This window comes from Pararhizobium sp. P1_E7, assembly GCF_056405855.1.
The window spans coordinates 55,628-112,029 of sequence record NZ_JBFUBH010000005.1; the positions used below are offsets into that span (position 1 = coordinate 55,628).

Here is a 56,402-nt window from a genome sequence, read left to right on the forward strand (position 1 = left end):
CGCCCTGCAGCATCGTATCGACGTGAAGCCCGAGCATCTCCTTGTCGAAGCCGGACGCATTCGACGGGCCGGCCTGCAGGCGCTCGCGGGTCGTGCGCACGGCTTTCGACACAGCCGCGTTGCGGTGGCTGCGCGATTTATCGACGATGATCTTGTCGGTCGAAGTGCTTACGCCCTTACTCATGATCTCATACGTGTTAACGGAATCCATTGAAGTTTAAGGGGAAATCCTTAAGAAGTTGCTGCGATTTCCTGGTTTTTCGTCCGGTATCCCGTAGCGTGAGCCGGTGAGTAGAGGTCGCAAGGACGGCAATGAAACGCATGCTAAGGATCATTCGTGACCTTCTCCTGACGGCGCTGATCCTGCTGTTTTTCGGGCTCGTGGCGGTGCGGCTTAACGGTCCGCAGGAAGCCGCGTCCGGACGGGCACGGATTGTCGATGGCGATACGCTGGTGCTGGACGGCAGGCGCATTCGTCTTGTCGGCATCGATGCGCCGGAACTGCGGCAGGTTTGTCAGAGAGATGGCCGGGACTGGCCGTGCGGCATGGAGGCAAAGGCCTATCTATCGGGGTTGACCGGTGAAGCGAAAACCACCTGCGAGGCTGATGGCAGCGACCGGTATGGACGGCTTCTTGCCGTCTGCAGGGCGCAAAATCTTGATCTCAATGCAGCGCTGGTCAGCGCCGGCTATGCCATTGCGTTCGGGGACTATGAGGTTCAAGAGAGCGTTGCCCGGCAAAAACGGCTGGGCCTGTGGGCCGGGACCTTCGCAGCGCCACGCACCTGGCGCCAGACCCACGGCGGAATGGACGAAACGCCCCATATGCCGGACGGCTGGCTGGAGAAGGCGGTTTCGCGGATCGGCAACGGGATTGAGACCGTGGTGTCAAGGGTATGGAATGACTGACGGGCAGGCGGATGGGCTGGAGGACTTGCGTGCGGCGATCGCTGCCTGCCGCATCTGTCGTGACGCGCCGGCGCGTGGTCCAGACGACCGGTTGCCGCACGAGCCGCGCCCCGTCGCGGTGATTTCGGCCACGGCGCGGATTTTGATTTCCGGTCAGGCGCCCGGGCTTCGCGTCCACGAAAGCGGTCTGCCGTTCAATGACGCGTCCGGCGACCGGCTTCGTCAGTGGCTCGGCGTGACACGCGAGCAGTTCTACGATCCAGATCTCTTTGCCATCGTACCGATGGGGTTCTGTTTTCCAGGCTATGATGCGCATGGCAGCGACCTGCCGCCGCGCCGGGAATGCGCGCCGCGATGGCGGCAAAAGGTGATGGATGCCATGCCGCAGATCGAACTTGTGCTGGCCATTGGCCAATATGCGCAAGCCTGGCATCTGGGCAACCGGCGGGCAGCGACAATGACGGAAACGGTGCAGGGCTGGCGCGCGCATCTGGGCGCCAACGCAGGACCGCCGGTGCTCGCTCTGCCGCATCCAAGCTGGCGCAATACCGGCTGGCTGAAGAAAAACCCATGGTTTTCGGCCGATGTCCTGCCTGTACTGCAAGAACGTGTAACAAAATTGATTTCCTGAAACAATTTTCTTTCATTTGGCTGATTTCACGGTATGTAGAGAATATTATTCGAAGGGGGCACTCCATGGACCGTCTTGACCGCAAAATCCTGCGCCTGCTGCAGGAGGATTCCACACTCGCCGTTGCCGACCTGGCTAAAAAGGTTGGTCTTTCCACGACACCGTGCTGGCGCCGCATCCAGAAGATGGAAGAGGACGGCGTGATCCGCGGCCGCGTGGCGCTGCTCGATCCGGCAAAGGTCAACACCAAGGTGACGGTGTTCGTGTCGATCCGCACCAACACCCATTCGATCGAATGGCTAAAGCGCTTTTCCGAGGTGGTTGCCGAGTTTCCTGAGGTGGTCGAATTCTATCGCATGAGCGGCGATGTCGACTATCTGCTGCGTGTCGTGGTGCCCGATATCGCCGCCTATGACGCCTTCTACAAGCGGTTGATCACCAAGATCGAAATCCGCGACGTCTCGTCGGTCTTTGCTATGGAACAGATCAAATACACGACGCAGCTGCCGCTCGACTACATGGTGATCGACCAGGCGAAGTCCAGCGAAGACTGATCATGCGCTCGGAGGCTGTAATCCCAGCTTCCTTAAAACGGCGCTGCTCGTGAGTTCGCGGACAGCGTCCTTGCCGATCCACCGGGCGGCACGGTCCTGCCGTGCAGCCAGTGCCTGCGCCATCGACAGCGCAGGACCATGGCAGCGGGCGCTGCGCTTGCCTGTCTGGCGCAGTGCCCAGTTCACCGCCTTCTTCACGAAATTGCGGTCATCGCCGGCATGGGCCTCGACCAGCGGCAACCAGGCGAGGATGGTCTCGTCCGGTTCCTTTTTCAGGTGAACGGCGCTCACGGCGATCATGCTGAAAGCCATCCGCCGGACAAATTCCCGTTGATCGGCGGCAAATTCCGGGATCAGGGGCGTATCCAGCCTGGCGTTGACAAACAGGTCGGCGACGCCGTCGACGAGTTCCCAGGAGTTGAGGTCACCTGCCCATTGCCTGGCTGTTTCAAGCGTCAGCTTTTGCGGTTCGGCCGTCAATGCCGCAAGCAACCGGGCTTCGCGAATGCCGCTTGCCCAAAGGGCGAGGGCGCGGTCGTGGTCGCGTTTTATCAGCCGGGCAATCCGCTTGAGATCCGGATTGGAAATCCCGAGTGCAGCCGCCGTCTCGATGCCGAACCGCGCCATGCCGGCGATGTTCTTCTCCATCCGCAGGGTTTTCAGGTGCGCGATCACGGCATCTGCGGGCGACGATGGCGCGAGCATTATTTTTCCAGCCGCGACAAAAGCGACGAGGTGTCCCAGCGAGCGCCACCCTGCGCCTGCACATCGGCGTAGAACTGATCGACAAGGGCCGTGACCGGCAGCTTGGCGCCGTTGCTGCGGGCTTCGGTGAGCAGGATGTCGAGGTCCTTGCGCATCCAGTCGACGGCGAAGCCGAAATCGTATTTGCCTGCATTCATCGTCTTGTGGCGGTTTTCCATCTGCCAGGAACCGGCGGCGCCCTTGGAAATCACCTCGATGACCTTCTCGATATCGAGACCCGCCTTCTTGCCGAAATGGATGCCTTCGGCGAGCCCCTGAACGAGGCCGGCGATGCAGATCTGGTTGACCATCTTGGTCAGCTGGCCGGAACCGGCAGGCCCCATCAGGCCGACCATGCGGGCATAGGCGTCGATCACCGGCCTGGCGCGCTCGAACACCTGCGGATCGCCACCGCACATCACGGTCAGCACGCCGTTTTCAGCGCCCGCCTGGCCGCCGGAAACCGGGGCGTCGATGAAATGGGCGCCGCGGGCGGTCGCTGCGGCATCAAGTTCACGGGCGACTTCGGCCGAGGYCGTGGTGTTGTCGATGAAAACGGCGCCGGTCTTCAGCGTTTCGAAAGCGCCGTCCTTGCCTGTCGTCACCGCGCGCAGGTCATCGTCATTGCCGACGCAGCAGAACACGAAGTCGGCGCCATCGGCTGCCTCAGCCGGCGTCGCTGCTGCGCGTCCGCCGAACTCGGCCGCCCATTTTTCGGCCTTTGCAACCGTGCGGTTATAGACCGTCAAGTCGTGGCCGCCACGATTCTTGAGGTGACCGGCCATGGGATAGCCCATGACGCCGAGACCGATGAAAGCGACTTTTGCCATTGCGAATGCTCCTGTACCGCGTATTGCCCGAGACTTACTGCATAATTCCCGAAATCGGAATGGATTTAAGGAATTATGCCGTAAGTTTGACGTGCTGCGGCGGACCTTTGCACCTCACGAATAACGCGCGGCGCTGTCGTGGTAATGCGCAACGGCGGACGCCGCCTGTGCGGCCGCATTTCAGGACTATATGCGCGATGGCAATCAGGATGCCGGGACGAAGGAGCCAAGGGTGACGTAGGCGGCTGCGCCAGCAGCAATGGCCGCAAACGTCGCCAAGGTGAGTGTCGTCGCGTAGGGGCCCTTGCCGCCAGCCGTGAAGGCCAGCACGACTTTGGTCATGAGATTGACCACGACCGCGATCAGGATCGCCGCGACGGCGGTGGCAATATCGACCGATGTCCCCGTCAGGCGTGCCGTCGACAGCGTGATGGCGTCGAGATCCATCAGGCCCGATACGGCGGCGACCGCAAAGAGCATGGTCTGGCCGATCCTGTCGACCAGAACCTTTGACACCACGATGACCGCGCCAAGCAGGGCGCCGAAACGCAGCACTTCTCCAAGTTTGAACGGGTTTTTGAGCCGAAGATCCGGCGCACTTTGCTTGCCGTTATCCCAGCGGACGATCAAAAAGCTTGCGGCCAGCATCACCAGCACAGCCGGTACCAGCGCAATCGCCAGCGGTATCAGGAGGACGGGCGCGAGGGCTGCGCCGATGACGAGGACGCGGAGAAGCGACAGCGCCCCGGCGATCGTGGCGCCGGAGGCCAGTTGCCGGGCGCTATCAGGCGCATCGGCCGCGAAGCGGGCAAAGGAGAGCGTCAGCGCCGTCGAGGAAGCCAGTCCGCCGGCGGCACCGGCAAACAGGATGCCGCGGCTGGGCCCGGCAACCCGGATGGCGACATACCCGGCAAAGGAGATGGCGGCGATCGTGACGGTCAACAGCCACAGAGTAAATGGATTGAGGGCGTCCCAGGGATCGATGGTCTCGTTCGGGAGCAGCGGCAAAGCGACGAGCGTCATGGCCAGAAAAACGAGGGCGGCCCTGATTTCCAGCCAGGTCAATTGTTTCAGAAAACCGTGGAGACTGCGTTTGGCTAATAGCAATGCCGTGGTGACGACCCCGCCGGCTGCCGCGGCCCGCACGTCGCCAACGATCGCTACCGCGCCAAGCGCGAAGACGATGAAGGCCGCAATGACGGTGGTGACGCCGTAATCTTCGTCTGCCTTCGATTCTCGTAGCTTGAAGACGACGAAGGCGGCGCCGAAGAGGAGCAGCAGCACTGCGGGCAGGGTGGGGCCGGCTTCTGTTTGAAGGTAGCCGGCAAGGCCGCCGAGAAAGCCCGAAAGGCCGAATGTGCGGATGCCGGCGGTCCTGCCGCCCGACGGCACGTCGCGGTCCTGCCAACCTCTCTCGCAGCCAACGAGCAGGCCGATGGCGAGCGCCACGCCGAGGCGCTGGAAGACTTCGACAATTTCCATTCGCGAATGATAGGGCCTGGGCGCGCAAGCGCAAGCGCCGTCCCGGCGCCGGCTCGGCTTTGAATGCGGGAGAATAATTTTCCGCTGGCGGAAAGTTTGCCGGCCGGCTTTTCCGGTATCCCGCCAGTTTTTAATATTTATATAGTATATAGTTTTTGTAGATTGCATCACTCTTGATGGCAGTGGCGCCATGGTCGCGCGCCGGCCAAACATCGAGAGGGATCCATCATGTTCACACGCCGACAGACACTATCGCTTTTCGGGACTGCCGCGCTTGCGGCGACGCTGCCTGGACTTGCCCGTGCCGCATCCGAACCACCCAAGGAATTGCGCCTCGGCTGGCAGAAGGGCGGCGTCCTGGCGCTGGCCAAGGCAACAGGCGCGCTGGAAAAGCGCTTTGCCGATCGCGGCATCTCGATTACCTGGGCGGAATTTTCCTCCGGCCCGCCGCTGCTCGAGGCGCTTGGCGCCGGCGCCATCGATTTCGGCCCGACCGGCGATGTGCCGCCGCTGTTTGCCCAGGCGGCAGGCGGCAACCTCATCTATGCCGGCACTTACAAAGGCTCTTCGGCGGGCTCGGCCATTCTGGTGCACAAGGATTCTCCGATCCGGTCGGTGGCCGACCTCAAGGGCAAGCGGGTTGCCTTCAAGCGCGGATCGAGCGCCCATAATTTTACCGTCAAGGCGCTGCGCAAGGCCGGGCTCGGTATCACCGACATCGAGGCCGCAGACCTTTCGCCGTCGGATGCAGCCGCAGCTTTTGCCAGCAATCAGGTCGACGCATGGTCGATCTGGGATCCCTATTTTGCCGTCGCCGAGAAGGATCCGGGCACGCGTGTCCTGACCACGGCGGAAGGGATCGTCGACTCCTGGAGCTACTTCCTCAGCAATGGCGACTTTACCGCAGCGCATGGCGACGTGCTGGGTGAAATCCTTGACGAACTGGCAAAGGTGGGGGCCGCCGCGCAAGACGATCTCGACGGTACCGTGGCAGCGCTGTCGAAGATCACCGGCGTGCCGAAAGACATCCAGCGGATTGCCCTGACGCGCGAAGGCTTCAGCCTTGCCGATATCTCAACGCTCGGGCCGGACGCGCTCGCCTATCAGCAGGCGCTGGCCGACGAGTTCTTCCAGCTGCAGATCATCCCGAAACAATTGACGGTCAGCGACATCGTATGGAAGGGCCGGGCGAGCTGAGGGGCGTCATCAGCAATAGACCAGGAAGTGGTGCTTGAGCGCCGTCAGACTGCTGACAAACTACAGCCTGTACAGATTTGCGGCTCTCATTGGGGCGCTACTGATCGCTTTTCCTTGCGGCGGGCATCCAGTCGGCTCAATCATTTGAATTGAAATAGTCTTTTGACCCGGCGAACGTCGGGTCACTGGATCCCCGCCACAAGGGCGAGGATGACGGGGGTTGGGAGCGCCACTCTACCAGAAGGAGAATCCGCAGGGTTTATCAACGGTCCCGCGGCGCTCAAGAGCGTCGGTGCCACAAACTACTGACAAACCCTGAAAAGGGTGGTTTGACAAAGCGGACATCCCATTCTCCGTCATCCTCTCCCCTGTGGCGGGGATCCAGCGACCCGACGTCCGTCGGGTCTAGAGACCATTTCAGCTCAAGGACTTGAGCTGGCTGGATGCCCGCCACAAGAGCGAGCATGAGGGCGGAAATTAGGTGGCTGAAATGATCAACAAAGATCAAATGAGAACCGCAAATCTGTAAGATTACGGTTTGTCAGCGGCCCGACGGCGCCTCAGCGCCGTTATCAGCGCAGTTTTGCAATCACCAGATGACCGGAGATCGGCTCGCCCTCTTCCTTGCGCACGGTGATATCCGTCAGTTCGACAAGGTCGAAGCCGATCGCATCGAGCCGCTCGCGGACATAGGTTTCGGCGTGGGCGAAGCGCTGGTTCGGGCCGACCATGAACGGGCGTCCGGCAAAGGTCTCTGCGGGCAGCGTCTCGCTCGAGAAGATGAACAGGCCGCCGGCATTCATGTTTTCGGCAACGCCGAAAAACAGGGCTTCGAGCGCGCCGAGATAGGGCAGCACGTCGGTCGCGGTGATGAGATCGAAGGGCTCGTCGTCATTGTCTTCGAGGAAATCGACGACTTCGGCAACGTAGAGCGTCTCGTAGACGTCCTTTTCATGGGCGATCCCGACCATGTTTTCCGACAGGTCGATGCCGGTGATGTCGCCGGCCATGTCGCGCAGCGCGCCGCCGGTCAGGCCCGTGCCGCAGCCAAGATCAAGCACGCGGGCAAAGGGGCCGAGGTTTAGCGCCTGCAGGCGCTGACGCACCAGCATCGGCACGTGATAGTCGAGCTGTTCGACAAGCACGTCCTCGAACACGTCGGCGTGCTGATCGAAGAGAGTGGCGACATAGGCGTCCGGCGCCTTGTCGGGTGTCTCGCCGCGGCCCATCGAGGCGATGCGGACGGCAGCGCCGCCGTGATCGTCGGGATCGATCGCCAGAACTTCCTGATAGGCTTTGACAGCCGCCTCGACGTCGCCGGATTTCTCCAGGGCGAGCGCGCGGTTATAGGCTTCGGCGAGGGCTTCTTCATCGATCTTCTGCATGGCGGCGTCTTTACGGCGCGGGCAGCCGTTTGGCAATGCGAAAACCCGCGTTAGCAGGCGCTTGCGCCCGGAAAATCATTTATCACGGTGTCAATTGGGCGCATGATGGGCAAAACAACAAAAATCCGGGAGGAAATGATCATGGCCGCGGAATTCAGTCCGATTGGTCTGCTCAAGGAAGAGGCCGAAGCCAAAAGCCCGCCTTTGCCGGCAACGCCTGCGGAGACGATCACGGCGCTCGTCCATTATTATCGCGGCGAAATAGGCCGGATGGCGGGCTGGCGGGACCGTATCGATCGCACGTCGAACTGGGCGATCACCGTGGTGGCGGCTTTGCTTTCGGTTTCGCTATCGACCCCGGCTTCGCATCATGGCGTGCTGCTCTTTGCCATGCTGCTGATCACGCTACTATTGTTCATCGAGGCGCGGCGATACCGGTTCTTCGATGTGTACCGCGCCCGCGTTCGCCGGATGGAGCGCGGTTATTTTGCCCAGATTCTGGCTCCGCAAGCGCCCTTCAAGCCGAATTGGGCAGCCCCGATTGCCGACAGCCTGCGCCGTCCGGCGTTTCTGATGAGCTATCGCGAGGCGGTTTGCCGACGGTTGCGGCGCAACTACTGCTGGATGTACCTCATTCTGCTTCTGGCCTGGGCCTTGAAGATATCATCGCCGGTGCTGCAATCGGATGGCAGCGAGACCCGGCATGTGCACTCGCTCAGCGACGTGGCGGCGAATGCGGCACTCGGCCCCGTAACCGGCTGGCTGGTCATCGGTCTGGTGATCGTCTTCTACGGGCTCATGGCCTATGCAGCACTTCACAAGGAGCCGGGCGAGGGCGAACTGGCGCATGGCGAGGTTCACGTCTGATCGGTGAGACAGGTGCGCTGATGGCATGTGCAGGATTTCTTGATTGTGATCTGCGCCTGCTGCTGGTTTTATCGCGCCTTCATTGACATGAGGGAGACGACGATGACGGATCAGAAGGTTGCAATCATCACGGCGGGCGGGTCGGGCATGGGAGCCGTTTCGGCCCGCCGGCTGGCGGCGGAAGGATATCGCGTCGCGATTCTGTCCTCGTCCGGCAAGGGCGAGGCATTGGCCAAGGAGCTTGGCGGTATCGGCGTGACCGGGTCGAACCAGTCGAATGACGACCTGAAGCGGCTGGTGGACGCGGCCTACGGCAAATGGGGCCGGGTGGATGCGCTGGTCAATTCCGCCGGTCACGGACCGCGCGCCGCCGTCCTCGATCTCAGCGACGACGACTGGCACAAGGGCATGGACGTCTATTTCCTTAATGTCGTGCGCCCGACGCGGCTGGTGACGCCGATCATGCTGGAGCAGAAATCCGGCAGCATCGTCAATATCTCGACCTATGCGACCTTCGAGCCGGACCCGCTGTTTCCGACATCCGGCGTCTTCCGCTCTGGCCTTGCGGCCTTCACCAAGCTTTTTGCCGACAAATATGCTGGAGACAATATCCGCATGAACAATGTTCTGCCGGGCTTCATCGACAGCCTGCCGGAGACCGAGGAACGGCGCCTGCGCATCCCGATGGGCCGTTATGGCACGTCGGAAGAAGTGGCCGAACTGGTGGCGCTTCTGGCGACCGACCGCGGCGGCTACATCACCGGCCAGAACATCCGCATCGACGGCGGCATCACCCGGTCGGTGTAAAATCTTTTATCCGGGGCGACTTATCAGTTGATGATGAACTCGCCCTTGAGCGCCCGCCAGTCCGAAGCCGAAATCAGCTTGCGGTGGACATATCGCACCGAATGCAGGGGCCCTTCGAGCTTTTCCTGCCAGAATTTGAGAAAACTCTTCATTTCCGGAAACTCCGGCGCCAGATCGTAGTGCTGCCAGATATAGGTCTGCAGAAAGGCCGGATGATCGGGCATCCGGTAGAGGATCTGGGCCGTCGTCAGGCCATAACCCTTGAGCTGCAGTTCCAGTTCGTTTGTCATGTTGGACCTCATTTTGCTCAATGATGGTCCCTGCTATTGAAGCACCGGATTGGTTAACCGGCTATGAATATTTTACCGAAGCGGAAGAAATATTGTTCAAAAACAAGAGTTTGGCAGCGCTTTATCCCGAGTGCTGCCAAACTTGTCCCTGCCTCAGCGCTTCAGATGCCGCGTCAGGCGCAGTTCGATCCAGGCCCAGAGATTGCGCAGCATTTCGACCATGACAAGATAGAGAACCGCGGCCCAGAGATACATCTGGAAATCATAGGTGCGCGAGAAGGCGCGGCGGGTTTCGCCCATCAGGTCGAACACGGTGACGATGGCGACGATGGCCGAGCCCTTGATCATCAGGATGATTTCGTTGCCGTAGGGGCGCAGGGCCACGATCATCGCCTGCGGCAGGATGATCTTGAAGAAGGCGACGCGCTTGGGCAGGCCAAGGGCGTCCGCCCCTTCGTGCTGGCCGCGCGGCACGCTCTGGATTGCGCCACGCAGGATTTCGGCCTGGTAGGCGGCGGTGTTGAGCGTGAAGGTGAACAGCGCGCAGAACCATGCGTCCTTGAACAGCGACCACAGGCCTGCTGCCTCAAGATAAGGGCGGAAGCTGCCGAGGCCGTAATAGACAAGGAAGAGCTGGGTGATCAGCGGCGTGCCGCGGAAGAAATAGACGTAGGCATAGGCGATCCACGAAATCCACTTGATCTCGGTCATCCGGCCAAAGGCAAGCGGCAGGGAAAGAATGCCGCCGAGGACGATCGAAATGCCCACGAGGGTCAATGTCACGCCGAGGCCGGAAATGAAGCTCGGACCGTATTTGGTGAATTTTTCGGGGCTCCACGACTCAACGACGAACAGGAAGATGCCAACGGACGCAGCCAGCCAGACGCCGAGCAAGACACGGCCGACGAGACGGGACAGCGTGTAGCGCTTCAGCGCTTCCGGCGGTGGCGGCAGGGCCGGGAGCATGGTTTGGATATGGCTCATCGGACGGCCTCCGCACGTTTGGTCCAGCGTTCGAGCGCGGAAAACACCAGCGACGAGACCATCGCCAGAATGAGGAACAGCAGGCAGGCGATCGAGAAGAACTCGAACGCGTTTTTGGTGACGCGTGCGGCAACGCCGGTCTGGCGCAGGATGTCCGGCAGGCCGATGACCGAGACAAGCGCCGTATCCTTCAAAAGCGCCATCCAGAGATTGCCAAGGCCGGGCAGGGCGATGCGCACCAGCTGCGGCAGAATGATCAGCCGCATCGTCCGGCCGCGATGAAGGCCAAGCGCGTCTCCGGCTTCGTACTGTCCATGCGGAATGGCCTTGAAGGCCGACAGGAGTACTTCCGAACAATAGGCCGAGAAGACGACGCCGAGGGCGACCATGCCGGCGATGAAGGCATTGATCTCAACCGGGCCTTCGTAGCCGAGGGTTGCCATCACCCGCTGGACGACGATCTGCAGGCCGTAATAGACGATGAACAGCGTCAAAAGCTCCGGCAGCCCGCGGAAGATGGTCGTATAGATATTGGTGGCGAGGCGCAGCGATTTTTCTTGGGACTGTTTTGCCAGCGCGATGAAGAATCCGAGGAAAAGGCCGATGGGCAAGGTGCAGATTGCCAGGCTTGCCGTGATCATGAAGCCATAGGCGATCTCGTCGCCCCAGCCGGTGTCGCCGCACGAGAGCAGTGTATCCTGGGCAAAAATCCGGAAGATGCCGATCGGGCCGCACATTGGATCAACAATGCTGGCGAACCACGAGACAATGGAAGAGAGGGCAGCAAAAGCAGCCTGCATAAGTCTGATTTCCCCTGAACGGCCTTATGGCGCTTATTGTTATGGTTCGTTGTCTTGTAAGAATGGCGGAAGGGCAAGCCTTCCGCCATTGTATTTTAGAGACAGGTAACGATTATCCGCCGTAAACGTCGAAGTCGAAATACTTGTCGTTGATTTCCTTGTACTTGCCATTGGCGCGGATGGCCTTGATGGCGGCGTTGAGCTTGTCCTTCAGCGCGGTATCGCCCTTGCGGACCGCGATGCCGGCACCGATGCCGTTGATCTCCGGATCGGGCTTGAGGGCCTTCAGCAGCTTGCAGCAGGCGCCATCTGCGGTCTTCAGCCAGGACGACAGAACCACGACGTCATCGATGACGGCATCGACGCGGCCGTTGGCAACGTCAAGCTTGTACTCGTCCGGGGTCGGATAGAGCTTCAGTTCCGATTCCTTGAAGAAGGCTTCGGCATAGTTGGAGTGCGTCGTCGAGGACTGCGCACCCAGCGACTTGCCGGCAAGGCCTGCCTCGGTCGCTTCGGTGATCGGCGAATCCTTCGGAACAACAATTGCCGGTCCGGTATTGTAGTATTTGTCGGTGAAATCGACCTTTTCCATGCGCTCAGGCGTGATCGACATCGAAGCGATGATGGCGTCGAACTTCTTGGCAAGCAGGGCGGGAATGATACCGTCCCAATCCTGGGTGACGAAGGTGCATTCGGCCTTCATCTCGACGCAGAGCGCCTTGGCAATATCGACGTCGAAGCCGGTCAACGTGCCGTCGGCTTCAAGATTGTTGAAGGGCGGATAGGCGCCTTCCGTGCCGATGACGATTTTTTCGCCGTCGGCCATGGCGGTGCCGGCCATCAGCGCGAAGACGGCAGCCGAGGCGGCCATGGCGAGACGTCTGGAAATACGCATTGTGATCCTCTCTGTTGGCAGACGGCCGGTTTCTTGTTCTTCGCGGCCGCCGATACGCCGGCCGTCGTTGCGGCCGGGCTGGCAGGATACTCCTACGCTTTAAATGGAAAAATCAACAGGAAAGCGGTGATGGTTTGATGAAAAGTCTGCACATCTTCATGCCTTTGCACTGGTTGCATGCTGATGCGGGCCTATGTCCGGCGAAGATGAACGCAACATTCATCCTGAGTTAATGCCGGTTTCGCTAATCCTCGTTGTCTGATTTGAACCGGTTTGCCTTTTTTTCACCGCTTGGCCTGTCCAAAGAGCGGGAATGACTGAAGGACAGGGATGTCCCTGCGGCTCAAAACTACGAAAACGGGACCTCTGAAGGAGGAGACATATATGAGCATTCGATCCAAACTTTTCGCGACCGTGGCGCTTCCCATGCTGTCGATGTCGATCGCCATCCAGCCGGCGCTGGCCGACAGCTTGACGAAGCCGTTTGAGGTCGCGCAGCAGGGCGCCGCGCAGCCGGACGGTGACGAGCAGGTGCCGGAGGAATTGCTGCGCAAGAAGCGCAAGCACCGCGCCGAACAGGTCGAGGAGCAGCCGGCCGAGCAGCAGCAGGAAGAACAACCGGCACAGGACGAGCAGCCGAGCCGCGCCGAGCGCCGCAAGGCGCGTCAGGACGCCGAGCAGCAGCAGCAGCAGGAAGAACAGCCGGCGCAGGACGAACAGCCGAGCCGCGCCGAGCGCAAGAAACGCCAGCAGGCAGAACAGCAGCAGCAGGAAGAACAGCCTTCCGGCGACGATGAGGCTGCAAGAGCTGCCGAAGAGAAGGCAAGGGCCCGTGCCGAGCGCAGGAAGCAGCAGGCTGACCAGCAGCAGCAGGAAGAACAGCCGGCACAGGACGAACAGCCGAGCCGCGCCGAGCGCAAGAAACGCCAGCAGGYCGAACAGCAGCAGCAGGAAGAACAGCCTTCCGGTGACGATGAGGCTACAAGAGCTGCCGAGGAGAGGGCCAAGGCTCGCGCCGAGCGCAGGAAGCAGCAGGCTGACCAGCAGCAGCAGGAAGAACAGCCGGCACAGGACGAACAGCCAAGCCGCGCCGAGCGCAAGAAGCACCAGAAGGCCGAACAGCAGCAGGAACAGCCCTCCGGTGACGATGAGGCTGTAAAAGCTGCCGAAGAGAGGGCCAAGGCTCGCGCCGAGCGCAGGAAGCAGCAGGCTGACCAGCAGCAGCAGGAAGAACAGCCGGCACAGGACGAACAGCCGAGCCGCGCCGACCGCAAGAAGCGCCAGGATGCCGAGCAGCAGCAGCAAGAACAGCCCTCCGGCGACGATGAGGCTGTAAAGGCTGCCGAAGAGAGGGCCAAGGCTCGCGCCGAGCGCAGGAAGCAGCAGGCTGACCAGCAGCAGCAGGAGGAACAGACCGGCCAGCAGGACGACGGCCAGCAGCCGGTCGCTGAGGATGCCTTGCGGCCTGCAATCGACGGTGACGGCGAACCGGCCAAGGATCGCAAGCGGCCTGATCGCCGCAAGCCGATCCCCGAGATCGTCGACACCCGCAGCCAGGAGGAAAAGCAGGAGATCGCCCGCGATCCGTCCAAGAGCGACGACACCGTCGTGCTGCCGGTCGATAACGGCGCTGCCGTTCTCGACAGCGACAAGGAAGCTGACAATGCCGGCGACCAGGGCGCGCGCGAGAATCGCCGCAAGCGTCGTGAACAGGCACGCGCCGAGGAACAGAACGTCGAGGTTCCAAAGACCGACGAGGAGGCACAGTCGCGCCGCAAGGATCGCCTTCCGACGCGTGAGGAACTGGGGGCCAACATCAGGGAAGAGGGACGCCGGGTCGAACGCGTGCCGGAATTCGGCGTCAACGACCTGATCGACGCCTTTACCGGCAATGGCGGCCGGCGCCCGCGCATCGACGAGACCCGCGACAACCGCACGGTTCTCGATTTCGGCGACCAGATCATCGTTCGTGGCGACGACCGTCCCCGCCTGCGCCGCAATGCTCAGGAAACCTACTATGAGGAACTGTCGCGCGGCCGGTCGCGCGAAACGATCGAACGGCCGAACGGCGTGCGCATCGTGACGATCTACAATAGCTATGGCGACATCATACAGCGTTTGCGAATCGACCAGGATGGGCGCGAATATCTGATGATCTATGCGCCGGAAGCCGATGACGGTCCGCGTCCGCCGATGTATGACGTCGGCGAGGATCTGCCGCCGATGCGCCTGCGCGTGCCGGTCCGCGACTACATCATCGATACGTCCAGCGAGCCTGACCGCGACTACTATGACTTCCTGGCCGAGCCGCCGGTGGAGCAGGTAGAGCGGACCTACACCATCGACGAGGTCCGCAACTCGGCCCGTATCCGCGACAAGGTGCGCCGCATCGATCTCGATACGATCACCTTTGCGACCGGTAGCGCCGAAGTGCCGATGTCGCAGGCCAAAACCCTGCGCAAGGTCGCCGATGCCATGCTGGAAGTGATCGAGAAGGACCCGGGCGAGACCTTCTTCATCGAGGGCCACACCGACGCGGTCGGCAGCGACGAGTCGAACCTCGTGCTCTCCGACGAGCGCGCCGAATCGGTCGCCTCGCTGCTGACCGAGGTCTATGACATCCCGGCTGAAAACCTGGTGACACAAGGGTATGGCGAACGCTTCCTCAAGGTTCGCACGGAATATGCCGAGCAGCAGAACCGCCGCGTGACAATCCGTCGCGTGACGCCTCTTGTCCGCCCGGTAGCCCAGAAATAGCCATAGTCGGCCTTCTGATAGACATGCCGTTGCAGACGGCCCGGTGCAGCAGCGCCGGGCCGTTTTGCATGGCGTTTACTTTCTTCCGGTATTGGTGCCGGATCGTCCCTATGAGTTTCCGATGAAAACCTTTCTCGCAGCACTTCTGGCGGTTGTTTCGACCGGTCATGCCGGCTTTGCCGCAACCCGGCTGGTGGAACCGCAGCTGCGGCTTGAACGTCAGGAAAAGGGCGCACCGCCACGTGTCGCGCTGACCTTCGATGCCTGCAGCGGCAAGACGGATGAGCGGATTTTGTCGATGCTGATCGACAATCATATCCCCGCAACCATCTTCGTGACGGCCCGCTGGATGAAGCGCAACGCCGCCGCGATGGCCATCTTCAAGGCGCATCCGGATCTGTTCGAGATCGAGAATCACGGGGCGATGCATATTCCCGCCGTCGACCGGCCCGTGTCGATCTACGGCATTCCGGCGGCCGGAAGTCCGCAGGCTGTCGAGGCGGAAGTCGCAGGAGGCGCTGCTGCGATTGCGGGACAGGGAGTGCAGCCGCACTGGTTTCGTGGCGCAACCGCGAAATACAGCCTGTCGTCCATCGGGCAAATCCGGCAGTTGGGCTTTCGCATTGCCGGTTACTCGGTGAACGGCGATGGCGGTTCGCTGCTGGGCGCGGCGGCTGCGGAAAAACGGATTGCGGCGGCGAGCGACGGCGATGTGATCATCGCTCATATCAACCAGCCGACGCATGGCGCCGGTGCCGGTGTCGTCAAGGGCATCCTTGATCTGAGGGCCAAGGGCTATACGTTCGTCCGTCTCAATGAGGCGACGGAAGACGGCAGTGACGAAACGACCAACTGACCCCGTCAGGCCTGTTTAGCCAGTCCGGTGATGCGCTCGATGAAGTCTGCGATCGCCGTCGTGTCGTTAAGATCAAACAGGACGAGCCCGGTATCCTCCACCGGATGATCCGCGGCAATCGCCAGGATATGCGGATCTGTGGGCGCGAGCGGCTCGCGGTTCTGCGCTTCCAGCCGCCGCGCCTCGATCTTCGGGATCGGCTCGCGCTTGTAGCCTTCGATCAGCACGAGATCGCACGGGGCAAGCCGCGCGAGAATTTCCGCAAAGCTCGGCTCCGGTGTGCCACGCAATTCGTGCATGATGGCGTAGCGGGTGCCCGACACGATGGTGACCTCGTGGGCGCCGGCCTCGCGGTGGCGAAAGCTGTCGGCCCCGACCTTGTCGATATCGAAATCGTGATGGGCGTGCTTGACCGTCGAGACGCGGTAGCCGCGTTGCGTCAGTTCGGTGACCAGCCGGACGGCAAGGCCGGTCTTGCCCGAATTCTTCCAGCCGGCGATGCCAAAGACTTTCGGGCCGGCGGTTCTTGGCCCAGGAAATTCTGGAGGTGTCATCTTTCCATTCCCTCGATAAGCGGCAGCCAGCGTTCGGCCGTTTCAAGGTCGGCCGGCGTGTTGATATTGAAGAACGGATCGATCGCACCGTCCACGGTTTCGATCATCGGAAAATCGACCTTCGCCACCGGGTGACGTTCGATGAAGTCGCGCACCCGGCGTTTGCTGTCGGTCAAAAGCCAGTGTTCCAGCTCATCGGCAAGCGCGACCGGCCAGAGGGCGAAGACCGGGTGCATGATGCCGGCGGAATAGGCGACGGCGATCTGGTCGGGCAGGGTGATTGCGGCCTGAAGGCGCGCAACGAGGTCAAGCGGAAAGAACGGCGTGTCGGTCGGAACGGTGGCGACGTGACTTGCCACAGACAAATGCCTTTGCGCATTGCGCATCCCCGAGAGCACCCCTGCCATCGGTCCCATATGGCCTGGAACGGTATCGCCAAAGACGGCGATGGCGGGAGCAAGGTCCAGACCGGTGCTCATGTTGCTGTTGACGCTGAGACCGGCCGTCTGCGGAGCGAGGCGCTCGATGACGCGGTGAACCAGCGGTTTGCCGCCAAGCATCACCGCTGCCTTGTCGCTGCCCATGCGCGACGACAGGCCGCCGGCAAGGACGACGCCGCGCGGGAGATGTGACGACGGGGTTGCCGATGCACTCATCGAATAGTCCTGCCTTTCGTTCCGGTCATTTCGGCGATCCTGGCTCCGATTGCTGTGCCAAAACCGCCCGCCGCCTGTTTTCGCGCGCGAAAGTATAAAGGCCCGAAGCGACGATGACGGCCACGCCCGTGATCATCCAGGCGTCCGGTTCCTCGGAAAAAAATAGGATGCCGATGCCGATCGACCAGATCAGACTGGTATATCGGAAGGGAGCGACGATGGCGATTTCGCCGTTGCGCATGGCAAGCACGATGCATTGGTAACCGACCAGGAGCAGAAGACTTGCACCGGCCAGAATGCCGACAGAGGCCATCGACATCGGTTGCCAGCCGCCGAGCGGAACGATCATCACAGCGCCGGTCAGCGTGATCACGGTGGCGGTGATGACGGAGATGAACAGAGAAGGCACCGTCGGATCGATACGCCGGGTGCACAGGTCACGGACCGCCGCAAAGACGACGGAAGCAACGACACTCAGGGCCGCGCCGGTGAACCCGTCCGGACCGGGCCTGAGGACGATCAGCACGCCGGCAAAGCCGACGAGGATCGCCAGCCAGCGCCGCCAGCCGACGGGTTCGCCCAAGAACAGCGCCGCACCCAGCGTTACGGCCAGCGGCAGCGCCTGCAGGATCGCCGAAGCATTGGCGAGCGGGATCTGGCCGAGCGCATAGATGTAGGAGATCGAGGCGCCGACCTCGGCGGCAATGCGCAGGGCCACGGCTGGGGAGAAAACCAGCCGGAACGAGCGCATGGCGGAGAAATGACGGGCGAGCAACAGCACCAGAACCGACGTGAAGAAGCCGCGCACCAGCATGATCTGGCCGGCATTCATGACGCCCGTGACGGATTTGATCAACGCATCGTTGCAAGTGAAGCCGGCCATTGCCAGACACATGAAGATCGCGCCGCGGAAGTTGGGTTGCATGCTTTTTAACGTCCGTTGCTGTCCGGTTTTTCACGTCAGCAATGCGGCGGGCCCGAAGATCTGCGCTGCTGGTTATGCCTATCTCTAAAGCATCGGCATTCCTTTTATGCAACTGCTATCCCTTAGCGCTCTGTTTTAATGGCAGAAAGGAAAGAATAGCCGGTTCCTTCGCCGTTTTGGAACCGGAACTCCGCTCTTTCCGCTTATTCGTAGTGCGTGGGCACACCGTGGGTTGTTTGGCGAATTATTAAGCTTCGCTGCCTATCGTGCCGGAATTCCGCTGCCCTTCGCATGATGCGAATATGGTTGACGTAACGGCAAGCATTTCCGTTCAGGTCAACCGGATGACATCCGGCAAGCGCCATGGCTGCGCCCCGGTACGTTCGTTCTCAACCAGAGATCAATCTGGCGGAAATGTCCGATTTGCTCAACATCTGGAGTTCGGAATGTCCCTGATCGATCGCTCTTTGCAGCGTCTGCGCATTGTCACCAAGGTTTTGCTGTTTGTCGTGCCGCTGGTGGCACTGATCGCCGGCATCGGACTGGTCGGCTATTTCACCGCAAGCACGCTTAACGGCCACATGACGGTGACACGGGAAACGATCAACAATCTTTCCGATTTTCAGGCGCTGCGCAGCGGGCTGCAAAGTTTCGCCGACAATCCCACAGAAGAGGCGCGGACGGCGCTTGCGGGCCGCATCGACGAACAGGAAAGCGGTATCCGCACGCTGGACGGCCTGCTGACGGCCGGGGAAGACAAGGCCAAGATCGCCTCGGTCGTGGCTTTGGGCGAGGCCATGCGCGGGCAGCAGGAGAAACTCTGGTCGATCAAGACCGAGCGCGACGGCGTGACGGCGTCGCTTGACGCGGCCCTTGCCGGCATGACCGCGCAGGGCAATACCGCCTTCAAGCAGATCGATATCCTGCGCAAGGAATCGGGCGAAAAGGAATCCTTTGCCAAGGCGCTTTTGTTCGACGCCGCCGCCTATCAGGGGCTTGCCGAACGGATCAAGAAATTCCGCCTGCCGGTGACCATGGCGATCGCGCCGGATGCAAAGGTCAGCCAGGCGAGCACGCTGTTGCCGCATCTGTTGAAGCAGATTGCCGAGGCCGAGAAGATTGCATCCGACAAGGTGCTGAAGAAGATCGCCGAAGTGAAGGCCGACACGCAGAAGATTGAGGACATCCTGAAAAGCACGGATACGAACGACATCAAGAAAGGTCTGCTCAGCACCGCCTTGATCAAGTTTTCCAAATATGAAGCCGACTTTGCCAAGGAAGCCGTCACCAATTCGGACACGGCGGCCAAGCGTTTCGTCGGCATGGACAGCGAGATTTCCACCCTGAAGACGCTGATCGGCCTGATGAACGAGACCTTCAAGGGCCTCGACGGCACGCGCCTGCATATCAGCGAACTGCATCGCAAGCTGGATGCGGCGAGCCGTGACAGTGTCATCGCCGATATCGCTGCCGTGCGCGAAAGCGTGACGAAACTGTCCGGATTGGGGGCCAAGAATGCGGCACTGCGCGATCTTGCCGGCAAGCTTTCCCCGTCGCTTGAACAGATCGATACCGGCACCGCCCAGCTGATCGATGTCGGCGCCCGCTGGCAGGCGGCAAAGACCGAAGCCTCAGCGCTGGTGGCCGACGCCAGCCAGACGCTGGAAAATTTTGTCAGCAGCGCTCAGGAGGCCGGCAAGAAGGACAGCCAGCGTTCCGCCAATGTGTCGATCATCGCCATGGTTGCCGGCACGCTGCTTGCCATCGTCGGCGGCCTGATGCTGATCGAGACCCTGCGCGGCCCGTTGAAGCGCGTGACCGAGACGATGACCCGGCTTGCCAACGGCGATCTCGAGGTTGCCATCGAAGGCCGCAATCGCGGCGACGAGATCGGCGACATGGTACGCTCGGTCGCCGTCTTCCGCGACAATGCGGTCGAGAACGTCCGGCTGGGCCAAGAGGCGGAAGCTGCCCGCACGCTGTCGGCCGAGGAAGAAGCCCGCCGCCGCCAGGAGCGCGCCCGCATCGAAGCCGAGCAAATGGAAGCGCTGTCGGCGCTGTCGGATGTGCTCGCCAAGCTTGCCGACGGCAATCTGGAAGAAGGCATGGCGGAAGATCTGTCCGAAGATTACATCGTCATGGCGCGCACCTACAACAATGCCGTCGAGGCGCTGCGCGCGACGCTGATCGACGTGCGCTCGGTGACCGACGAAATCACCAGCGGCACCGGTAACCTCTCAAGCTCGGCAGACGATCTCGCCCGCCGTACCGAACAGCAGGCCGCAGCGCTGGAAGAAAGTTCGCGCGCCCTTGGCCAGTTGACGGATATCGTCCGCTCAACGGCGGAAAGTGCGCGCAAGACGACCGTCTCCGTCGACCAGACCCACAGCTACGCCAAGCATTCCGGCGAAGTCGTCGCCAAGGCGATCGACGCGATGGCGGCGATCAATAAATCGTCGGACAAGATTTCCACCATCATCGGCGTCATCGACGAGATCGCCTTCCAGACCAACCTTCTGGCCCTGAACGCCGGTGTCGAAGCGGCCCGTGCCGGTGATGCCGGCCGTGGTTTTGCCGTCGTCGCCCAGGAAGTGCGTGAGCTTGCCCAGCGCTGCGCGGGGGCAGCCCGCGAGATCAAGGGGCTGATTTCCGAGAGCTCCGTGCAGGTGCGCGGCGGCGTCGAGCTGGTGCAGGAAACCGGCAAAGCGCTGACCGTCATCAACGACCACATCTCGACGATCCACAAGCTGGTCAGCAACATCGAATCGGCGGCCGCCGACCAGTATCGCGGCCTCAACGAGGTCAACCAGGCGGTGCGCGAGGTCGAGCTGATCACCCAGCAGAACGCCGCCATGGTCGAGGAAAACACCGCCGAGATCCACGGCCTTCGCCATCAGGTCGATATCCTCAACGAGAAGATCGAGCGCTTCAAGACAGGGACAAGCCGTTCGGTTGCAGGTGGCCGGGTGCAGGGATACGGCAGAAGCTACGCGGCCTGAACAGGTAAAACGCTGACGAGGTTAAAGGCCGCCCGACGAAAAAGTCAGGCGGCCTTTTCGTTTCAACGGGTCAGTCATTCAATCCGCCGGCATGATCGGCAAGGACCTCTCTGATGGCGTAGCGTGATATCGCGACAAGGACCGGGTTGGTATCGAGATAGTAAGGCAGGGCGACAACGGCGACGGACAGCGCCCAACCCCTGGCCCGTCCCCATGTTGCTTCGTCAACGGTGAGCCCCAAGCGGAACGTGGCGCGGGCCCCGGCCGAAAGCAGGTTCCAGGCGACCATCAGGTCGCATGCGGGATCGCCGGCGCCCAGCCCGCCGAAGTCGATGACGGCGGTGAGACGCCCCTGTTCGGTAAGCAGGTTCCCGGCATGAATATCCCCATGAAGCCAGACGGGCGGCTTGTCCCACGGCTCGATCTTCAGGGCGGCATTCCAGGCTCGCGTCAACGGCGCTGTTTCAAGGATACCGTTCAGGCTTTCGATGGCGGCGCGCGTTTGCGCGTCCCGGCTTGCCAGAGAAGCGCCACGGAAAAAATTATGAGTGCCGGGTGGCGGGCCGCCGGTGACATCCATTTTCTGCAGGGAAGAGATGAATTGGGACAGACCGATGGCAGCGTCGTGCAGATCAGCGATCGGGCCGGAAACGGCGTCTTCGCCTGGCAGCCAGCGGCAGACTGACCAATGGAAGGGATAACCGGCAGTGGGGATGCCGAGTGCCAGCGGGACAGGAACTGCGAGCGGCAGGTGTGGAGCGAGGCGAGGGAGCCAAAGGCCTTCCTTCTTGACCTGCTGTGCGGCGCTCGCACGGCGCGGCAGGCGCACCGCCATGTCACGTCCCAACCGGTAGATGGCGTTGTCGGTCCCGGCCGATAGGACGGGTTCGAGAGGAAGGCCGATCCAGTCCGGAAACTGTTCAGCGATCAGGCGGTTCACGAGCGGTTTGTCGATATCAAGCTGGTCGTGATGCATCCTTGTGACCGACATCGATATCCCGCGCCTATCCCGAAAAGATTGTCGCTTTTAGCCGCCGGTGACGCTCATGTGTCTGGCGACGGCGGGCTTGTTGCGGGTGCGGTCGATGATGAAGTCGTGGCCCTTGGGTTTGCGGGTGATCGCTTCGTCGATGACGCTCGACAGGTAGGCGTCGTCATCGGAGGCGCGCAGCGGAGTGCGCAGGTCGGCGGCATCGTTCTGGCCGAGGCACATGTAAAGTGTGCCGGTGCAGGTGAGGCGGACGCGGTTGCAGCTCTCGCAGAAATTATGGGTCATCGGCGTAATGAGGCCGAGCCGGCCGCCGGTCTCCGCGACCTGAAGATAACGGGCCGGGCCGCCGGTCTTGTAGGGAATGTCTAAGAAGCTGAACTGCTCGGCCAGCGTGTCGCGCAATTCCGACAGCGGCATGTAATGGTCGGTGCGGTCCTCGTCGATCTCGCCCATCGGCATGGTTTCGATCAGCGTCAGGTCCATGCCGCGACCATGCGCCCAGCGCATCATGGCGGGGATTTCCGTGTCGTTGAAGCCCTTCAGCGCGACGGCGTTGATCTTGACGTGAATGCCTGCCGCCTGCGCCGCATCGATGCCTTCCATCACCTTCGAAAATTCGCCCCAGCGGGTAATCTGCTTGAATTTTTCAGGATCGAGCGTGTCGAGCGAGACGTTGATGCGCCGCACACCGCAATCGGCCAGTTCGGCTGCGAATTTCGACAGTTGCGAGCCGTTGGTGGTCAGCGTCAGTTCATCGAGCGTGCCTGAATGGACATGGCGGCCGAGTTCGCGCACCAGGAACATGACGTTCTTGCGCACCAAGGGCTCACCGCCGGTCAGCCGCAGCTTGCGCACGCCCTTGGCGATGAAGGCGGAACAGAGCCGGTTCAGCTCTTCCAGCGTCAAGAGGTCCTTCTTCGGCAGAAAGGTCATGTTTTCCGCCATGCAATAGGTGCAGCGGAAGTCGCAGCGGTCCGTCACCGACACCCTGAGATAGGTAACGGCGCGCCCGAACGGGTCGATCATCGGTGCCTTGGCATCCGTAAGCTTGTGGGCGCCGATCCTGTCGATGGTAACGGTATTCAACACAATTCTCCCTGTCGCTTCAATGTCGTGAGCAAAGCCGGCCGCGTCAAGGCGAAAGCGCTCGAAAGCATGAGAAAACGAGCGAAACAGTTTCTTATGATCGGGGGAAGCCGGATGCAGGGAATTCCATCCGGCCGGAAACTGCGCTACTGCATGATCTCTTAGATCGGAATCGATTTAAGAAAAAATTATGCAGCAATTTAAAGTGCTACAGCGGCCTTTGCGCGTCATGAACGGCGCGCGGCGCTATAGTGCTTCTGGGCACCAACGGAGACTGGCTAGCATGAGCGATATCTGGCCGACCGAACTGCGCGTGTCAAAGGACCGTCACAGGCTGACGGTTGCCTTCAACGACGGTACGTCCTTCGATCTTTCGGCGGAGATGCTGCGCGTGCTTTCGCCTTCGGCCGAAGTTCAGGGCCATGGACCGGGGCAGGGGCTGACGGTGCCCGGCAAGCGCAATGTCTCGATCATCTCGATGACGCCGACCGGCAATTACGCCGTGCGCATCGGTTTTGACGATTTTCACGATACCGGCATCTTTACCTGGACCTATCTGCGCGAACTGGGCGAAAGCGGCGAGACGCTGTTTGCGGCTTATGAACGCGATCTGGCCGAGAAGGGCATGACACGGGACAAGGCGGAAAAGCCCCGCTGACTGTTTGCCCAGCGTTTAGCCGGGATCGCTTTCCTCTTTCAAAAGCCGCTGGATCAGCCGCTCCATCGATTGGGCGACCTTCAGGCAATCCTCGATCGGTTCGTTGTCCAGCGACTTGTCGATCAGCGCGGTCTGGATCTCCATGGCCTGTTCCGTCAGTAAGCGGCCGCTTGCCGTCAGCGACAGCCGCAGCACGCGCTTGTCCTTCTCGTCGCCACGCCGCTCGATCAGTCCGCGCTTTTCAAGCTGCGGCAGAAGCATGCTCATGTTGGAGCGGCCGACCAGCAGTTTTCGCGCCAGTTCCTGCTGCGAGATGCCGTCGAAACGATAGAGGTTGATCAGGATATCCAGATGCGGCGGCTTGATGTCGAGTTCGGCGAGCCTGCGCGTCAGCGTCTGCTGCATCAGCTGGCAGGCGCGGGCAACGGCGATCCAGCTGCGGAAACGCGGATGATCCCAGGGAAAATGATGCTGTTCGATCGTCTTTTGCTTCTTGTTCATTGTTGTGCAAATATGTTCATTATTGAACATATGTCGGGAATCCCACTATGGCATCCTTTGCGATGGAGGTCACCCGTCTCGCGCTCAAATGCGCATCGGCCTTTTCGCCGGCGGCGGCGGCGCGCTCACCTCGCCGCGATCATTCCGGCAGTCCCGCCATACGGTAGCCCTCGATAAAATGCCGACGCAGGTCTTCGTCGCGGAAAGGTTGCGAGGCGGACCAATGGCGGATTGTGAAACGCGGATTGCTCATCATGAACATCTGAGCCTCCCGGTGCGCCTCCTCCAGGCGTCCGAGCTGCGCCAGGCTTGCCGCCAGAAAGCGGCGCGATGCGTTGCGATAGGTTTCGGGCCTGCGCAACGACTGGACCGCGGACTCGTAGTCGCGAAGCGCATATTGGGCTTGCCCCAGCATCCAGTAATACCAGCCGGGGGGATGTGGATTGAGTCTCAGCGCCTTGCGCACGTATTCGAGGGCATCGGCCGGTTTGCCCTGCAGCGTGACCAGATCGGAGCGCATCGCCCAGGCGTCGGCGTAGTTCGGGTCCAGTCTGACGGTGGCATCAAACTCGGCGTCCGATTCCGCCCAGCGGCGTTCATGCCCCAGGATGATTCCCAATACCCAGCGGTTCCCGGCATCGTTCGGGTCGAGCGCCACGGCCCGTTGGGCTTCCGCGAGAGCCCTTGCCCGGTTGGGATCAATCGGCGCATCGAAGAATTCCCATCCCAGCCAAAGGTTCAAGGCCAGCCAGCGATGCGCCTCGGCATAGCCCGGATCGAGCGCGAGCGCCCGTTCCAGCAGGAAGATCGCTTCTCTCGCGGTAATTGCCGTTTGAAAGCTCAGGGCCCGCGCCCGCACACAGAGCTCGTAGGCCTCCAGGTTCGCGGGCCTGTTGCGGGCCGGGTGCGTCGTCAAACGGCCGACGAGGGCCTCGACGATCTTGCCCGTCACCTCGTCCTGCACGGCGAAGATATCCTCCAGGCTGCGGTCGAACCGTTCGGCCCACAGGTGATCCCCTTCGATCGCATCGATCAACTGAGCGTTGATGCGAACCCGTCCGGAAGCTCGCCTGGCGCTGCCCTCCAGCAGATAGCGCACACCAAGCTCGCCCGCGATGCGGCGGACGTCCATGTGCCTGCCCTTGTACGCAAAAACCGAGTTGCTGGCGATGACGAACAGCCCGTTGCTGCGCGACAGGTCCGTGATCAGGTCTTCGGTCAGGCCGTCGACGAACTCCTCCTGCACCGGGTCGTTGCTCATGTTCGTGAACGGCAGCACGGCGATGGAGGGCTTGGCGGGCAGCGGCAACGGCGCTCGCTCCGCTGGCCCGTGATATGCCCATCCAGCCAGCGTTTCGATGCGATAGACGGCTACGGGCTCGGCGACGTTCTTGATCGCGTGCGGGCCGAGGTCGTCGAACTGAACATCAAGCTTGCGTTTGACCTGATCGTATACGCTGCCGGAGACGCAGATCTCTCCCGGCCCGGCCATGGCCTGAAGCCGCACCGCAACAATCACGCCGTCACCGAAGAGGTCGCCGCCTTCGACAACGACATCCCCCAGATTGACACCGATGTGCAGGACAATCCGCCGGTCGCCGGCGCGGCCTTCGTTCGCCGCCGTCATGCGCTTCTGGAGTTCGACGGCGCAAGCCACGGCGTTCACCGCGCTCGCGAAGTCGACGAGGACGCCGTCACCCATCATCTTGACGATACGACCGTGATGCTGGCGGACGAGCGGCACCAGGATTTCCTTGCGCCGCGCCTTCAGCGCGGCCAGGGTCTCCTCCTCGTCGAGATCGACAAGCCGACTATAGCCGACCACATCGGCAGCCATTATTGCTGCGAGACGGCGTTGGGTGTGCTCTTCGGCCATGTCGCATTCGCTTTCACAGAATGCAGGACATGGCATTGTATTGGCGCCCCTTGCAAAAGTCTATCTGGCTTGAAATTTGCCCGGTGCAATTTCGCCATGGAATTATGCGACGACGCCCTCGAGACTTCGAAAAGCGCAGGGCGCAGCCACTGCGCTCTTCATCCGGAACGTGGCGGAAACGATCGAGTCTGCTCGTCGATCGCCAGGTTCGAATGGGCGGCATAGCGCGGAAAGCCGCATCAGCTTTGGCTTGATGTTCGATCGTCTCTTGTTTTTTGTTCATTGTTGTACAATGATGTTCATCATTGAACATATGTAGGAAATCTCACCATGGCATCCCTTGCGATCGAGGTCACCCGTCTCGCGCTCAAATGCGTATCGCTCTTTTCGCCGGTAGCGGCGGGGCAGCTGGCATTTCGCCTGTTCAGCGTCACCCCGTCGCGGCAGCCAAAAAGCGGCAAGGAAAAAGCGGCGCTGGCAGCTGCAGCCCCCGTGATGGCGCGGGCGCGGCCGGTCACGCTGTCCTTTGCGGGCGGCTGGGTCATGGCAAGGCACTTTCAAGCCCGGTTGGATGGCGGCGCGGCCAAACGCGTGCTTTTGGTCCATGGCTGGGGATCGCGCAGCGACTATCTGGCGGCGATGATCGACGGTCTGACCGCCGGCGGCGCCGAGGTGGTGGCGCTCGACTGGCCGGGACATGGCGCCTCGCCGGGACGGACCTTGACGATGCCGGTGGCCGTGCGGGCGATCGACGCGGCCTGGCGGCATTTCGGCGGGTTCGACGCGGCCGTCGGCCATTCCTTTGGCGGCGCAAGCCTTGCCTGTGCTGCCGGTGGCCTCGTATGCGATGTGCCCTCGCATCGTGCCAAAAGAATGGTGCTGATTGGTGCCCCCAGCGAGATGACCTGGCTTTTCAAAGGGTTCGGAAGGCTTCTTCATCTTACTCCGGGAGCGCAGGCTGCACTTGAGGGCATGGTCGTTCGCCTGTCCGGCCGTAGGCTCGAAGAGTTCGATGCCGCCCGCATTCTCGGGGTTTTGGGCGTGCCGGCACTGGTGATCCATGCCGAGGACGACAAGGAGGTCGCAGCCGATCATGCGCGCCGGTATGCGGCGGCCGGACCCAATGTCGAGCTCCACTGGGCCAACGGGCTCGGTCACCGCCGCATCGTGTCGGCAGCACCCGTGATCGAACGGGTCAATGCCTTCATCCATGCGCCGGAAGCCGCGGATGAGCGAAAATTGCGCATGGTGTCATAAGGGCGTCATGCTACCCATCGAAAGGATCGCTCCAGCCCGATAGAGTGAGGCTCGATACAGAGGGGCTCGATGGAGAACGGCATGACACTCATTCGCACGGTCGAGGAACTGAACGCGCTGTACGGCGCCACCAGCGAGGCGTCGATGGTGAAAGTCACCAGCCGGCTGACGCCCGACTATGCCAGCATGATCAAGGCAGCACCGTTTGCAGCGCTCGCCACCGTCGGGCCGGAGGGGCTGGACTGCTCGCCGCGCGGCGATGACGCCTGCGTTGTGCGGATCGCCGACGACAAGACCGTGCTGATGCCGGACTGGCGCGGTAACAACCGGGTCGATTCGCTCGCCAATATCGTGCGCGATCCGCGTGTCGCGCTGATGTTTCTCGTTCCGGGCTCGAACACGGCGATGCGCATCAACGGCACGGCCGTGATCAGTGTCGATCCCGATCTGACGGGCTCCTTCGAGGCCGATGGCAAACATCCACGCAGCGTTATCGTCGTTACCGTCAGTGAGGTCTATTTCCAGTGCGCCCGGGCGCTGATCCGCTCGCAGCTGTGGAATCCGGAGCGGTTCATCGACCCGGATTCCCTGCCGACACCGGGCACGCTGCTCAAGGCAGCCAAGGCCGATTTCGACAAGGACACCTATGACCGTGAGTGGCCGGAGCGCGCCGCAAAAACAATGTGGTAGGCCACACGGGGGCAAATAAATCCTGGCCGTGGAACGTTTCTTCAGCAAGGGTGCGAACGCACCCGCTGGATGAGGTGCGGAACACGGTTCCGCAAGCTGAGGAACAGATATGAACAGCCGGACCGCTTTTTTTCTGACAGCCGTAGTGGCGATTGGCCTTTCGGCGGGTTCCGCCAAGGCTGACAGGCTTGTCGAGGAATACAACGCCTATATCGGCGAGGAAGACCTCTACAATTCCAATGGCGAGGCGCTGACCGAGCCGTGGCAGGTGATCCGGCAGGACCGGGCCAACTATCACCGCTACGGCGTCAGGCAGCCGGGTGACGAAGGCGACGGCTTCTTTGCCTCCGCCAAAAACCGCGAACAGGCCGAACGCATGATCGAATACGGCACGATTGAGAATCGTGCCGCGCGTGCGCTGCTGCGGGGCGGGTCGGTGATCAACGTACAGATTTTCCGAGGTCCCGACGGTGACTATATCAATGTCACGGTCGACTGACCGGACGCCCGGCGGCGTGATTCTCACCGTGGTTCGGGTTGCCGCATTGCCCGCGAAGAGGGCCGATCTCACGCTCACCTAAAAAGTGGACCTGTTGGTCGCGGCCTATGCGGCTACGCTTCGCAAGGGCGAGCTCCAGGGTTAGAGCTGCACCGTCCGCATCTCCGGCATGGCGTTTGCGCGGCGCGGCATTTTGTCTTACATTGTCTTACGAGATGAGGGAGCTAAAAATGTCGAAAACCAATATGTCAGAGTCAGTCACTCTTCGAGTACCTGCAGATGTCTTGACGGACATCGAGGCGATCGCTGAAGCAACGGAGCGCTCCAGAAGCTATATCATTGTCCGTGCGCTCAGAACGTACCTCATGAACGAGGGCTCCGACATCCTTGCGGCAATCAAGGGACGCGAGCAGATTGCTGCGGGTGAGTACGAAGACATGGATGATGTCATCACGGATATGGACCGGATCATTGCCGGGAAGGTTGCATGACGCCGGTCAAGCTTTCGAAAGACGCAGCGGACTATATCCGTCAAGAGTCAGATTATTTGCGACGGCAGAATCCAGCAGCGGCAAAGAAATTCTCATTGGCAATGAAAAACGCCAAACGAACGCTTCAGAGCTTCCCTGAGGCAGGAAACAGCATGCATGGCCTTCAGATCGCTGGAAGCCTAACGCTGGTCGTCGGAGATTATCTTCTCGACTATCTGTACGATGGTTCCCAGGTTGACGTTATCCTCATTCGGCATGGACGGACGCTTGCACAAACCCCGGGTATCGAACTCGATATCGACCTGGAGAAAGGACGAGACAGCGTCGCCAAAGGAACCAAATCGTCGTTCTGAAATCCCGTGGCAAGCGGCAGGCGTTTCGGCCTGCCACTGACAGAATTTGTGTCCGTCCGCCCTCAATCGCGGAGGATGACCCCGGCGGGTTGAGATCACGCCTACTTGCGGTAGATCAGCCAGTTCTTGCCGGTGTCCTTCTTCATGCCCTCTTCAAACAGGATCGTCCTGTTGCGGCCAGCATTTTTTGCGCAATAGAGCGCGACGTCGGCCTTGTTGTAGAGATCGGTCGGGTCGTCGGCATGCGATGCCTGGCAGACGCCGACGGACAGCGTGATCGGGCCGTAATTGACGCCGGTCTTGGAGTTCTTGAAGGGGGTGGCCGCAAGCGCGTTGCGGACGCGCTCGGCCACCTGCTGGCTTTCCTCAAGGCTGCTGTCGGTCAGAATGATGGCAAATTCCTCGCCGCCGGTGCGCGCCACGAAGGCGTCGCGGCGCAGATTGGCGCGAATAACCGTGCCGACGGTGGCCAGAATCTTGTCGCCGACCGGATGGCCGTAGCTGTCATTGACCTTCTTGAAATGATCGATGTCGGCGATCAAAAGGCCGGTAAAGCTGCGTTGCTGTTCGGAATTGTAGATCGCGGCCAGCTTTTCGTCGAACGCCCGGCGGTTGGCCAGACGTGTCAGGGAATCCGTGTTGGCGATGCGCTTGTACTCGTCGAGCTCCTGGCGGATGACCTCCATCTCGAAGGATTTCAACGAAACGTTTTCCGCCCGCTCCTTACCCTGGTTCATCGTGTCGGCGGTGGCCTCGGTCAGGAGACTGACGCATTGGCGCAGGATTTCGGCGCTCGAACTGCTCTTGCCGGTGATGTTCTGGTAGGTCTCGTCAAGCAGCCGGTTGTAGTTCTCGAGTGCGAGCTGTTCATCCTGCAACAGCTTGAGAAGGTCGCCGAGTTCGCTGGCCAGATGATTATGGGCCCGATCGATGCCGGCGGCGTGGTGAAAATGCGCAAAATAGCGCGCGCCGATCTCGTCCAGCTCCTCCTGGGTCGCGCGGCTGCCAAGCGCTGCCAGTTCCTTGGTCAGTTTCGGATTGGAGCCGATATAGGCTTCGTAATAGAGTTCGTAGTTGCGTGGCAGCGGCGAGATTCCCATGATCCGCATCGCATAGGTCACCTGCGCTGCAATATCGGGTATCTGCGCCTTAGTCGAAGCCGCTTGCATGGCAAGCTCCTGTTTTGTTGTCTTCAGCGGCTAATTCTAGGGGTGAAAGATTTTGGAAGACTTAACGTTTGGCAAAACCGGTCGGTAAGATTGCACCGAGATTGAGCCATTCGGGTGCAGAAATGAAAAACGGGCAGCCGTGATGGCTGCCCGCATGATCTGTCGGAGATTAGTTTGATGCCTGTTCAGGAGGGGCTGATCATCGTTTCCGGCCGAACCACGGCGTCGAACTCCGCATCGGTGACGTAGCCGCCGCCGACTGCTTCCTGACGCAGTGTCGTGCCGTTCTTGTGGGCGGTCTTGGCGATCTTGGCGGCGTTGTCGTAACCGATCTTCGGGGCAAGTGCGGTGACCAGCATCAGCGAGCGGTCAAGCGCTGCCTTGATATTGTCTTCGCGGGCCTCGATGCCGGCAACGCAATTGTCGGTGAAGGAAACGACGGCATCGGCCAGGAGTTGTACCGACTGCAGGAAGTTGTAGGCCATCAACGGATTGTAGACGTTGAGTTCGAAATGGCCCTGGCTGCCGGCAAAGGTCAGCGCCGCGTTGTTGCCGAACACCTGTACGCAGACCTGCGTCAGTGCCTCGCACTGGGTCGGGTTGACCTTGCCTGGCATGATCGACGAGCCCGGCTCGTTTTCCGGCAGCGACAGTTCGCCAAGGCCCGAGCGTGGGCCGGAGCCGAGGAAGCGGATGTCGTTGGCGATCTTGAACAGGGCCGCAGCCGCCGAGTTGATGGCGCCATGGCTGAACACCATCGAATCATGGGCGGCCAGCGCCTCGAACTTGTTGGGCGCCGTGACGAAGGCGATGCCGGTGATCTTGGCGATCTCTTCGGCGACCTTTTCGGCAAAGCCGATCGGGGCGTTGAGGCCGGTTCCGACCGCCGTGCCGCCCTGGGCGAGTTCGCAAAGGCCGGGCAGGGTCATTTCGATGCGCTTGATCGAGGAGGCGACCTGGGCGGCGTAGCCGGAGAATTCCTGGCCGAGCGTCAGCGGGGTGGCGTCCTGCGTGTGCGTGCGGCCGATCTTGATGATGTGGTCGAAGGCCTTCACCTTCTCGACCAGGGCAGCATGCAGGTGCTTGAGCGCCGGCAAGAGGTCATGGACGACGCGCTCGGCGCAGGCGATGTGCATGGCCGTCGGATAGGTGTCGTTCGACGACTGGCTCATGTTGACGTGATCGTTCGGATGCACCGGCTTCTTCGAGCCCATGACGCCGCCGAGCATTTCAATCGCGCGGTTGGAGATGACTTCGTTGGCGTTCATGTTCGACTGCGTGCCGGAACCGGTCTGCCAGACGACAAGCGGGAAATGGTCGTTCAGCTTGCCGTCGATGACTTCCTGGGCGGCGTCGATGATCGCCTTGCCGACGACGGGATCGAGGCCCTGCAGTTCCATATTGGCGCGGGCGGCGGCCTGCTTGACGATGCCAAGCGCACGCACGATCGACAGTGGCTGCTTTTCCCAGCCGATCTTGAAATTGCCGAGCGAGCGTTGCGCCTGTGCGCCCCAATAGCGGTCGCTTGCGACTTCGATCGGGCCGAACGTATCTGTTTCCGTGCGCGTTGATGTCATCCGTGTAATCCCTGCTTTCGTCATGCGGTGTGGCGACCGGGGCGGTTTCAAGGCCGGGCGGAGCAACACCGGAAGGTGGGTGTGGCCGCCGCGCTGCGACGGTCTAAAGCTGTGATGGGGTTCTCTCTGGCCCAGGTGCCCGGTGCTTGTAAAGAGGTTCAAGGGGCGGGCGCCATGCTACAATCGTTTAAAATTCAGCCGGCGTTTAAAATACAGCCGGTCCCGCGTTTCCGGCGATGAAACGCCGCGATGATCGTTCGCGTGCCGGGGGGGCAGATACCCTGTGCCTTTTCAGACACAAGCGGGCGGATAGTTTCTGTGGCGTTTTGCGTGTTTTCTGCGTGCCGTGCCGATTTTTTCCCGCCGCGAAGAAATTGTTCAGAGAATTCAAATTTTTGGGTACCCTCATCCGTTTTCTTCATGCGGGGGCTCTCACGCATTTGTGACGCTCACCAGAGGTCCGGGAGGGTGCGCGTTTCCTTTTCATTCACCATCCTTTCTTATAAGTACGAAAGCCTGGTGACATGATGGGGCATCGGGCGCGAACCGCTGATGGCGGCAATGCGATACGGGGACGTGAGAACCAATGAATTTGATGAAGACGACTGCGATTGTGACACTGATGGCCGGGTGCGCTTTCGCTTCTGTCGGTGTCCAGCGCGCCGAAGCGTTCAACCTGCTGGATATCTTCCGTAAGAAGAAGCCGGTGGTTGAGGAATTCCAGCCGCTGCCGGGTGTCGGGCAGATGCAGCCTGCGCAGCAGCAGGCCGCGCGCCCGTTGCCGAAGGTGACTTCGCCGCAATATTATACCTACAAGGCTGAGCCGCTGCGCCGGATCGCCACTGCAAAGCTCGTTGATCCGGTGGTGACCGGCTCCGTCAGCAGTGACGTCCTGCCGCCGGCCCCGGCTGCGGCGCTCACCGATGCCCGCCGGTTCCTCCCCGATGTCACGGCCTACGCTCCGGCTGATGTCGCCAAGGCCGTTGAAGCTTTTTATACCGGCCGCGACGAATTTGTCTGGATCGACGGTGAAGCGCCGAACGCTGCTGCCAGGGCAGCACTTGCCGTTCTGGGGCAGGCGGCCAGCGTCGGTCTTGACCCGCAGGACTACGCCGTCGCCGTTCCCGCCGATACCTTCGACCGCAACGACATGGCTGCGCGCGAAAAGACGCTGGTCGAATTCGAAATCCAGCTGTCCGCAGCGACGCTGACCTATATCGCCGACACCGTGCGTGGCCGCATCGATCCGAACAGGATTTCCGGCTATCACGATTTCAAGCGCAAGGACGTCAACCTGACGGGCAAGCTCGGCAATATCGCCAGAAGTCACGATGTCGCCGCCTATCTGAATTCCCAGACGCCGTCCGGACCGGAGTTTACCGCGTTGAAGCGGGAACTCGAAACGCTTCAGGCAAAAATCGGCGACGCCCCACGGATCGTGATTGCCCCGGATACGCTGTTGAAGCCGGGCATCAGCAATCCGGAACTGGCCAATGTCGTTGCTGCCATTCGTCTCAAGGGCTCCGATGCGCTGAAGGTCGAGCATGCGCTGACGCTGTCGGCCTATCAGGGAACGCCGGATTACACGCCCGAACTGGTGGCGCTGATCGAGGGGTTCCAGAAGGAAAACAACCTGAAGCCGGACGGCATCGTCGGCAAGGCGTCGATCCGCATTCTGACAGGCGGAGACACGACAGAGAGCAAGATCGACAAGGTTCGGATCGCCATGGAGCAGGCGCGCTGGTTGCCCGCCGATCTCGGCAGCCGCTACGTCTTCATCAACCAGCCTGCCTACATGGTCTACTACCACGATCAGGGCGCCGAGCAATTCTCGATGCGGGTCGTCGTCGGTTCCAAGGCTCACCAGACGTTCTTCTTCGAAGACGAGATCCAGACGGTGGAGTTCAACCCCTACTGGGGCGTACCGCAGTCGATCATCATCAACGAAATGCTGCCGAAGCTGCGCAACGACCCCGGCTATCTCGACCGTCTCGGTTATCAGGTGGAACTTGGTGGCCGTGCGGTATCGTCCTACGATGTCAACTGGAACGGCTCGACGGCCGGTGTCGCCGTTCGCCAGCCGCCGAGCAGCGACAATGCGCTGGGCGAACTGAAGATCCTGTTCCCCAATGCGCACGCCATCTACATGCACGACACGCCATCGAAGAGCTTCTTCAAGAAGGACGACCGGGCGCTGAGCCACGGCTGCGTGCGCCTGGCCGATCCGCGCCGGATGGCGGCGGCGGTGCTCGGCACGACGGTTGAAGATATCGGCAAGCAGATTGCCGGTGGACGCAACAAGGGCGTATCCGTGCCGCAGAAGATTCCGGTCTACGTTGCCTATTTCACGGCATGGCCGAACAAGGATGGCGCGGTCGAATATTTCCACGACGTCTACGACCGCGACATGTACATGAACCGCGCGCTCGAAGCGACGCGGTTGGCCCGCCGGGCGGAAGGCTAGGAACGAATGAAAAAAGCGGCTTCGAGCCGCTTTTTTTATGCCCGGGCGATCAGGCGCTCGATCAGATCGGGGGTCAGTTCGTCGAAATGACGAACGATGATGTCCGGCTCAAGGCTTTCGACCGGCACGTCGGAGTAGCCGAAGGGAACGCCGATCGAGCGCACCGATGCATTTTTCGCCACAAGGATGTCGTTGAGGCTGTCGCCGATCATCACCGATTTTTCCGGCGACCCGCCGGCAAGGCGGATGGTCGACAGCAGGTGCTCGGCATCGGGCTTGCGCACCGCAAAGGTATCGCCGCCGGTGATGGCTGCGAAGCGGGATGTCAGTCCCAGGCCCTCCAGCAGGCTTTTGGCCAGCATTTCCAGCTTGTTGGTGCAGACGGCAAGCGTATAGCCGGCAGCGGCAAGCCGGTCCATCGCCGTGACAACGCCGGGATAGGGGAACGAATCGCCCGGCATCGAACCATGATAGAAATCGATGAATTCCTTCATTTGCCAGTCGAGCTCGCCGCTGCTGAGCGTCTTGCCGCGCAGCGTGAACGTCCGCTCGATCATTGCCTTGGCGCCGTGTCCGACCAGATGCGTCAGGTCGTCATAGGTCACCGGAGCAAGGCCCGCCTGCATGACCGCATGGTTGAGGCTTGCGACGAGATCGGGCGCGGTGTCGACGAGGGTTCCATCTAGATCAAAGACGACAACGGATGCGGACACTGGAACCTCTTGGAAAGCCTGCCGGAAATACTGCCATCCGGGTAGGGGAAGCCGCGGTAAAAAGCAATTGCAACTTTACGCGACAGTGCCGGCCCGCAATTGCATGCAGGCCGCTATTGGGGCTTTTGTTTGCCGTTGCAGCCGTGTAAACGTCTCAGCGGAACGAAGGGGCGGGGCGTTTTGCCGTGGCCCCATCGGCGAGATTTGAGGAGAATGCGGCGTATGGACGCCCGTCAAATGAAGATCAAAGCTGCGGCGGCAGCGCTCGACTATGTCGAAGACGGCATGAGGCTTGGTATCGGGACTGGTTCGACGGCGGAAGAATTCGTCCGTCTGCTGGCCGAAAAAGTGGCGACCGGCTTTCGGGTCGAAGGCGTGCCGACATCGGAGCGCACGGCGCGGCTTTGCCTGGAACTCGGCGTTCCGCTGAAATCGCTCGACGAACTGCCCGAACTCGACCTGACTGTTGACGGCGCCGACGAAGTGGATCCGATGCTGCGCCTGATCAAGGGCGGTGGCGGTGCGCTTCTGCGCGAAAAGATCGTCGCCTGCGCTTCCGCACGGATGATTGTGATTGCCGACGAAACGAAGGTCGTCGAGACGCTCGGCGCCTTCAAGCTGCCGATCGAAGTCAATTCCTTCGGGCTCGCCGCCACGCACATCGCCATTGAAAAGCTTGCCGCGCGGTACGGGCTTTCGGGCGAAATCAGCGTGCGCGCTTCGGGCGACGGACCGTTCATGACCGACGGTGGACATCTGATTCTGGATGCATCTTTTGGCCGCATTCCTGATGCAGATGCGCTTGCACGCGACCTGAACGCCATTCCCGGCGTGGTCGAACATGGACTATTCATCGGCATCGCATCCCTTGCCATTATCGCCGGTCCGGCGGGCGCAAGGGTGATGACGGCTTGACCGGCTGCGGCCGGGTGGTGGTTGCCGCCCCGGTCTTTGCCGGTTTGTAAGACTTCCGGCGGCGACCGATCAGGCCGCGCTGGATTGCTACAGCGTCACCGCCGATCGGGATTGCCCGATGCAGTGGCGACAGCTTTAAAATTGGATTATGCAGGGGTTCGCAGATGCAAGGCGCGCGCGGAACCCGGCGTCAACTGACAGGAGCGTTACAGACATGATCAATTTCGCAGGTCTCGGCCGTACAATGGCTGCAACGGCCATCATCCTTTCTGCAGTCATGGTCCCGGCCCTGCGGGCACAGGATGTGACGGACGAGCAGGTCAAGGCCGCACGGGCCGCAATCGCGGCTATCAACGCCACGAACGGTTTCGACAACATCCTGCCTAGCCTGGCTGAACGTCTGAAGACGACACTGATCCAGTCCTCGCCGAACTACGAGGACCTGATCTCGAAGACGGTTGACGCCAAGGCTCTCGAGCTGGCTGCCCGCCGCGCCGATCTGGAGCGCGAAGCGGCAACGATCTACGCCAAGACCTTTACCGTCGATCAGCTGAACGCGATCACGACATTCTACACGTCCGATGCCGGCAAGAAGCTCCTGAACGACGGCCCGATCGCTTCGCGCGAGATGGTCAAGGCTGCCGATATCTGGGCCGCCGGTATTTCCCGCGACCTGAATGCGGCTGCGACCAAGGAACTCGGCGCGACCCTGACTGCCGGTCAGCAGCCGATCGATGGCGCCACGCCCGCGACGCCCGCCCAATAAGGAGCGGCTGCCGGTTCACCGGTTGCATGCCTCACGCCGAATTGCTGAAGCCCGGATCATTCCGGGCTTTTCATTTTGTATCCTGCCATCCTATATCAGCACACACGGCGGAATCGCCGGTGAGGTGCCTATCGCCCTTTGCGGCGGCAGCCTTACCCCGCTTCCCTTCGCATATGACCCGGCCGGGAGTATTTCAGCATGGCTTCTTTCGATTATGACCTCTTCGTTATTGGCGGCGGCTCCGGCGGCGTGCGCAGCGGCCGTGTTGCGGCGGCCCTCGGCAAGAAGGTCGCGATTGCCGAGGAGTTTCGCTATGGCGGCACCTGCGTAATCCGCGGTTGCGTGCCGAAGAAGCTCTATGTGTATGCGTCGCAGTTTACCGAGCATTTCGAGGATGCCGAAGGTTTTGGCTGGACCGTCGGCGAACGCACGTTCGACTGGCAGAAGCTGGTCGCGGCCAAGGAAAAGGAAATCACCCGGCTGGAAGGCCTCTACCAGAAGGGCCTTGCCAATGCCGGGGCGGAAATCCTGCATACGCGGGCGGAACTGACCGGGCCGAACACCATCAGGCTGATCGACAGCGGCAAGACCGTCACCGCCGAGCGCATCGTCATTGCCGTCGGCGGCCACCCGACGCCGCACGACGCGCTGCCGGGGCATGAACTCTGCATCAGCTCGAACGAAGCCTTCGACCTGCCGGAGTTGCCGAAGTCGATCATTATCGCCGGCGGCGGCTATATTGCGGTCGAATTCGCCAACATTTTCCATGGTCTCGGCGTCGAAACGACATTGATCTACCGCGGCAAGGAAATCCTGTCGCGCTTCGATCAGGACATGCGCCGCGGGCTGCATGCGGCAATGGAACAGAAGGGTATTCGCATCCTGTGCGAGGACGTTTTCAAGTCCATTACCAGGAATGCCGATGGCCGGCTGACCGCTGAAACGATGAAGCATGGCGCGCTGGTCGCCGATCAGGTGATGCTGGCGCTCGGCCGTGTCGCCAATACCAAGGGCCTTGGCCTGGAGGCGGCAGGTGTTGCGGTCAATGAGCGCGGTGCGATCATCGTTGACGCGTTTTCGCGCACCAGCGCGCCCGGCATCTATGCGCTCGGCGACGTCACCGATCGCGTTCAGCTGACCCCCGTCGCCATCCACGAGGCGATGTGCTTCATCGAAACGGAATACAAGGGCAATCCGACATCCCCGGATCACGACCTGATCGCGACGGCGGTGTTTTCCCAGCCGGAGATCGGCACGGTCGGACTGTCCGAAGAGGCCGCCGCCAAAAAATTCCAGGATCTGGAAATCTACCGGGCGGAATTCCGGCCGATGAAGGCGACGCTGTCGGGACGCAGTGAAAAGACGATCATGAAGCTGATCGTCAATGCAGCCGACCGCAAGGTTGTCGGCGTCCATATTCTCGGCCATGAAGCCGGCGAGATGGCGCAGTTGCTCGGGATCACGCTGAAGGCCGGCTGCACCAAGGATGACTTCGACCGGACCATGGCCGTGCATCCGACAGCGACCGAGGAGCTGGTCACCATGTACAATCCGACCTACCGGGTGAAGAACGGCGAGAAGGTCGGCTAAACCGGCACCGGTCACTTGCAAACCCACAGGCAACGTGCGCGCGAAGTCATCGCTGAGCGCACTTTGCTGGCACAATGGCTTTGCAATCCCCATGTTAACGTTTATAAGCCCGCATCCGCAAAATCGCTGGTTTCCCTCAAGGGAGGCTGCGGTTCAGGAATTGTACCGTTGATACACGGTTCAAAACCGGTTTCAGGCGGCATTGCCCGGAGGTTGTCCGGCGATGCGACTGCTGCTGCGGCGGACCTTGCGCAAGAGAACAGGTGATCGACATGGTACAGAATTGGACCCCGAACAGCTGGCGGCAGAAGCCTATCCAGCAGGTGCCGGATTTTCCGGATATGGCAGCGCTCGCAGCCGCCGAGGCGCAGCTTGCAACCTATCCGCCGCTGGTTTTCGCCGGTGAGGCACGCCGCCTGAAGACCCAGCTTGCCAGTGTTTCGGAAGGCAAGGGTTTCCTTTTGCAGGGCGGCGATTGCGCCGAGAGCTTTGCAGAACATGGCGCTGACACGATCCGCGACTTCTTCCGCGCCTTCCTGCAGATGGCGGTCGTCCTGACGTTCGGCGCCCAGCAGCCCGTCGTCAAGATCGGCCGTATCGCCGGCCAGTTCGCCAAGCCGCGCTCTTCCAATATCGAGAAGCAGGGCGACATCGAACTGCCGAGCTATCGCGGCGATATCATCAACGGCATCGAGTTCAACGAAAAGGCCCGTATTCCGGACCCGGAACGCCAGATCATGGCCTATCGCCAGTCGGCGGCGACGCTGAACCTTTTGCGCGCCTTCGCGATGGGCGGTTACGCCAACCTTGAAAACGTGCACCAGTGGATGCTCGGCTTCGTCAAGGAAAGCCCGCAGGCCGAGCGCTACCGCAAGCTCGCCAACCGGATTTCCGAGACCATGGATTTCATGAAGGCGATCGGCATCACCTCGGAGAACCATCCGAGCCTGCGCGAGACCGATTTCTTCACCAGCCACGAGGCGCTGCTGCTCGGCTACGAGCAGGCGCTGACGCGCGTCGATTCGACCTCGGGCGACTGGTATGCCACGTCCGGCCACATGATCTGGATCGGCGATCGTACCCGCCAGGCCGATCACGCCCATATCGAATATTGCCGCGGCATCAAGAACCCGCTCGGTCTCAAGTGCGGTCCTTCCCTGACGGCTGACGGCCTGATCGAACTCATCGACCTGCTCAACCCGCAGAACGAAGCCGGCCGCCTGACGCTGATCTGCCGCTTCGGCCACGACAAGGTTGCCGACCATCTGCCGCGCCTGATCCGTGCGGTCGAAAAGGAAGGCCGCAAGGTCGTCTGGTCCTGCGATCCGATGCATGGCAACACGATCACGCTCAACAACTACAAGACCCGCCCGTTCGAGCGGATCCTGTCGGAAGTCGAGAGCTTCTTCCAGATCCACCGCGCCGAAGGCACGCATCCGGGCGGCATCCATATCGAGATGACCGGCAATGACGTGACGGAATGCACAGGCGGCGCCCGCGCGTTGTCGGGTGCCGATCTTGCCGATCGTTACCACACCCATTGCGACCCGCGTCTGAACGCCGACCAGGCTCTTGAGCTTGCCTTCCTGCTGGCAGAGCGCATGAAGGGCGGCCGCGATGAAAAGCGGATGGTCGTCAACGGCTGATCAGCGCCGCTGATAACAGCCTTTAGCGCATTGAAATTGACAAGACCGGGTTGGCTGACGAAGCTGACCCGGTTTTTTCATGCCTGCATGACGGGCCAATCGGTATATTCAAAGGGGATGAGCATGGCGCAAGAGCATACCGGATCCTGCAATTGCGGCGCGGTGCGCTTTCGCACGCGCGGGAGGCTGCGCGAGGTGATCGCCTGCCATTGTTCGCAATGCCGCAAGCAGACCGGCCTGTACTATGCGGCGACCAATGTTCTCGACAGCGAACTTGATCTCGAAGGGGCCGAGAATATCACCTGGTATCGCTCAAGTCCGCAGGCCCGCCGGGGGTTCTGCAAGACCTGCGGCTCGGCGCTGTTTTGGAAGATGGATGGTCTCGATTACTCGTCGATCATGGCCGGAGCCTTCGACACACCGACCGGCCTCGCCTTCGGCGTCCACATCTTTTGCGCCGACAAGGGCGATTTCTATGAGATCAATGATGATCTGCCGCAATTTGCGCAGTCAAGTTCCTGATGGGGCCGGAAGCAGCCGCCGGCCTCAAAGGGCGGCAGCGTCGATCGACCGGACGGCCTCTTTGTAGGCCCACTGGAGTGCGCAAAACTTGACGGATTGCCAGCGCTTGTAATCCTCGACGAACGAGGCTGTTGCCCAAATCCGGTTTCGGCTGCCGTTGCGCTCCTGCCAACCGAGCGAGCCCAATGCCTCGGCGCGCGCGAAAAGGCGGCGGACATGGGTGCGCGAGAGCGAGTAGTGGCTGGAGAGTTCGGAGAAGCGCAGATCTTCGACCCAGTGAAGGCCATCCTGCGGTTCGACATTGGCAATCCGCGCGATGAAATCGTCCAGGATCAGGCCGCCATATTCGGTCCAGACGAAACAGGAAATACTGAGTGGCGGCTCGCGCCATGCCGGGTCGGCGATCAGCCGCTTGGCGGCGAGCGGCTGGGCGCGGCAGAAAATCTCCGAATCTGCCTCCAGCCGTGCAACCCGGTCACCCTTGTCGATGAGGTCGAGGCTGCGCATCTGGCCACGGAACCACAGCGTCATGGCCTCGTGGCTGCTTTCGGTCGGCTCCATGGGACGGCTGCGTTTGCTGGGCGATCCCGCAACGTCACGGACGAGCTTATAGGCCCGCAACTCCGCCAGGAACGCCGTAGCGGTGTTGCGGCTCGCCAGGCCCGTCTGAGCGATGACGCCGAGAAGCCTTGCTGCAGTGATGCCGGACAGCGGATCGGCGGGGTCGCGCTGCAGATGCAGGGCGTAGGCCGCCTGGGTAAGAAGCCATTTCTGCTGGGCGGCAACCAGACGGGCGATCCGCGGAAAGTGATCGTATAGCTCGATCATATGCCGCGCCCCCTGCTGCAAGACAGGGAAGAGGATAGGATTCGCCACAAACAGGTCAACCTCGGCGGAGAAGCTGACTTTGGTGGTGTCGATCGCAGATGACTGAATGCCGGTCATGTCCTTACCGAAAGTCCAGTGGGTCACTGTGTCGGGCCGGGAATCGGCCAAAGTCCTATTGTCGTATGTCACTCGCAAAACGGTATAAGTCCATCATTTGTTTCACCAAAGGGTGCAAATAACAGACGGTTCTTGCCTGCAATCTATTCAGAAAAAAAAGACCGGATGGCAGGGATGCCATCCGGTCAGAGAAAGAAAAAGCATTTTGTGACGTTTATTGAACCAGAACCGGCTGCAGGCAGTTGACACCGGTCACGCGAACATCCGCTTCACCGACCCGCACGCCGACGGCGAGAAGCAGGTTATAGATCAGTGTGTCGATCGCCGGCGTGACCGCGCCCAATGTCTGGGCGAGCGCCGCCTGAACGAGCTTGGGACTGCCGAGTGAGAGGAACAGCACCTGGATATCGACATCCAGATTGTTGAGCAGGGTCTGCGTGGTCGAGGTCAGGATGTCCTTGGTCGAGACGCTTTTGACGGCGTTCGCGGCGACCTCGGACGGGCTGAACGTCAGTCTCTGCGGCTGCATGTTCTGTGTTTCGACATGAGCAAGACCGTCAATCTTGACCAGCAGGGAGTCGAGGATCCGCGCTTTTACGACCCTTGCCTCATCGCTGAAGTTTGACAAAACGGTAGGGTTCACCGTTCCGATCGCGATCTCCGCAACGCCCGGAACGGCATCGATGGAGACGCTGGCATTGGTCGTTGAACCGCCGTAGCAGCGAATATCGGCAAGCTTGCCTTCGGCGTGGGCAACTTCGATGTAGATCGGCAGCTTGATCCGCAAACCGGCAAGCAGGGACAGTCCATCGATATTCACTTCGATGGCAAGCCGCGTCTGAGCGGTGCGAACGGCCGAACCGGGCGCGCCCAGCCTGTGCGCCGGTGTTGAGACCGGCGGTTCGCCGATGGCAAGATTGACGCTGGCCGACGCAATGCCCGGAAGACCGGCCACTGCAGCCAGCGATATCTGGTTGGTGCCGTTTGCAAGTGCTGCTGCGGCCGAAACGATGTCGAGCGCGCTGACCTTCATCGCCCAGTTCGACCCGGCATCGACTTTCAATCCCTTTTTCGGATCGATGTTGAGGATCTGCGACAAGGTGAAGGTTTTCTTGTTGAGCTTGGTGGCCGTTTCGAGCGCTTTGAGGGCCGTCGTCGCCGTGCTGGAGATACCGTGAACGGCCTGCATCGAGGCAAGCAGTTGCGGCATGGTCAGGTTGGCCTTCAAGACGTCGTCATAGCTCGCCGCCGTCAGGCTCAGGCGGGTGGCAACGCTTTTGAGAAAGGGCTGAACATCGACATCCGCATCGACCAGCGCCTGATAATCCATCACCTTCAAGGAGATCGTCGTGCCGAGCATCTGGCCAAGCAGCTGATTGAGGATGCCGCCATTGAGGCTTGCCAGCCGTGAACCGATGGAGAAGGCTGCAAGCTTGGTGCTGGCGGCCGTGCCAACGGCGCGCATCGTCGGCGGTGCGCTGAACATGGCGGCAAGGTGCAGCGTGCCTTCCTTCTCGACAGAGACCTGGGCTGCATCCGCCGGCGTGGCATTGGGGATGAAACGTTGACCGGTTGCGAGCGCCGGATCGGGGACATAGCGTCCCTTGACGATCGTGACGATGCCGTTCTTCATCGCGGCAACGTCTTTCTGGATGACTTTTCCGTCCGGATCGATCAAGCCGTCCTTGGTCGCAATCGCCAGGGGAAGGCCATTGGTCTTGAAGTGATTGCGCGCAGCATTCTCGACATTGGGCAGGTCCGAGGCCGCGACGATGGCGGTGAGGTCGGCGATGCCCTGCATCTCCTGCTTCTGCAGCGTCAGATAGCCAAAATCGATCCCCAGCCCGAGTGAGAGCACGACGAGGGGCAGGACAAGGGCTGCGGATACACCGATATTGCCCGAGGTATTGGTGAGAATATTGCGTCGTTTCAGAGCTTCGCGGGCCATCAAATACCTCCCAGCCTGATTGTTGCGTAACGTTTGATTTCCTCATCGGGCAGCGCGAAGGAAAACAGTTTCCAGATCGGCAATTCGCTCGAGTCGTAGACAATGGTGACGGTAAACTGGTTCAGATTGCTGATATCGTCCTCGACATCGACCGAGAGTTTCGCCTTGTTGATGAAGGCATAATCCAGCGTCGATGTCTGGATGAACGATTTAGCGAGACTCTTTCGTTCCGTCGCCGAAAGTCCGGCCACAGCGGTTCGCGCCGCATCAGCGGCGATCTGCTGGATGGCGTGCGTGGCGCTCAGATAGATGCCGTAGCCGATCATGGTGAAAATGGTCAGGAAGAACAGCGGCGCGATGATCGCAAATTCCAGCGCTGCGGCACCGTCCGTATTGTTGCGCATCCGCGCCATAAAAGACATACAACACACTCCCAGGTTTGCACCGGGTCGATATATCGATCCTGTTACACCTATATCGTGTGCTTCATTTGTTAATTTTTCTATACGCTAATAAATGGGCTTTTACATTCCTGCGTTTAAATGTTGTATTTCTTATATTTATGGTTGTGCCATATTCGTTCGGTTGCGCTTGACGCGGCCGCGTCAGAGCCGGAATGGCACAGGTAAAGTCAGGTCTGCGCGCTTCCTGTGTCCCTGTATTGCGCAAGCAGCGCCTGCAATCGGCCGACATCGGTGCGCAGTTCGGCGATTTCGCGCAGCAGCACCGTATCGATTTTGTGATGCAGCGAAATCAGCTCGACTTCGGATTTGAGATTGACCTCGTAGTCCTTCGAGGCATCGAAACGATCCTTCATTGCCTGCCGGTTCTGCGACATCATGATGATCGGCGCCTGCAGCGCTGCGATCATCGACAAGAGCAGGTTGAGGAAGATGAAGGGGTAGGGGTCGAAGGCATTTTGTGTCAGCAAAACCGTATTGGCGGTGGCCCAGACGGCGAGGAAGATGAGGAATGCGACGATAAAACCCCAGGAGCCGCCAATGCGGGCAATGCTGTCTGCCGTCCGGTCACCGAAGGATTGACCGGCAATGAAGGCTGCGTTGGTGTCCTGGGACAGGATCTTGCGTTCTTTGGCGTGCCGCAGGACATGGCGTTCCACGTCGCCGAGTTCAGTGCTCGGTTTGCCAAACAGGAGGTGGGAGACTTCGTCGAGGTGAGACATGGGCCGGCTCCGTCAAATAACGTTGCCCGTTTTATACCGAGTCTCGATGATAGAAACCTATCTCTATTATCGAGACTTGGTATGGGCCCATGCCGGTAAATTGCGGAAACGCCGATCGCCGGCGTCCCCCTTCTTTTTACATCGCCGCGCCGGCGAACAGATCCGCATGCGACTGGAAGAACCGTTCCGTGCCAAAGCGCTGGCCGAACATCATGTCGTGCTGCAGGAAACGATAGTCGCGGATGCGCGGCGGGATCGTCTTTTGCCGTGCCCAGGCGGCCGTTTCCTTGCCCTTGTCATCGACGAGCATGTAGCGGTCGATGACGCGGTATTTGTCGAAGATGTTGCCGAGGAAGCCTGTGTAGTAGGGATGCTCGAAGCCGCCCTGCTTGAGGATCTGGTAGGAGAGGAAGGCCGGGCTGATGGTGCCGATATCCTTGACCGGGCCGGTCTTGTTCGACCAGACGACCAGCGGTGTTTCATGCTGCGCCTTCATCTGCTCGAGCGAACCTTTGCGCGACGCCGTGACGTCGTTCATGAAGCCGGTATTCGGATAGACCGTGTTGAGCGGCGGCAGATGATCGCCGAACAATACGATGATCGTCTCGCGGTCACGCTCCTTGGCCCAGTCCATCAGCATCTTCAGGCTGTCGTCGGCTTCCTTGATGCCTTGTGCATAGGTTTCGAGAACCTGCTTGTCGACGGCGGGAAGATTGCCTTCGACCTTGATGGTGTTCTTGGCGTAGCGGTTTGCCTCATAGGGACCATGGCCCTGCAGCGTGACGGTGAAGAAGAAGAACGGATCGCGCAGCTGGTCGGCCTGGCGGATGATTTCCTTGGTCAGCGATTCATCCGATGCGAAGATGCCGCGCTTTTGCATCACCGGCATATTCTCTTCCGACCTGAACTGCTCGAAGCCGAAGGCCTTGTAGACGGCGCTGCGGTTCCAGAACCATTTCTGGAACGGATGAACGGCACGCGAAACGTAACCTTCGCCACGGAAGAAGGTGGCAAGCGACGGGATCGGGTTGCGGATATACTGCTGGTAGGGAATGCTGCCATAGGGCAGGAAGGCGTTCGAAAAGCCGGTCAGCGCCTCGAATTCGACATTGGCCGTCATGCCGCCGAACTCGGGCGAGAACACGTTGCCGGACTGCATTTCGCGGATGGTCGGCATCGGATCGGGCGACAGCTTGACGTTTGGCAGGCGGGTCGGATCCCAGAAGGATTCGCTCATCAGCACGATCACGTCGGGCTTGCCGCGATGGGTCGTGCCTGCCGGCACCGGCTTGGTCGGAATCTTGTTGATGGCTTCCGACATGTAGCCTGCGGGCGCCGTGACGTTGGCCATCGGCAGATTGAGCGCAAACGCCATGGTGAAGCCGTTGTGACGGTAGTTTTCGGTCTGGTCCCACATGATCGGAATGACCTGCAGGCGATCGCGCACCCAGGAGAAGTTGTTGTAGTCCATCAGGTGGTAGAACGCGCCCAGCAGCGGCAGCGCGACGGCGAGCCGTGTCAGGCGTTGACGGCGGGTCAGCACAGGAAAGCGCCGCCAGGCGAACCGGGCAAGCCAGGCAAGGGCAACGACCGCGACAACCATGCCGGCAACGATGCCGACAGCTGTCCAGGGCCGGTCTCTGACCAGAACCGGCATCAGTTCCATGATCTGGCGCCCGAACAGGAAGTCTGTCGGATAAAGGGGATCGGACAGGAAAATCTGCTTCTGGCGGCTGACGAGCGCCGGCACAAGCGCCAGCGGCGCAATCAGGATGACGCCATAATTTTCGCGCGCGAAGGCCGCATCAATTGCCAGGAACAGCAGAAAGAACACGCCGGCGGTGGTCCAGGCCGGGCGGGCCGGGTCGAGGAAAAACAGCGCTGCTTCCGTGACCGAATTGCGGGCGATCCATTCGACGAAGAAGATCAGCGTAATCGACAAAAGCAGCGACAGGGAGAGGTGTCTTGCAATGGAAAGCGCCTTGGCATGGCGGTGGCCGAAACCGATTTGCGGGCCATAGGACCTGGAAGCGGTGGCAGCGATTGCTGCCGATTCAAAACTGGCCAAGGCCGTCTCCAATTTTTACAAAACTGTCTTCCTAATGTCATACAGATGTCATCTTGAACGGAGGATGAATAATTCAAGCGGCGTTTTCCCCCGTCTTTTTTCGATGGTGCTTTCAAGGGGGAAACGGAGCGGCGCAGCGGCTTTCAGCCAGCGCTCAGGCGCTGCAATCCTCTGTTGAATTGATTTTTTTCTGACTTGCGGGCAAGCACGGGGTATTTTGAGGCTAAATGCGATAAACACATCACCGGATGCCCCGGCATCCGCGATAGCAAGCTCAAGTACAGGCCTGTTCATGACCGCGCAAAAGACCATTTCCACGACGTTCCGCATCGCGGTTGCCCAGCTGAACCCGACTGTGGGAGACGTTGCCGGCAATCTTGCCAAGGCCCGGGAAGCGCGCGCCGACGCGGCGCGCAGCGGCGCCGACCTTCTGCTTTTGACCGAACTGTTCATTTCCGGCTATCCGCCGGAGGATCTGGTTTTGAAGCCGGCTTTTCTCAAAGCCTGCCAGAAGGCGATCGATGCGCTCGCCGCCGACACCGCCGATGGCGGCCCGGGTGTCGTCGTCGGTTATCCGCGGCAGGGCGAAGCGGGGCGCCACAACTCCGTTGCCGTTCTCGATGGAGGCCGGGTTCTGGCCCTTCGCGACAAGGTCGATCTGCCGAACTACGGCGAATTCGACGAGAAACGGGTCTTTACCGAAGGTGCCATGCCGGGGCCGGTCAATTTCCGCGGCGTGCGGATCGGCATCCCGATCTGCGAGGAAATCTGGAATGATCTCGGCATCTGCGAGACGCTGGCGGAAAGCGGAGCGGAGATCCTGCTCGTGCCGAACGGCTCGCCCTACTATCGCGGCAAGGTCGATGTCCGTCATCAGGTGGTGCTTCGCCAGGTGATCGAAACCGGTCTGCCGCTGATTTTCGCCAATCAGCTCGGCGGCCAGGACGAACTGGTGTTCGACGGCGCCAGCTTCGCCTTCAATGCCGACAAGAGCATGGCCTTCCAGATGAGCCAGTTCGAGGAGAGCCTTTCCGTCTCCGAGTGGCGCAGAAACGGCGACGGCTGGGTCTGTGAACAGGGGATGATGTCGCGCCTGCCGCAACAGGAGGAGGCCGACTACCGCGCCTGCATGCTGGGCTTTCGCGACTACGTCAACAAGAACGGCTTCAAGAACGTTGTGCTTGGGCTCTCCGGCGGTATCGATTCGGCGATCTGCGCGGCCCTTGCTGTCGATGCGCTGGGCGAGGAGCGGGTGCGCACGGTGATGCTGCCTTATCGCTATACCTCGTCGGATTCGTTCAAGGACGCCGAGGATTGCGCCAAGGCGCTCGGCTGCCGTTACGACATCGTGCCGATCGAGGAGCCGGTGCAGGGCTTCCTCAGTGCGCTTTCGGAAACGTTCGAGGGAACGGAATCCGGCATCACCGAGGAAAACCTGCAGAGCCGCACACGCGGCACGATCCTGATGGCGCTGTCCAACAAGTTCGGCTCGATGGTTGTCACCACCGGCAACAAGTCGGAAATGTCGGTTGGCTATGCGACGCTCTATGGCGACATGAACGGCGGCTTCAATCCGATCAAGGATCTCTACAAGATGCAGGTCTACGGGCTGTCGCGCTGGCGCAACACCACCGTGCCGCCGGGCGCGCTCGGGCCGTCGGGCGAAGTCATCCCGAAGAACATCATCGACAAGGCGCCGTCTGCCGAGCTTCGCCCGAACCAGACCGACCAGGATTCGCTGCCGCCCTATCCGGTGCTTGACGATATCCTCGAATGCCTGGTCGAGAAGGAGATGGGCACCGAAGAGATCGTGGCGCGTGGTCACGACGAGGCGACGGTGCACCGGATCGAGCATCTGCTCTACATCGCCGAATACAAGCGCCGCCAATCGGCACCGGGCGTGAAGATAACCCAGAAGAATTTTGGCCGTGACCGCCGCTATCCGATCACCAACCGGTTCCGCGACCGGTAGTTTTCGGAAAGGAAGAAGCAGGATGCGCAGCTCGGTCGAAATCTACACGATTGCCAGCGGTGAAAGCCGGGTGGTCTGGCAAACGGATGAGCTGGTCGAGGCTCCGAACTGGTCGCCCGATGGACAGTCGCTGGTGATCAACGGTGACGGCCTGCTCTACCGCTTGCCGCTTTCCGGCGGCGAACCGGTGCTGATCGACACGGGCTTTGCACGCACCTGCAACAATGATCACGGCATCTCGCCCGACGGCAAAACCATCGTCATCAGCGACAAGACCGAGTTCGGCGCGTCCACCATTTATACGCTTCCTGCGACGGGCGGGCTGCCAAAGCAGGTGACTGAGAACCGGCCGTCCTATTGGCATGGCTGGTCGCCGGACGGAAAGACGCTTGCCTATTGCGGCATCCGCGACCAGGTCTTCGATATCTACACCATCCCTGTCGATGGCGGTGATGAGACGCGGCTGACCTTCGGCGAGGGACGCAATGACGGGCCCGACTACAGCCCGGATGGAGAATGGATTTATTTCAACTCCAGCCGGACCGGCCAGATGCAGATCTGGCGCATCCGGCCCGATGGCTCCGATGTCACACGCGTTACCGACAGCGAATACGGCGACTGGTTCCCGCATCCGTCGCCCGATGGCAAGCACCTGCTCGTCATCTCCTACGATGGCGACGTCTTCGACCATCCGCGCGACCTCAATGTCCGGCTGCGGCTGATGGAACCGGATGGCAGCAATGCCCGCATCCTGTTCGGCCTGTTCGGCGGGCAGGGCTCGATCAACGTTCCCAACTGGTCGCCCGATGGCAAGGAGTTTGCCTTCGTGCGCTATCAGCCGGCACCCTGACGGGATTTTCGTTTAGTAGCGCAATACAAAAATACGCAACAGCGGTTGTTGTTTATCTTGCGCACAATCATTCCTTTTCCTATTGTTTTCTAAAGTAGGGGAAGGGGAAATGCCCGTTCATCACCGAGTTGCGGTGCTTATTGACGCGGAAAACGTATCCGGAGATTTCGCCGCGTCTGTTCTACGCGAAGCAGGCGCCCATGGGGCGACGGTAATGCGCCGCGCCTATGGCGATTTTGCCCAAGGGAGAGGCTCAAGCTGGCTTGAGGCTGCCGTGCCCTATGCAGTTGACACCATTCAGGTTTCAAGCCCGATCAAGAGCAAGAATTTCAGCGACATGCGCATGACAATCGACGCGGTGGAACTGTTGTTTGCCAACAAAGTTGATGTTTTCTGCCTCGTATCTTCGGATGGCGATTTTACCCCGCTTGCCATCTATCTGCGCGGAGCCGGCAAGCTCGTGGTCGGCATCGGCGGCCAGCAGGCATCCGCATTGTTTCGCCAAAGCTGCGACGCCTTTCATATCGTTGTCCCGCCCGCCAATGTTCCGGCTCCGGTTGCCTCGACGCCGAAACCTCAAATGAAACCCGCCGGGAAGTCAGGCAAAGAGCAGGGCTTGCTGTCTCTTGTAAGTGCGGCAATCAAAACGCTTGGTGCCGATACGGACAATGGATGGGTTTCAATTGCCAGGTTGGGAAAGGCTTTGCGTGCGGTTGCTCCAAATTTCACGACAAAGTCTTATGGCTCTGGCACTTTGACAAAGATTCTTCTTCAGGAACCGTTACTCGATTTACAACAGCGTGAAAAAGGGATGTTCGCGCGTGTAAGGCCCGGGATCACCGTCATTTCCGCGCTAGAGGGCCGCCGCAATTAACGGATTTCCAACCAGCTTGTTTAAATGAAACTTGCGCTTTTCCCGCTAGTCTTTGCCTCAATCCACGCGTGAACCTTGAGGGCTGGTTCGGCGAAAAAGACCAGTTGAGGCGGGCATGGCGGCAAAGGTGGCAAAGCGGAAGTCGGGCAAGGCGGTACTGGGCATCCATGCAGCCTGCACGCTGGTTGCCTTCCTGATCGTCGCAAGCCTTGCCTTCGTGCTCGACCGTTCCGTCACCGAGGCCGACCGGTTCGGGCTGACCGCCGAGCGAAAACTGGTCGAAAGCGAGATGCAGCATCAGGTCGATGCCGTCGTCCAGTATCAGGCCCAGCTGTCCTATTGGGACAAGAGTTTCGCGCAGCTCGCCAACAGAACCTTCACCGATGCTTTCGTCCGGCAAGAGCTGACTGGCTGGCTGTGGAGGGATTTCGGTTTTTCCTGGATGATCTTTGCCGACGCTTCCAGCCGCACGTTGCTGGCCGTGGAGAACGGCCAGAAGGTCGATCCTGAACTGGGCGCGCGAACCCTGAAATGGGTCGATGACCTCATCGAGAAGGCGAACGACCTTTACGAGACGGCACTCGTCGCCAAGGGGGCCGGTTGGGCGCTGCGATCCACGGAGACGGACAAGGATGCGCTGGCAGCGCCTCTACCGGGCATCCACGCCGCGGACCTGCGGATGATCGACGGCAAGATGAGTATCGTCGTGGTTCAGGCTGTCGTTCCCAGGACGCTGGACATTCCGGCCAGCCGGCGCAGACCGGTGTTCATGATCACCGTCAAGCCTTTCACCGGCCGTATGGTCCGCGATATGGAAGACAGGCTCAACATTAACAATCTCGGCTTTGCACCGTTGCGCCAGGTGCCGAAGGGCTCCATTCAGGTCGCGATCAGCGATTGCTTCCAGCCTGCCTGCATGGTCGCGGCCTGGACGCCGCGGGCGCCGGGCAGTTTCGTTCGATCCGAGACGCTGCCGAGCGTGATCGTCATTGCGATGCTGGGCTCTTTGATCATGGCCTTCATCGCGGCCCGGTTTGGAGCGGTGTTTTCAGCTCTCCAGACCAGCGAAGCGGAAAACCGGCATCTTGCCAAGCACGACCGCCTGACCGGCCTGTTGAACCGCAGCGGTTTCGACGATGTCCTGCATGCGTCGCTTGCCAAGGTCACGGAGCGGCCGTTCTCGCTGCTTTGCCTCGATCTGGACAAGTTCAAGGCCGTCAACGACACCCATGGTCATCCGGCCGGCGATGCCGTGCTGAAGACGCTTGCATCGCGCTTTGCCGCCCGTGTTGCCAATCGTGGCGTCGTTGCCCGGCTCGGCGGCGACGAATTCGTCATCATTCTCGATCATACGGTGTCGCGCCCGGATGTCATGGCGCTTGCCGACGCGCTGCTCGTCGAAACGCAGGTGCCGGTGCCGTTCGAGGGACAGTCGCTTCGCGTCGGCAGCAGCATCGGCGTGGCTTTTGCCCCCGAACACGGAAAAATCGCCCGTGAAATCGTGCCATTGGCCGATCAGGCGCTGTATCTGGCCAAGCGTCGCGGCCGCAATCGCGTTCAGACCGCCGATGATCTTGCCGTTGCGGATCATCTCCCGCAAAACGAACAGGCTGCCTGATCAGCGCTGGGGCGCCGGAATGTTATAGGGGGTGATGACCTCCACCGCCGACAGGCGCGCAGCCCCCGGGCTGATCAAAGCGCCTCTTCGCCCCATCACCGCCCGAAACGCGGTGCGCACATCGGTCTTCAAGTCATGATGCAGGACGAAATGGATCTGCCCATGGCGCAGCAGTTCGAGGTTCCCGGCATCGAGATCATGGGCCACGAAGATCGCACAGGCGCGGCCTGCCGCAGCAAAGGCGGCAAGGACCGCCCGGTTGCCGCCGCCGATCGAATAGACGGCATTGATGCCCGGATGGTTTGACAGCGCCTCGGCTGCGAGCGCGCCGGTTGCGTCGTCCCGGCCAAGGCCTTCGCTGATCTCAACGATGCCGATCGACGGATAGCGTTGGCGCAATATGCGGCGAAAGCCGATCTCGCGTTCTTCTTCCCCACGAAACCGGCTGCTCGACAATGTTGCAAGCACCGTCGCCGGCTGGCCGGCAAAGCGCTCGCCAATGAGGTAGGCGGCCGTTTCGCCGGCGGCCCTGTTGTCCGCGCCGGCATAGGCGCTCCGCGGGGCGTTCGGCAGGTCGGTGACCAGAGTGACGACAGGGATGCCGGCCTGTTCGAGCCGCGCCACGGCCGGGCTGATCTCGGGTACATCGGGCGCCTTGAGCACGACCCCGTCGGTGCCGCGCAAACGGACGCGGTCAAGCAGCTGGACGATGTCCTGCGGGCGCATCTGTTCGGCGAAATGGAAGCGCGAGCGGAAGATCGTCGGCAGGAATGTCAGGCTCTCGCTTTCGAAGGCATCGCGAACGGTGTCTGTAAAGCGGTCGGGCGCTTCCATAATGATGTCGATGCTGAATTTTCGCCCCTGAATCTCGACGCCGGCCTGCTGCTTTTCAAGCTCGCGAATTGCGGCGCGGACGCGCAGCTCCGTCTGTTTGCGCACACCCGGCCGGCTGTTTAGAACACGGTCGACCGTGGCGGCGCTGAGGCCTGCCTGAAACGCAATGTCCTTGACCAGAAATTCGTGGGCCATCATCGTTCCGTCCTGATGGTTTTTTGATGGGTTTCTGCTCTATATCAGCTTTTTCCTCCGCGTATAGTGCCGGTATCGAAGCGCATCCGGCGGGAGGATCTGGGATGAAGAGCGACAATATCTTGAAGCAGCGCGCGGACCGGGTGTGGCTGACGGAGGCCGCCTGTGATCTCGACGATTTTCGCGCCGGGGTGGAGCGCACGACCATGCTTGCCGACTATCCGCATGCGGCGGCCGTCGAGAAGAACGTGCTGATCTATGATGGCGCCAGCGTGCTGAAGGCGGCCGCAAGTGGAGACGGACGCCGGGCGGTGCTTGCCGAAATCTGTGAGGCCTTTGCCAGCGGGCCAGGTGTCATTGTGCTTAAGCGCGCCTTTGAGAATACTGACGTCATCGATGCGGCGAGCGGCATTTTCGACGAGATCATCAACGAGCAGCATCGTACTCATACCGGCGGTGGCGACCACTTTGCCAAGCCCGGTGCCAACGATCGCATCTGGAATTCGCTGGAAAAGCACTGCCTGAGGGATCCGGAGAATTTTGCCGCCTATTACGGCAACGCTCTGATCGCGCTGGTCAGCGAAGCCTGGCTCGGGCCGAGCTACCAGATGACGGCGCAGGTCAACCGGGTCAACCCGGGCGGCGCCGCCCAATCTGCCCACCGGGACTACCATCTCGGCTTCCAGACATCGGCAGTGATCGAGCAGTTTCCGGCCCATGTCCACCGGCTGTCGCCGGTACTGACCTTGCAGGGCGCCGTTGCCCATTGCGACATGCCGCTGGAAAGCGGGCCGACGCTGTTCCTGCCCTACAGCCAGACCTATGTTCCCGGCTATCTGGCTTTGAAACGCCCGGAATTCCGGGAGTATTTCGACCGCAACCATGTACAGCTGCCCTTGTCGAAGGGCGATCTGGTGTTTTTCAACCCGGCGCTCTTCCACGCCGCCGGAACCAATCGCTCGCAAGACATCAAGCGCGTCGCCAACCTGCTGCAGGTGTCGTCCGCGTTCGGCCGCGCGATGGAGACGGTCAATCGGGAAAGGATGAGCGCAACGCTCTATCCGGCTTTGAAAGCCATGCTCGCCGATGGCCGCCTGTCGGGCGCGCAGGCGGCGTGCGCCATCGCATCCTGCGCCGAGGGGTACTCCTTTYCGACCAATCTCGACCGCGATCCTCCCGTCGGCGGCCTTGCACCGAAGACGCAGGCCCAGCTGATGCAGGAAGCGCTTGCCGGCGGCTGGGAGGCGGCTGCGTTTACCGCAGCACTCGCAGCGCAGTCGGACAGGAGACTCAGCTAGCAGCGCCGAATGAAACATTGCGAACCCCCACCCGAATTTCGGGCGGGGGTCTTTTGACAAAATCGACATCGAACATGGAGGAAAGCCCAATGAGCAGTGAAAATGGGAGCAATGACTATGGCCGGCTCGACGGCAAGGTGGCGATTGTTACCGGCGGGACGCAAGGGCTGGGGGCGGCGATCGCGACGCTGTTTGCCAAGCGCGGTGCTGCCGGCATCGTGATCTGCGGCCGCAATGCCGCCAAGGGCGAGGCCAAGGCTGCCGAGATTGGCAAGGCGACCGGAACGAAGGTTGTCTATGTCCAGGCTGACCTCGAAAAGACAGAGGATGCACGCAAGGTGGTCGCGGCATGTGACAGAGAATTCGGTCGGGTCGATGCGCTGGTCAACGCTGCGGCAATTACCGACCGTGGAACGATCCTCGACACCAATCCGGAGCTGTTTGATCGCATGTTCGCCATCAATGTGCGTGCGCCGTTCTTCCTGATGCAGGAAACGATCAATGTCATGCGCCGCGAGAAGATCGAGGGAACCATCGTCAATATCGGTTCGATGTCGGCGATGGCCGGGCAGCCTTTCATCTCCGCCTATTGCGCCTCCAAGGGTGCGCTGGAAACGCTGACCAAGAACACCGCCTATGCGGTGTTGCGCAACAGGATCCGCGTCAATGGCCTGAACATCGGCTGGATGGCATCCGAAGGGGAGGATCGCATCCAGCGCGAATTTCATGGATCGCCCGCCGACTGGCTGGAAAAGGCGGCGGCTGGCCAGCCCTTTGGGCGCTTGGTCGATCCGGCCGAGGTGGCGCGTGCCTGCGCCTATCTGTCGTCGGCGGAATCCGGTCTGATGACCGGATCGATGATCTGCTTCGACCAATCGGTCTGGGGTGCCTATGACGGCTCGCCGCATCCGGCCGCCGCCATCTGACAAGAACGCGCGGGCCGCCTTGCAATCGGCGGCCCGCTATGACCATATCGGTTTGTTCAGGTGCCCGTGAAAACGGGAGAATCGGGAACCCGGTGAAAGTCCGGGACGTGCCCAGCGCTGTGACGGGGACGGCTTTGCATAGATGAAAGTCTGAATGATTTCAGATTTCTGCCACTGGATCTTCAAGCGATCCGGGAAGGCGGCAAAGCCGGTTGATCCGCAGTCAGAAGACCGGCCTGACAAGATAGACCAAACCCGCGCGGACGGCGGGAGGTTTCGCATTGTTGGGGATCAAACGATGCAAGCTGAACCGCAAGACCGCCTTGTGAGGGCGGACGCATTTTCATCGGACGAGCGCGCCGCCGTCTACCGCGCCATCGAAACCCGCCGCGACGTGCGCGACCAGTTCCTGCCGGCACCCTTGCCGGACGACGTCATCGCGCGGCTGCTTGCCGCTGCCCACAGCGCGCCTTCGGTCGGCTTCATGCAACCCTGGAATTTTATCGTCGTCCGCGACGAGGACAGGCGTGCGCGTGTCTTTGAAGCCTTCCAGCGCGCCAATGAGGAAGCGGCGCTGATGTTTGAGGGCGAGGCGCAGGACAAATACCGGTCGTTGAAGCTCGAAGGTATCCGCAAGGCACCGGTCAGCATCTGCGTCACCTGCGATCCGGCGCGTGCCGGAAAGGTCGTTCTCGGCCGGACGCACAATCCGCGCATGGACGCCTTTTCTACCGTTTGCGCCGTGCAGAACCTGTGGCTTGCCGCACGGGCCGAAGGGGTTGGCGTCGGCTGGGTCAGCATTTTC

General features: G+C 60.9%; 54 protein-coding genes and 1 riboswitch (2 of these 55 running past the window's edge). Of the genes, 28 read left to right on the plus strand and 26 right to left on the minus strand.

Annotated elements, in window-relative coordinates; all coding sequences use genetic code 11:
* On the minus strand, positions 1-184 hold the start of the coding sequence (locus AC1D17_RS07565) for a sensor histidine kinase (protein WP_477564793.1). 1,352 nt of this gene lie to the left of the window's left edge; only the first 184 of its 1,536 coding nucleotides appear in the window; the start codon lies at positions 182-184; the stop codon falls past the left edge of the window.
* A 128-nt stretch (positions 185-312) separates the two neighbouring features.
* On the opposite strand from AC1D17_RS07565, the gene AC1D17_RS07570 reads away from it, so the two are divergent.
* From AC1D17_RS07570 to AC1D17_RS07580, 3 genes are all read left to right on the plus strand, one after another.
* Entirely contained in the window at positions 313-909 is a 597-nt protein-coding gene (locus tag AC1D17_RS07570; RefSeq protein WP_477564794.1) for a thermonuclease family protein, read from the plus strand.
* The gene (locus tag AC1D17_RS07575; RefSeq protein WP_477564795.1) at positions 902-1,540 is read left to right on the plus strand and encodes a uracil-DNA glycosylase family protein; all 639 of its coding nucleotides are present in this window, start codon (positions 902-904) and stop codon (positions 1,538-1,540) included. Before AC1D17_RS07570 ends, AC1D17_RS07575 begins: the two co-directional genes overlap by 8 nt.
* 65 nt (positions 1,541-1,605) lie before the next feature.
* Entirely contained in the window at positions 1,606-2,094 is a 489-nt protein-coding gene (locus tag AC1D17_RS07580; protein WP_477564796.1) for an Lrp/AsnC family transcriptional regulator, read from the plus strand.
* On the opposite strand, the gene AC1D17_RS07585 is transcribed toward AC1D17_RS07580, so the two are convergent.
* From AC1D17_RS07585 to AC1D17_RS07595, 3 genes are all read right to left on the minus strand, one after another.
* On the minus strand, positions 2,095-2,799 hold the full coding sequence (locus AC1D17_RS07585) for a DNA alkylation repair protein (RefSeq protein ID WP_477564797.1): 705 nt from the start codon (positions 2,797-2,799) through the stop codon (positions 2,095-2,097).
* A complete protein-coding gene (locus AC1D17_RS07590; protein WP_477564798.1) occupies positions 2,799-3,668 on the minus strand; it encodes an NAD(P)-dependent oxidoreductase in 870 nt (289 codons plus the stop codon). Before AC1D17_RS07590 ends, AC1D17_RS07585 begins: the two co-directional genes overlap by 1 nt.
* Before the next feature lie 204 nt (positions 3,669-3,872).
* On the minus strand, positions 3,873-5,150 hold the full coding sequence (locus tag AC1D17_RS07595) for an MgtC/SapB family protein (RefSeq protein WP_477564799.1): 1,278 nt from the start codon (positions 5,148-5,150) through the stop codon (positions 3,873-3,875).
* Between the two features lie 228 nt (positions 5,151-5,378).
* On the opposite strand from AC1D17_RS07595, the gene AC1D17_RS07600 reads away from it, so the two are divergent.
* Positions 5,379-6,347: an aliphatic sulfonate ABC transporter substrate-binding protein gene (locus AC1D17_RS07600; RefSeq protein ID WP_477564800.1), complete on the plus strand. Its 969-nt coding sequence runs from the start codon at positions 5,379-5,381 to the stop codon at positions 6,345-6,347.
* A gap of 572 nt (positions 6,348-6,919) precedes the next feature.
* Here the strand turns inward: AC1D17_RS07600 and AC1D17_RS07605 are convergent.
* Entirely contained in the window at positions 6,920-7,732 is an 813-nt protein-coding gene (locus tag AC1D17_RS07605; protein ID WP_477564801.1) for a class I SAM-dependent methyltransferase, read from the minus strand.
* A 141-nt stretch (positions 7,733-7,873) separates the two neighbouring features.
* On the opposite strand from AC1D17_RS07605, the gene AC1D17_RS07610 reads away from it, so the two are divergent.
* A complete protein-coding gene (locus AC1D17_RS07610; protein WP_477564802.1) occupies positions 7,874-8,599 on the plus strand; it encodes a DUF2270 domain-containing protein in 726 nt (241 codons plus the stop codon).
* A gap of 102 nt (positions 8,600-8,701) precedes the next feature.
* Positions 8,702-9,406, plus strand: coding sequence for an SDR family oxidoreductase (locus AC1D17_RS07615; RefSeq protein WP_477564803.1), 705 nt, complete (start codon positions 8,702-8,704; stop codon positions 9,404-9,406).
* 23 nt (positions 9,407-9,429) lie between these two features.
* Here AC1D17_RS07615 and AC1D17_RS07620 read toward each other — a convergent pair whose 3' ends face one another.
* The 4 genes from AC1D17_RS07620 to AC1D17_RS07635 all read right to left on the minus strand — a co-directional run bounded on the left by AC1D17_RS07620 (position 9,430) and on the right by AC1D17_RS07635 (position 12,375).
* Positions 9,430-9,696 (minus strand): usg protein, encoded by a 267-nt coding sequence (locus AC1D17_RS07620; RefSeq protein WP_264218562.1) that lies wholly within the window; start codon positions 9,694-9,696, stop codon positions 9,430-9,432.
* A 153-nt stretch (positions 9,697-9,849) separates the two neighbouring features.
* Entirely contained in the window at positions 9,850-10,680 is an 831-nt protein-coding gene (locus tag AC1D17_RS07625) for an ABC transporter permease (protein ID WP_477564804.1), read from the minus strand.
* Entirely contained in the window at positions 10,677-11,480 is an 804-nt protein-coding gene (locus AC1D17_RS07630; protein ID WP_477564805.1) for an ABC transporter permease, read from the minus strand. The genes AC1D17_RS07625 and AC1D17_RS07630 overlap by 4 nt, the downstream gene beginning before the upstream one ends.
* 112 nt (positions 11,481-11,592) lie before the next feature.
* Positions 11,593-12,375, minus strand: a complete 783-nt coding sequence (locus tag AC1D17_RS07635; RefSeq protein WP_477564806.1) for an ABC transporter substrate-binding protein — start codon at positions 12,373-12,375, stop codon at positions 11,593-11,595.
* A gap of 384 nt (positions 12,376-12,759) precedes the next feature.
* Between AC1D17_RS07635 and AC1D17_RS07640 the strand changes: the two genes are divergently transcribed.
* Both AC1D17_RS07640 and AC1D17_RS07645 read left to right on the plus strand, forming a co-directional pair.
* The gene (locus AC1D17_RS07640; protein WP_477564807.1) at positions 12,760-15,132 is read left to right on the plus strand and encodes an OmpA family protein; all 2,373 of its coding nucleotides are present in this window, start codon (positions 12,760-12,762) and stop codon (positions 15,130-15,132) included.
* 121 nt (positions 15,133-15,253) lie between these two features.
* Entirely contained in the window at positions 15,254-15,988 is a 735-nt protein-coding gene (locus AC1D17_RS07645; RefSeq protein ID WP_477564808.1) for a polysaccharide deacetylase family protein, read from the plus strand.
* Positions 15,989-15,993: 5 nt separating this feature from the next.
* On the opposite strand, the gene mobB is transcribed toward AC1D17_RS07645, so the two are convergent.
* The 3 genes from mobB to AC1D17_RS07660 are packed head-to-tail and all read right to left on the minus strand — an operon-like array spanning position 15,994 to position 18,123.
* On the minus strand, positions 15,994-16,542 hold the full coding sequence (gene mobB / locus AC1D17_RS07650) for a molybdopterin-guanine dinucleotide biosynthesis protein B (protein WP_477564809.1): 549 nt from the start codon (positions 16,540-16,542) through the stop codon (positions 15,994-15,996).
* Positions 16,539-17,198: a molybdenum cofactor guanylyltransferase MobA gene (mobA, locus tag AC1D17_RS07655; protein WP_477564810.1), complete on the minus strand. Its 660-nt coding sequence runs from the start codon at positions 17,196-17,198 to the stop codon at positions 16,539-16,541. Before mobA ends, mobB begins: the two co-directional genes overlap by 4 nt.
* A gap of 25 nt (positions 17,199-17,223) precedes the next feature.
* On the minus strand, positions 17,224-18,123 hold the full coding sequence (locus AC1D17_RS07660) for a DMT family transporter (protein WP_477564811.1): 900 nt from the start codon (positions 18,121-18,123) through the stop codon (positions 17,224-17,226).
* Between the two features lie 446 nt (positions 18,124-18,569).
* Between AC1D17_RS07660 and AC1D17_RS07665 the strand changes: the two genes are divergently transcribed.
* A complete protein-coding gene (locus AC1D17_RS07665) occupies positions 18,570-21,122 on the plus strand; it encodes a methyl-accepting chemotaxis protein (RefSeq protein ID WP_477564812.1) in 2,553 nt (850 codons plus the stop codon).
* 70 nt (positions 21,123-21,192) lie between these two features.
* On the opposite strand, the gene AC1D17_RS07670 is transcribed toward AC1D17_RS07665, so the two are convergent.
* Positions 21,193-22,113, minus strand: a complete 921-nt coding sequence (locus AC1D17_RS07670) for an aminoglycoside phosphotransferase family protein (protein WP_477564813.1) — start codon at positions 22,111-22,113, stop codon at positions 21,193-21,195.
* Positions 22,114-22,149: 36 nt separating this feature from the next.
* On the minus strand, positions 22,150-23,139 hold the full coding sequence (gene moaA / locus AC1D17_RS07675) for a GTP 3',8-cyclase MoaA (RefSeq protein WP_477564980.1): 990 nt from the start codon (positions 23,137-23,139) through the stop codon (positions 22,150-22,152).
* A gap of 343 nt (positions 23,140-23,482) precedes the next feature.
* Here moaA and AC1D17_RS07680 point away from each other — a divergent pair, with 343 nt between their 5' ends.
* Entirely contained in the window at positions 23,483-23,857 is a 375-nt protein-coding gene (locus AC1D17_RS07680; RefSeq protein ID WP_264218572.1) for a gamma-butyrobetaine hydroxylase family protein, read from the plus strand.
* 15 nt (positions 23,858-23,872) lie between these two features.
* Here the strand turns inward: AC1D17_RS07680 and AC1D17_RS07685 are convergent, their stop codons facing one another.
* The gene (locus AC1D17_RS07685; RefSeq protein WP_477564814.1) at positions 23,873-24,358 is read right to left on the minus strand and encodes a MarR family winged helix-turn-helix transcriptional regulator; all 486 of its coding nucleotides are present in this window, start codon (positions 24,356-24,358) and stop codon (positions 23,873-23,875) included.
* A gap of 139 nt (positions 24,359-24,497) precedes the next feature.
* The gene (locus AC1D17_RS07690; protein WP_477564815.1) at positions 24,498-26,234 is read right to left on the minus strand and encodes an adenylate/guanylate cyclase domain-containing protein; all 1,737 of its coding nucleotides are present in this window, start codon (positions 26,232-26,234) and stop codon (positions 24,498-24,500) included.
* Positions 26,235-26,564: 330 nt separating this feature from the next.
* On the opposite strand from AC1D17_RS07690, the gene AC1D17_RS07695 reads away from it, so the two are divergent.
* The 5 genes from AC1D17_RS07695 (at position 26,565) to AC1D17_RS07715 (ending at position 29,524) form a co-directional block, all read left to right on the plus strand.
* Positions 26,565-27,491, plus strand: coding sequence for an alpha/beta fold hydrolase (locus tag AC1D17_RS07695; RefSeq protein ID WP_477564816.1), 927 nt, complete (start codon positions 26,565-26,567; stop codon positions 27,489-27,491).
* Between the two features lie 81 nt (positions 27,492-27,572).
* Positions 27,573-28,181, plus strand: a complete 609-nt coding sequence (locus AC1D17_RS07700) for a pyridoxamine 5'-phosphate oxidase family protein (protein WP_477564817.1) — start codon at positions 27,573-27,575, stop codon at positions 28,179-28,181.
* Between the two features lie 109 nt (positions 28,182-28,290).
* Entirely contained in the window at positions 28,291-28,680 is a 390-nt protein-coding gene (locus AC1D17_RS07705; protein WP_477564818.1) for a hypothetical protein, read from the plus strand.
* A 230-nt stretch (positions 28,681-28,910) separates the two neighbouring features.
* The gene (locus AC1D17_RS07710; RefSeq protein ID WP_477564819.1) at positions 28,911-29,171 is read left to right on the plus strand and encodes a CopG family ribbon-helix-helix protein; all 261 of its coding nucleotides are present in this window, start codon (positions 28,911-28,913) and stop codon (positions 29,169-29,171) included.
* Positions 29,168-29,524, plus strand: coding sequence for a type II toxin-antitoxin system RelE/ParE family toxin (locus AC1D17_RS07715; RefSeq protein ID WP_477564820.1), 357 nt, complete (start codon positions 29,168-29,170; stop codon positions 29,522-29,524). The genes AC1D17_RS07710 and AC1D17_RS07715 overlap by 4 nt, the downstream gene beginning before the upstream one ends.
* A gap of 101 nt (positions 29,525-29,625) precedes the next feature.
* Here AC1D17_RS07715 and AC1D17_RS07720 read toward each other — a convergent pair whose 3' ends face one another.
* The 3 genes from AC1D17_RS07720 to AC1D17_RS07730 all read right to left on the minus strand — a co-directional run bounded on the left by AC1D17_RS07720 (position 29,626) and on the right by AC1D17_RS07730 (position 32,692).
* A complete protein-coding gene (locus AC1D17_RS07720; protein WP_477564821.1) occupies positions 29,626-30,693 on the minus strand; it encodes a GGDEF domain-containing protein in 1,068 nt (355 codons plus the stop codon).
* A gap of 185 nt (positions 30,694-30,878) precedes the next feature.
* Positions 30,879-32,294: a class II fumarate hydratase gene (gene fumC / locus AC1D17_RS07725; RefSeq protein WP_477564822.1), complete on the minus strand. Its 1,416-nt coding sequence runs from the start codon at positions 32,292-32,294 to the stop codon at positions 30,879-30,881.
* A 170-nt stretch (positions 32,295-32,464) separates the two neighbouring features.
* On the minus strand, positions 32,465-32,692 hold the full coding sequence (locus AC1D17_RS07730; protein WP_477564823.1) for a hypothetical protein: 228 nt from the start codon (positions 32,690-32,692) through the stop codon (positions 32,465-32,467).
* A gap of 164 nt (positions 32,693-32,856) precedes the next feature.
* Between AC1D17_RS07730 and AC1D17_RS07735 the strand changes: the two genes are divergently transcribed.
* Entirely contained in the window at positions 32,857-34,734 is a 1,878-nt protein-coding gene (locus AC1D17_RS07735; protein ID WP_477564824.1) for a L,D-transpeptidase family protein, read from the plus strand.
* Between the two features lie 35 nt (positions 34,735-34,769).
* Here AC1D17_RS07735 and AC1D17_RS07740 read toward each other — a convergent pair whose 3' ends face one another.
* Entirely contained in the window at positions 34,770-35,447 is a 678-nt protein-coding gene (locus tag AC1D17_RS07740) for an HAD family hydrolase (RefSeq protein WP_477564825.1), read from the minus strand.
* A 222-nt stretch (positions 35,448-35,669) separates the two neighbouring features.
* On the opposite strand from AC1D17_RS07740, the gene rpiA reads away from it, so the two are divergent.
* The 5 genes from rpiA to AC1D17_RS07765 all read left to right on the plus strand — a co-directional run bounded on the left by rpiA (position 35,670) and on the right by AC1D17_RS07765 (position 40,886).
* Positions 35,670-36,362 (plus strand): ribose-5-phosphate isomerase RpiA, encoded by a 693-nt coding sequence (gene rpiA, locus AC1D17_RS07745; RefSeq protein WP_477564826.1) that lies wholly within the window; start codon positions 35,670-35,672, stop codon positions 36,360-36,362.
* Between the two features lie 214 nt (positions 36,363-36,576).
* Positions 36,577-37,128: a DUF2059 domain-containing protein gene (locus tag AC1D17_RS07750; protein ID WP_477564827.1), complete on the plus strand. Its 552-nt coding sequence runs from the start codon at positions 36,577-36,579 to the stop codon at positions 37,126-37,128.
* A gap of 198 nt (positions 37,129-37,326) precedes the next feature.
* Positions 37,327-38,718, plus strand: a complete 1,392-nt coding sequence (gene gor / locus AC1D17_RS07755) for a glutathione-disulfide reductase (protein WP_477564828.1) — start codon at positions 37,327-37,329, stop codon at positions 38,716-38,718.
* Between the two features lie 272 nt (positions 38,719-38,990).
* Positions 38,991-40,364, plus strand: a complete 1,374-nt coding sequence (locus AC1D17_RS07760; RefSeq protein WP_477564829.1) for a class II 3-deoxy-7-phosphoheptulonate synthase — start codon at positions 38,991-38,993, stop codon at positions 40,362-40,364.
* Between the two features lie 117 nt (positions 40,365-40,481).
* Entirely contained in the window at positions 40,482-40,886 is a 405-nt protein-coding gene (locus tag AC1D17_RS07765) for a GFA family protein (protein WP_477564830.1), read from the plus strand.
* Between the two features lie 24 nt (positions 40,887-40,910).
* Here AC1D17_RS07765 and AC1D17_RS07770 read toward each other — a convergent pair whose 3' ends face one another.
* The 5 genes from AC1D17_RS07770 to AC1D17_RS07790 form a co-directional block, all read right to left on the minus strand.
* Positions 40,911-41,831 carry a hypothetical protein gene (locus AC1D17_RS07770; protein WP_477564831.1) on the minus strand — a complete coding sequence of 307 codons (921 nt, stop codon included), beginning with the start codon at positions 41,829-41,831 and terminating at the stop codon, positions 40,911-40,913.
* 214 nt (positions 41,832-42,045) lie between these two features.
* Positions 42,046-43,779 (minus strand): pilus assembly protein TadG-related protein, encoded by a 1,734-nt coding sequence (locus AC1D17_RS07775; protein ID WP_477564832.1) that lies wholly within the window; start codon positions 43,777-43,779, stop codon positions 42,046-42,048.
* Positions 43,779-44,201, minus strand: a complete 423-nt coding sequence (locus tag AC1D17_RS07780) for a TadE/TadG family type IV pilus assembly protein (RefSeq protein WP_477564833.1) — start codon at positions 44,199-44,201, stop codon at positions 43,779-43,781. The genes AC1D17_RS07775 and AC1D17_RS07780 overlap by 1 nt, the downstream gene beginning before the upstream one ends.
* 209 nt (positions 44,202-44,410) lie before the next feature.
* The gene (locus AC1D17_RS07785; RefSeq protein ID WP_477564834.1) at positions 44,411-44,962 is read right to left on the minus strand and encodes a DUF1003 domain-containing protein; all 552 of its coding nucleotides are present in this window, start codon (positions 44,960-44,962) and stop codon (positions 44,411-44,413) included.
* Between the two features lie 136 nt (positions 44,963-45,098).
* Positions 45,099-46,970: an LTA synthase family protein gene (locus AC1D17_RS07790; protein ID WP_477564981.1), complete on the minus strand. Its 1,872-nt coding sequence runs from the start codon at positions 46,968-46,970 to the stop codon at positions 45,099-45,101.
* 352 nt (positions 46,971-47,322) lie between these two features.
* On the opposite strand from AC1D17_RS07790, the gene AC1D17_RS07795 reads away from it, so the two are divergent.
* The 4 genes from AC1D17_RS07795 to AC1D17_RS07810 all read left to right on the plus strand — a co-directional run bounded on the left by AC1D17_RS07795 (position 47,323) and on the right by AC1D17_RS07810 (position 52,344).
* Positions 47,323-49,002, plus strand: a complete 1,680-nt coding sequence (locus AC1D17_RS07795; RefSeq protein WP_477564835.1) for an NAD+ synthase — start codon at positions 47,323-47,325, stop codon at positions 49,000-49,002.
* Between the two features lie 22 nt (positions 49,003-49,024).
* Positions 49,025-49,852, plus strand: a complete 828-nt coding sequence (locus AC1D17_RS07800) for a TolB family protein (protein WP_477564836.1) — start codon at positions 49,025-49,027, stop codon at positions 49,850-49,852.
* A gap of 109 nt (positions 49,853-49,961) precedes the next feature.
* On the plus strand, positions 49,962-50,726 hold the full coding sequence (locus tag AC1D17_RS07805) for an NYN domain-containing protein (protein ID WP_477564837.1): 765 nt from the start codon (positions 49,962-49,964) through the stop codon (positions 50,724-50,726).
* Between the two features lie 115 nt (positions 50,727-50,841).
* Complete coding sequence (locus tag AC1D17_RS07810; protein WP_477564838.1) at positions 50,842-52,344, plus strand: diguanylate cyclase domain-containing protein; 1,503 nt, start codon at positions 50,842-50,844, stop codon at positions 52,342-52,344.
* Here AC1D17_RS07810 and AC1D17_RS07815 read toward each other — a convergent pair whose 3' ends face one another.
* The gene (locus tag AC1D17_RS07815; protein ID WP_477564982.1) at positions 52,345-53,373 is read right to left on the minus strand and encodes a LacI family DNA-binding transcriptional regulator; all 1,029 of its coding nucleotides are present in this window, start codon (positions 53,371-53,373) and stop codon (positions 52,345-52,347) included.
* Positions 53,374-53,477: 104 nt separating this feature from the next.
* On the opposite strand from AC1D17_RS07815, the gene AC1D17_RS07820 reads away from it, so the two are divergent.
* The 3 genes from AC1D17_RS07820 to bluB all read left to right on the plus strand — a co-directional run.
* On the plus strand, positions 53,478-54,671 hold the full coding sequence (locus AC1D17_RS07820; protein WP_477564839.1) for a phytanoyl-CoA dioxygenase family protein: 1,194 nt from the start codon (positions 53,478-53,480) through the stop codon (positions 54,669-54,671).
* Positions 54,672-54,760: 89 nt separating this feature from the next.
* Positions 54,761-55,597: an SDR family oxidoreductase gene (locus AC1D17_RS07825; protein ID WP_477564840.1), complete on the plus strand. Its 837-nt coding sequence runs from the start codon at positions 54,761-54,763 to the stop codon at positions 55,595-55,597.
* 41 nt (positions 55,598-55,638) lie between these two features.
* Positions 55,639-55,851: riboswitch (cobalamin riboswitch) on the plus strand.
* A 44-nt stretch (positions 55,852-55,895) separates the two neighbouring features.
* A protein-coding gene (bluB, locus tag AC1D17_RS07830) for a 5,6-dimethylbenzimidazole synthase (RefSeq protein ID WP_477564841.1) crosses the window boundary here: on the plus strand, positions 55,896-56,402 show its 5' portion. The gene runs 186 nt beyond the window's last position; the window shows 507 of its 693 coding nt (coding positions 1-507); the start codon lies at positions 55,896-55,898; the stop codon falls past the right edge of the window.

Coding starts and splice junctions, on each gene's coding strand:
- AC1D17_RS07585 (WP_477564797.1), bottom strand. CDS start 2,799: ATGCTCGCGCCATCGTCGCCCGCAGATGCCGTGATCGCGCACCTGAAA.
- AC1D17_RS07760 (WP_477564829.1), top strand. CDS start 38,991: ATGGTACAGAATTGGACCCCGAACAGCTGGCGGCAGAAGCCTATCCAG.
- AC1D17_RS07750 (WP_477564827.1), top strand. CDS start 36,577: ATGATCAATTTCGCAGGTCTCGGCCGTACAATGGCTGCAACGGCCATC.
- AC1D17_RS07670 (WP_477564813.1), bottom strand. CDS start 22,113: ATGTCGGTCACAAGGATGCATCACGACCAGCTTGATATCGACAAACCG.
- fumC (WP_477564822.1), bottom strand. CDS start 32,294: ATGACGAAAGCAGGGATTACACGGATGACATCAACGCGCACGGAAACA.
- AC1D17_RS07605 (WP_477564801.1), bottom strand. CDS start 7,732: ATGCAGAAGATCGATGAAGAAGCCCTCGCCGAAGCCTATAACCGCGCG.
- gor (WP_477564828.1), top strand. CDS start 37,327: ATGGCTTCTTTCGATTATGACCTCTTCGTTATTGGCGGCGGCTCCGGC.
- AC1D17_RS07645 (WP_477564808.1), top strand. CDS start 15,254: ATGAAAACCTTTCTCGCAGCACTTCTGGCGGTTGTTTCGACCGGTCAT.
- AC1D17_RS07795 (WP_477564835.1), top strand. CDS start 47,323: ATGACCGCGCAAAAGACCATTTCCACGACGTTCCGCATCGCGGTTGCC.
- AC1D17_RS07625 (WP_477564804.1), bottom strand. CDS start 10,680: ATGAGCCATATCCAAACCATGCTCCCGGCCCTGCCGCCACCGCCGGAA.
- AC1D17_RS07685 (WP_477564814.1), bottom strand. CDS start 24,358: ATGAACAAGAAGCAAAAGACGATCGAACAGCATCATTTTCCCTGGGAT.
- AC1D17_RS07770 (WP_477564831.1), bottom strand. CDS start 41,831: ATGACCGGCATTCAGTCATCTGCGATCGACACCACCAAAGTCAGCTTC.
- AC1D17_RS07690 (WP_477564815.1), bottom strand. CDS start 26,234: ATGGCCGAAGAGCACACCCAACGCCGTCTCGCAGCAATAATGGCTGCC.
- AC1D17_RS07815 (WP_477564982.1), bottom strand. CDS start 53,373: ATGGCCCACGAATTTCTGGTCAAGGACATTGCGTTTCAGGCAGGCCTC.
- AC1D17_RS07620 (WP_264218562.1), bottom strand. CDS start 9,696: ATGACAAACGAACTGGAACTGCAGCTCAAGGGTTATGGCCTGACGACG.
- AC1D17_RS07710 (WP_477564819.1), top strand. CDS start 28,911: ATGTCGAAAACCAATATGTCAGAGTCAGTCACTCTTCGAGTACCTGCA.
- AC1D17_RS07580 (WP_477564796.1), top strand. CDS start 1,606: ATGGACCGTCTTGACCGCAAAATCCTGCGCCTGCTGCAGGAGGATTCC.
- AC1D17_RS07665 (WP_477564812.1), top strand. CDS start 18,570: ATGTCCCTGATCGATCGCTCTTTGCAGCGTCTGCGCATTGTCACCAAG.
- AC1D17_RS07735 (WP_477564824.1), top strand. CDS start 32,857: ATGAATTTGATGAAGACGACTGCGATTGTGACACTGATGGCCGGGTGC.
- AC1D17_RS07595 (WP_477564799.1), bottom strand. CDS start 5,150: ATGGAAATTGTCGAAGTCTTCCAGCGCCTCGGCGTGGCGCTCGCCATC.
- rpiA (WP_477564826.1), top strand. CDS start 35,670: ATGGACGCCCGTCAAATGAAGATCAAAGCTGCGGCGGCAGCGCTCGAC.
- AC1D17_RS07730 (WP_477564823.1), bottom strand. CDS start 32,692: ATGAAGAAAACGGATGAGGGTACCCAAAAATTTGAATTCTCTGAACAA.
- AC1D17_RS07575 (WP_477564795.1), top strand. CDS start 902: ATGACTGACGGGCAGGCGGATGGGCTGGAGGACTTGCGTGCGGCGATC.
- AC1D17_RS07775 (WP_477564832.1), bottom strand. CDS start 43,779: ATGGCCCGCGAAGCTCTGAAACGACGCAATATTCTCACCAATACCTCG.
- AC1D17_RS07785 (WP_477564834.1), bottom strand. CDS start 44,962: ATGTCTCACCTCGACGAAGTCTCCCACCTCCTGTTTGGCAAACCGAGC.
- AC1D17_RS07660 (WP_477564811.1), bottom strand. CDS start 18,123: ATGCAACCCAACTTCCGCGGCGCGATCTTCATGTGTCTGGCAATGGCC.
- AC1D17_RS07805 (WP_477564837.1), top strand. CDS start 49,962: ATGCCCGTTCATCACCGAGTTGCGGTGCTTATTGACGCGGAAAACGTA.
- AC1D17_RS07780 (WP_477564833.1), bottom strand. CDS start 44,201: ATGTCTTTTATGGCGCGGATGCGCAACAATACGGACGGTGCCGCAGCG.
- AC1D17_RS07610 (WP_477564802.1), top strand. CDS start 7,874: ATGGCCGCGGAATTCAGTCCGATTGGTCTGCTCAAGGAAGAGGCCGAA.
- AC1D17_RS07630 (WP_477564805.1), bottom strand. CDS start 11,480: ATGCAGGCTGCTTTTGCTGCCCTCTCTTCCATTGTCTCGTGGTTCGCC.
- AC1D17_RS07715 (WP_477564820.1), top strand. CDS start 29,168: ATGACGCCGGTCAAGCTTTCGAAAGACGCAGCGGACTATATCCGTCAA.
- AC1D17_RS07720 (WP_477564821.1), bottom strand. CDS start 30,693: ATGCAAGCGGCTTCGACTAAGGCGCAGATACCCGATATTGCAGCGCAG.
- AC1D17_RS07705 (WP_477564818.1), top strand. CDS start 28,291: ATGAACAGCCGGACCGCTTTTTTTCTGACAGCCGTAGTGGCGATTGGC.
- AC1D17_RS07615 (WP_477564803.1), top strand. CDS start 8,702: ATGACGGATCAGAAGGTTGCAATCATCACGGCGGGCGGGTCGGGCATG.
- mobB (WP_477564809.1), bottom strand. CDS start 16,542: ATGACACCTCCAGAATTTCCTGGGCCAAGAACCGCCGGCCCGAAAGTC.
- AC1D17_RS07695 (WP_477564816.1), top strand. CDS start 26,565: ATGGCATCCCTTGCGATCGAGGTCACCCGTCTCGCGCTCAAATGCGTA.
- AC1D17_RS07765 (WP_477564830.1), top strand. CDS start 40,482: ATGAGCATGGCGCAAGAGCATACCGGATCCTGCAATTGCGGCGCGGTG.
- AC1D17_RS07570 (WP_477564794.1), top strand. CDS start 313: ATGAAACGCATGCTAAGGATCATTCGTGACCTTCTCCTGACGGCGCTG.
- AC1D17_RS07700 (WP_477564817.1), top strand. CDS start 27,573: ATGACACTCATTCGCACGGTCGAGGAACTGAACGCGCTGTACGGCGCC.
- mobA (WP_477564810.1), bottom strand. CDS start 17,198: ATGAGTGCATCGGCAACCCCGTCGTCACATCTCCCGCGCGGCGTCGTC.
- AC1D17_RS07825 (WP_477564840.1), top strand. CDS start 54,761: ATGAGCAGTGAAAATGGGAGCAATGACTATGGCCGGCTCGACGGCAAG.
- moaA (WP_477564980.1), bottom strand. CDS start 23,139: ATGATCGACCCGTTCGGGCGCGCCGTTACCTATCTCAGGGTGTCGGTG.
- AC1D17_RS07800 (WP_477564836.1), top strand. CDS start 49,025: ATGCGCAGCTCGGTCGAAATCTACACGATTGCCAGCGGTGAAAGCCGG.
- AC1D17_RS07635 (WP_477564806.1), bottom strand. CDS start 12,375: ATGCGTATTTCCAGACGTCTCGCCATGGCCGCCTCGGCTGCCGTCTTC.
- AC1D17_RS07810 (WP_477564838.1), top strand. CDS start 50,842: ATGGCGGCAAAGGTGGCAAAGCGGAAGTCGGGCAAGGCGGTACTGGGC.
- AC1D17_RS07680 (WP_264218572.1), top strand. CDS start 23,483: ATGAGCGATATCTGGCCGACCGAACTGCGCGTGTCAAAGGACCGTCAC.
- AC1D17_RS07600 (WP_477564800.1), top strand. CDS start 5,379: ATGTTCACACGCCGACAGACACTATCGCTTTTCGGGACTGCCGCGCTT.